Source organism: Streptomyces sp. SP18BB07, from assembly GCF_036322545.1.
Taxonomy (GTDB): Bacteria; Actinomycetota; Actinomycetes; order Streptomycetales; family Streptomycetaceae; genus Streptomyces; species Streptomyces deccanensis.
In genome coordinates this window covers 57,672-115,342 of sequence record NZ_JAQYWT010000218.1, presented here as the reverse complement: position 1 = coordinate 115,342, position 57,671 = coordinate 57,672, and the positions used below count along the sequence as shown (strand labels likewise).

Here is a 57,671-nt window from a genome sequence, read left to right as displayed (position 1 = left end):
CTGGACTCGCTGCCGGTCAACGACTACGTCTCCGGCCTCGCCGAGATCATCAAGGCCGGCTTCATCGCCGACCCGGTGATCCTGGACCTGATCGAGGCCGACCCGCAGGCCGCCCGCACCCCGGCGGGGCCGCACACGTCCGAGCTGATCGAGCGGTCGATCCGGGTCAAGGCCGAGGTCGTCTCCGGCGACCTCAAGGAGTCCGGGCGCCGCGAGATCCTCAACTACGGGCACACGCTGGCCCACGCGATCGAGAAGAACGAGCGCTACCAGTGGCGGCACGGCGCGGCCGTGTCCGTCGGCATGCACTTCGCCGCCGAACTGGGCCGCTTGGCAGGCCGGTTGGACGACGCCACCGCCGACCGCCACCGTACGGTCCTGGAATCCGTCGGGCTGCCGCTGACCTACCGCTACGACCAGTGGCCCCGGCTGCTGGAGACGATGAAGGTCGACAAGAAGTCCCGGGGCGACCTGCTGCGCTTCATCGTCCTGGACGGTCTGGCCAAGCCCACCGTCCTGGAGGGACCCGACCCGGCGATCCTGCTCGCCGCCTACGGCGAAGTGGGCCAGTAACGCCCGCTCGGGCAGCACTTGCCCGATTCGCCTTGTGTCCATGGCCACTTGGGCACTTCGGGCTGCCCCCGGCCGTTCACCAAACGGCGGCCGGGGACGGTACCGTTCGGTAGGGGCGGGGTCGCGAGACCCCGCTCGCCAGTGTCGATGTGACTGTACGAGACGGAGTGGCACCGGATGCAGCACGCAGTGGGAGCTCCGCTGCCGCCGCCCCATCGGCCGGGGCAGGACCCGGCGGCCCCCTGGTCGCCGGCCGCGAACCACCAGGGCCACCCGGCACCCCCTCACCCGGGAGCGCCGGGCGCGAACCCGCCGGGACACCCCGGTGCGAGCCACCCGGTCCCCCCGGTCCCACCGGGCCCCCACCCGGGCCCCGTACCGCCGCCCGCGGCCCCGCCCACGCCGCCCGCGCCACCCGTCTCGGCACCCCCACCCTCCCCTCCCGGCTCGGTGCAGCCCGCGCCCGGCTTCGCCGGCGGCCCGGGGCACCCGCACCCCTCCGCCCCGCAGCAGACCGGGATGCCGAGGGACACCACCGGACACGTGCAACTGCCCCCGGGCGGCCCCGTCACCATGCCGCCGCCCGCCACCGGCGCCCCCGACGTCACCACCACCACGCTCGCGGTCCTGCTCATCGGGCCCGCGGGGGCGGGCAAGACCAGCGTCGCCAAGTACTGGGCGGACCACCGCAGGGTGCCCACCGCGCACATCAGCCTGGACGACGTACGCGAGTGGGTGCGCTCGGGCTTCGCGGACCCGCAGTCCGGATGGAACGACAACTCCGAGGCGCAGTATCGTCTCGCCCGCCGCACCTGCGGCTTCTCCGCCAGGAACTTCCTGGCCAACGGCATCTCCTGCATCCTCGACGACGCCGTCTTCCCCGACCGGCCGGTCGTCGGCCTCGGCGGCTGGAAGCGGCACGTCGGTCCCGGTCTGCTCCCGGTCGTCCTCCTCCCGGGCCTGGAGATTGTCCTGGAACGCAACGCCGAGCGCTCGGGCAACCGCCGCCTCACCGACGAGGAGGTCGCCCGCATCCACGGCCGGATGGCGGGCTGGTACGGCTCGGGCCTCCCGATCATCGACAACTCCCAGCTGGACGTCCCGGCCACCGCGAGGGTCCTGGACGAGGTCCTGGCGAGGTCGATCGCCAGCCCCCCGAAGTGGTAGCCCCGCGCCCCGAAAGGGGCGCGAGGAACTGCGCGACCAACCCCCACCGGCTCGCGGACGGCACACGACCCCGCGCCGCACCCCCGTACCTCGCACAGTGCCCCCGGTCGGCCCCGCTCGACCGGCGGCCGCCCGGCGGAGCTCATACGCTCGGCACATGTCTGAGGTCTACGCGGCCCGCCGCGCCCGGCTGAGAGAGCGCTGCCACTCCAACGGGAGCGCCACCGCACTGGTGACCCGTCCGGCCAACGTCCGGTACCTCGCGGGCGCGGCACCCGAGGGGGCCGTCCTCCTGCTGGGCCGGGGCGAGGACGTCCTCGTCTGCGGCACACCCCCGAGAGGTGAGATCGGCGAGGGCCGGCCCGACGAGGCCGTACACGTCCAGGTGCTGCCGAGCCCCGGTGGCGACCCCGCGGTCGCCGCCGCCGATCTGGCCACGGAGCTCGGCGTCGACTCGCTCGCCGTGGAGGAACACCACCTCACCGTGGGCCGCCACCGGGCGATCCGCTCGGTCGCGCCCCGGCTGCGGCTGGCCGACCTCGGCGGCGCGGTCGAGCAGCTCAGGGTGGTCAAGGACGAGGAGGAGATCTCCTGTCTGCGGATCGGCGCGGAGATCGCCGACCAGGCCCTGGGCGAACTCCTCGAATCGATCCTCGTCGGCCGCACCGAGCGCCATCTCGCCCTCGAACTGGAGCGCCGCCTCGTCGACCACGGCGCGGACGGCCCCGCGTTCGCGACCTCAGTCGCCACCGGCCCGAACTCTGGCCGTTCCCGTCACGTCCCCACCGACCGCCGGGTCGAGGAGGGCGACTTCCTCTCCGTCTGCCTCGGCGCGACCTACCGCGGCTACCGCTGCGAGATCGGCCGTACGTTCGTGATCGGGACCTCGCCCGCCGACTGGCAGATCGAGCTGTACGACCTGGTCTTCGCAGCCCAGCGGGCCGGACGGGAGTCACTCGTACCCGGTGCGGCCTACCGCGCCGTGGACCACGCGGCCCGCCAGGTCCTGGACTCCGCGGGGCACGGTGAGGGCCTCCCGGTGGTGATGGGGCACGGGGTCGGACTCGAAATCGACGAGGACCCGCAGTTGGCCCCCGCGGCCATGGGTAAACTGGACGCTTGCGTGCCGGTCACCGTCGAACCGGGGGTCCACCTCCCGGGCAGGGGCGGCGTCCGGATCGATGACACGCTCGTCGTACGCCCCGAGGCGGACGGCGGACCCGAGCTACTCACCATCACGACCAAGGAGCTGCTCGCGCTCTAGCTCATCGGCTGGGCGCGTGGCCCGGGGTCGTCCACGTCAGTCCAGGAGATTCCGCAACCGTGGCTTCCACGAACGACCTCAAGAACGGCCTGGTGCTCAAGCTCGAAGGCGGCCAGCTCTGGTCCGTCGTCGAGTTCCAGCACGTCAAGCCCGGCAAGGGCCCGGCCTTCGTGCGCACCAAGCTCAAGAACGTGCTCTCCGGCAAGGTCGTCGACAAGACGTTCAACGCCGGCGTCAAGGTCGAAACGGCCACTGTCGACAAGCGTGACATGCAGTTCTCCTACATGGACGGCGAGTACTTCGTCTTCATGGACATGGAGACCTACGACCAGCTCATGGTCGACCGCAAGGCCGTCGGCGACGCCGCCAACTTCCTGATCGAGGGCTTCACCGCCACCGTCGCGCAGCACGAGGGCGAGGTGCTCTTCGTCGAGCTGCCGGCCGCCGTCGAGCTCGTCATCCAGGAGACCGAGCCGGGCGTCCAGGGCGACCGCTCCACCGGTGGCACCAAGCCCGCCACCCTGGAGACCGGCCACCAGATCCAGGTGCCGCTCTTCATCACCACCGGCGAGAAGATCAAGGTCGACACCCGCACGAGCGACTACCTCGGCCGGGTGAACAGCTAACCGTGGCTGCCCGTAACACGGCCCGCAAGCGCGCCTTCCAGATCCTCTTCGAGGGCGACCAGCGCGGGGTCGACGTCCTGACCGTCCTCGCGGACTGGATCCGGCACGCCCACAGCGACACCCGTCAGCCCCCGGTCAGCGAATACACCATGCAGCTGGTCGAGGGGTACGCCGAGCGTGCCAAGCGGATCGACGAGCTGATCGCCCAGTACTCGGTGGGGTGGACGCTCGACCGGATGCCGGTGGTGGACCGCAACATCCTGCGGCTCGGCGCGTACGAGCTGATCTGGGTCGACGCCACCCCGGACGCGGTGGTGCTGGACGAGATGGTGCAGCTGGCGAAGGAGTTCTCGACGGACGACTCGCCCTCGTTCGTGAACGGGCTGCTCGGCCGGCTGAAGGACCTCAAGCCTTCGCTTCGCCGGGAAGCCGAGTAGGCAGGGAGAGCGGGGGAGCGCCGTCGGGGTGCTGTGCGAAGCCGGCTGCGGGTGGTCCGTGGCTGGTCGCGCAGTTCCCCCCTGCCCCTGTCGGGGCCCGGTCCCGCTCCTCGGCGTTCACGCGCCGTACGACAAGCAGAAAACCGCCGGGGTGGCTCGAACCAATCGGTTCGAGCCACCCCGGCGGCACGTTTCTGCTGGGTGCTGCCCGAGGTGTCAGTTGTCCTCGTGGGAGACCGCGCGGCGCGCGTCCGCGTCGAGGACGCCCCAGCTGATCAGCTGCTCGGTGAGGACCGAGGGGGACTGGTCGTAGATGACGGCGAGTGTGCGCAGGTCGTCCTGGCGGATCGAGAGCACCTTGCCGTTGTAGTCACCGCGCTGGGACTGGATCGTCGCCGCGTAACGCTGCAGCGGGCCCGCCTTCTCGGCCGGCACATGGGCCAGGCGCTCCAGGTCGAGGACCAGCTTCGGCGGCGGCTCGGCGGCGCCACCAGGGGTCGTACCAGGAAGCAGCTCCTGCACAGGGACCCCGTAGAAGTCCGCCAGCTCCGCGAGGCGCTGCACGGTGACGGCGCGGTCTCCGCGCTCGTACGAACCGACCACGACCGCCTTCCAGCGTCCCTGGGACTTCTCCTCGACACCGTGGAGGGAAAGGCCCTGCTGGGTGCGGATGGCCCGGAGCTTGGCCCCGAGCTGTTTGGCGTATTCGCTGGACATATAGCTCCCCGGACGAAGGCTGGTGACTCACTGTGAGGTTACGCAGCGTGACTCTGCCCCGTCAAGCCGAATGGTCCGGACCGACTCTTCCGTGGTAACCGCGTTCCCTTGGGCCAGGGGGGTGATCAGGGGCGTTACGAGGGCCTGCTAACGTTGACGGCGCAAATCCGACGTCCTTTAAGGTCCGTCCCGTGAGGCGGAGAAGGAGGTCCGTTTCCTATGGACACGCACGACCCGCAGCAGAACCTGCCCCAGGACGCGCAGTCGTCCGATGCCCGGCCCGTTCTCGAAGGCCCCGACATCGCGCGCGTACTGACCCGCATCGCCCACGAGATCGTCGAACGCGCCAAGGGCGCCGACGACGTGGTGCTCCTCGGCATTCCGACCCGGGGCGTCTTCCTCGCCCAGCGGCTCGCCGCCAAGCTCGCGGAGATCACCGACCGCAAGATCCCGGTCGGCTCGCTCGACATCACCATGTACCGCGACGACCTGCGCATGCACCCGCCGCGTGCGCTGGCCCGCACCGACATCCCCGGTGACGGCATCGACGGCCGCCTCGTCGTCCTCGTCGACGACGTGCTCTTCTCCGGCCGCACGATCCGCGCGGCGCTCGACGCGCTGAACGACATCGGCCGCCCGCGCGCCGTCCAGCTCGCTGTCCTCGTCGACCGGGGCCACCGCGAACTGCCCATCCGCGCCGACTACGTCGGCAAGAACCTCCCCACGTCGCTGCGGGAGACGGTCAAGGTCCAACTCGCCGAGGAAGACGGTCGGGACACCGTCCTGCTCGGTGCGAAGCGGACCGCCCAGCAGTAGCACGCGCGCGCGTGCGGCCCCGTGCCGTACGCCCCTCCGCGATGCCCCTGACTGCCCGTAATCTCCCGAACTGCCTTACGGAGCCTGACAGATGCAGCGTCATCTCATCTCGGCCGCCGACCTCACCCGCGACGACGCCGTCCTGATCCTCGACACCGCCGAGGAGATGGCCCGGGTCGCCGACCGGCCGATCAAGAAACTGCCGACCCTGCGCGGCCGCACGATCGTCAACCTCTTCTTCGAGGACTCCACCCGCACCCGGATCTCCTTCGAGGCCGCCGAGAAGCGCCTCTCGGCGGACGTCATCAACTTCACCGCCAAGGGTTCGAGCGTGTCGAAGGGCGAGTCCCTGAAGGACACGGCGCAGACGCTGGAGGCCATGGGCGTCGACGCCGTCGTCATCCGGCACGGCGCCTCGGGGGCCCCGTACCGCCTGGCGACCTCCGGCTGGATCGACGCCGCCGTGATCAACGCGGGCGACGGCACCCACCAGCACCCCACCCAGGCCCTGCTGGACGCCTTCACCATGCGCCGCCGCCTCGTCGGCCGGGACGCGGGGCTCGGCCAGGACCTGTCCGGCAAGCGGATCACGCTCGTCGGCGACGTCCTGCACAGCCGCGTCGCCCGCTCCAACGTCGCCCTGCTGCACACCCTCGGCGCCGAGGTCACCCTCGTCGCCCCACCCACTCTGGTTCCGGTCGGCGTCGAGACCTGGCCCTGCGAGGTCTCCTACGACCTCGACAGCACGCTCGCCAAGTCCGACGCGGTGATGATGCTGCGTGTGCAGCGCGAGCGGATGAACGCCGCGTTCTTCCCGACCGAGCGCGAGTACTCCCGGCGCTACGGCCTCGACGGCGACCGCATGGCGCGGATGCCCGAGCACGCCATCGTGATGCACCCCGGCCCGATGGTCCGCGGCATGGAGATCACCGCCGAGGTCGCCGACTCGGACCGCTGCACCGTCGTCGAGCAGGTCGCCAACGGCGTCTCCATCCGCATGGCCGTGCTCTACCTGCTGCTCGGCGGCAACGAGCCCGCCGTCGCCCACGCCCGCACCCCCGAGGAGAAGTAAGACCATGAGCAAGATCCTGATCCGTGGCGCGAAGGTGCTGGGCGGCGAGCCGCAGGACGTCCTGATCGACGGCGAGATCATCGAGCGGGTCGGTGCCGGACTCTCCGACGACGACGCCCTGGTCGTCGAGGCCGAGGGCAAGGTGCTCCTGCCGGGCCTCGTCGACCTGCACACCCATCTGCGCGAGCCCGGCCGCGAGGACTCCGAGACCGTGCTCACCGGCACGCGCGCGGCGGCCTCCGGCGGCTACACGGCCGTCTTCGCCATGGCCAACACCTTCCCCGTCGCCGACACCGCCGGCGTGGTCGAGCAGGTCTACCGCCTCGGCCAGGAGCACGGCTACTGCGACGTGCAGCCCATCGGCGCCGTCACCGTCGGCCTGGAGGGCAAGAAGCTCGCCGAGCTGGGCGCCATGCACGAGTCGGCCGCCGGGGTCACCGTCTTCTCCGACGACGGCAAGTGCGTCGACGACGCGGTGATCATGCGCCGGGCCCTGGAGTACGTGAAGGCCTTCGGCGGGGTCGTCGCCCAGCACGCGCAGGAGCCGCGCCTCACCGAGGGCGCCCAGATGAACGAGGGCGTCGTCTCCGCTGAGCTGGGCCTCGGCGGCTGGCCGGCGGTGGCCGAGGAGTCGATCATCGCCCGGGACGTCCTGCTCGCCGAGCACGTCGGCTCCCGCGTCCACATCTGCCACCTCTCGACCGCCGGGTCCGTCGAGATCGTCCGCTGGGCCAAGTCCCGCGGCATCGACGTCACCGCCGAGGTCACCCCGCACCACCTCCTCCTCACCGACGAGCTGGTGCGCTCCTACAACCCGGTCTACAAGGTCAACCCGCCGCTGCGCACCGAGCGCGACGTGCTGGCCCTGCGCGAGGCGCTCGCCGACGGCACGATCGACATCGTCGCCACCGACCACGCCCCGCACCCGCACGAGGACAAGGACTGCGAGTGGGCCGCGGCCGCCATGGGCATGGTCGGCCTGGAGACCGCCCTGTCGGTGGTCCAGGAGACGATGGTCACCACCGGGCTGCTCGACTGGGCGGGCGTCGCGGACCGCATGTCGTTCAAGCCGGCCAAGATCGGCCAGGCCAAGGGACACGGCCGTCCCGTCTCGGCAGGTGAGCCCGCCAACCTCACGCTCGTCGACACGGCATACCGTGGGTCGGTGGATCCCGCGGGCTTCGCCTCGCGCAGCCGCAACACCCCCTACGAGGGCCGCGAGCTGCCGGGCCGTGTCACGCACACGTGGCTGCGGGGCAAGGCCACGCTCGTCGACGGGAAGCTCACGTGACACCTGTAATTCTGCTGGCCGCAGAGAAGGAATCGGCCGAGGTCACCGACTGGGCCGCGCGGATCGGCTGGGTCGTCGGACTCGCCCTCTTCGTCGCCCTCGTCTACTGGCTGATGCGCGAGGGCTGGAAGTGGCGCGGCACGCTCCAGAGCGATCTGCCGGAGCTGCTCACCGCGCCGGACGAGCCGGGCGAGGCCAGACTGAGCATGAGCGGCCGCTACCACGGCTCCACCACGGCCGGGCAGTGGCTCGACCGCATCGTGGCGCACGGCCTGGGCACCCGCAGCCGGGTCGAGCTGACGCTGACGGACGCGGGCCTGGACGTCGTACGCCCGGGGGCGACGGACTTCTTCGTCCCGGTCGACGCCCTGCGCGAGGCCCGGCTCGACAAGGGCATCGCCGGCAAGGTCCTCACCGAGGGCGGGCTGCTGGTCGTCACCTGGGAGCACGGCGGCAAGCTGCTCGACTCCGGGTTCCGCTCCGACCGCGCGGCCGAGCACAACGAGTGGGTCGAGACCCTGAACCAGATGATCAACAAGACGGAAACGGAAGGCGCACGATGACGACCTCCACCCGGGGAGCCACCAGGGTTCCCGCCGTACTCGTCCTGGAGGACGGCCGGATCTTCCGCGGCCGCGCCTACGGGGCCGTGGGGGTGACCTTCGGCGAGGCCGTGTTCTCCACCGGGATGACCGGCTACCAGGAGACCCTCACCGACCCGTCGTACCACCGCCAGGTCGTCGTCATGACCGCCCCGCACGTCGGCAACACCGGCGTCAACGACGAGGACCCCGAGTCGAAGAGGATCTGGGTCTCCGGCTACGTCGTCCGCGACCCCGCGCGTGTGCCCTCCAACTGGCGCTCCCGGCGCTCCCTGGACGACGAGCTGCGCGCTCAGGGCGTCGTCGGCATCTCCGGCATCGACACCCGCGCCCTCACCCGCCACCTCCGTGAGCGCGGCGCCATGCGCGTCGGCATCTTCTCCGGCAACGCGCTGCCCGACGCGGGCGTCATGCTCACCGAGGTCCGCGAGGCCCCCGAGATGAAGGGCGCCAACCTCTCCGCCGAGGTCGCCACCAAGGAGACGTACGTCGTCCCCGCGATCGGCACCAAGAAGTTCACCGTCGCCGCCGTCGACCTCGGCATCAAGGGCATGACCCCGCACCGCATGGCCGAGCGCGGCATCGAGGTGCACGTGCTCCCGGCCACGGCCACGGCCGAGGACGTGTACGCCGTGAACCCCGACGGCGTGTTCTTCTCCAACGGCCCCGGCGACCCGGCCACCGCCGACCACCCCGTCTCCGTCATGCAGGCCGTCCTGGAGCGCGGCACCCCGCTCTTCGGCATCTGCTTCGGCAACCAGATCCTCGGCCGCGCGCTCGGCTTCGGCACCTACAAGCTGAAGTACGGCCACCGGGGCATCAACCAGCCGGTGCAGGACCGCACGACCGGCAAGGTCGAGGTCACCGCGCACAACCACGGCTTCGCCGTCGACGCCCCGCTCGACGAGGTCTCCGACACCCCCTACGGCCGCGCCGAGGTCTCCCACGTCTGCCTCAACGACAACGTGGTGGAGGGGCTCCAGCTCCTCGACCGGCCGGCGTTCAGCGTCCAGTACCACCCCGAAGCGGCAGCGGGCCCGCACGACGCCGCCTACCTGTTCGACCGCTTCGTATCCCTGATGGAGGGCCAGCGTGCCTAAGCGCACCGATATCCAGTCCGTCCTGGTCATCGGCTCCGGCCCGATCGTCATCGGCCAGGCCGCCGAGTTCGACTACTCCGGCACCCAGGCGTGCCGCGTGCTCAAGGCCGAGGGCCTGCGCGTCATCCTGGTCAACTCCAACCCGGCGACGATCATGACCGACCCGGAGATCGCCGACGCCACCTACGTCGAGCCGATCACCCCGGAGTTCGTCGAGAAGATCATCGCCAAGGAGCGCCCGGACACCCTCCTGCCCACCCTCGGTGGTCAGACGGCCCTCAACACGGCCATCTCGCTGCACGAGGCCGGGACGCTGGAGAAGTACGGCGTCGAGCTGATCGGCGCCAACGTCGAGGCCATCAACAAGGGCGAGGACCGCGACCTCTTCAAGGACGTGGTCGAGGCCGTCCGCGCCAAGATCGGCCACGGCGAGTCCGCCCGGTCCGTGATCTGCCACTCCATGGAGGACGTCCTCGCCGGCGTCGAGACGCTCGGCGGCTACCCCGTCGTCGTCCGCCCCTCCTTCACCATGGGCGGCGCCGGCTCCGGCTTCGCCCACGACGAGGAGGAGCTGCGCCGCATCGCCGGCCAGGGCCTGACGCTCTCTCCCACCACCGAGGTGCTCCTGGAGGAGTCCATCCTCGGCTGGAAGGAGTACGAGCTGGAGCTGATGCGCGACAAGCACGACAACGTCGTGGTCGTCTGCTCCATCGAGAACTTCGACCCGATGGGCGTTCACACCGGCGACTCGATCACGGTCGCGCCCGCGATGACGCTCACCGACCGCGAGTACCAGGTGCTGCGTGACGTCGGCATCGCGATCATCCGCGAGGTCGGCGTCGACACCGGCGGCTGCAACATCCAGTTCGCGGTGAACCCCGAGGACGGCCGGGTCATCGTCATCGAGATGAACCCGCGCGTGTCGCGTTCCTCGGCGCTGGCCTCCAAGGCGACCGGCTTCCCCATCGCCAAGATCGCCGCGAAGCTGGCCGTCGGCTACACGCTCGACGAGATCCCGAACGACATCACCGAGCAGACCCCGGCCTCCTTCGAGCCGACGCTCGACTACGTCGTGGTCAAGGCCCCGCGGTTCGCCTTCGAGAAGTTCCCGTCCGCCGACTCCTCCCTGACCACCACCATGAAGTCGGTCGGCGAGGCCATGGCGATCGGCCGCAACTTCACCGAGGCGCTCCAGAAGGCGCTGCGGTCGCTGGAGAAGAAGGGCAGCCAGTTCACCTTCGTCGGCGAGCCCGGCGACAAGGCCGTCCTCCTCGAAGAGGCCGTCCGGCCCACCGACGGCCGCATCAACACCGTCATGCAGGCCATCCGCGCGGGCGCCACGCCCGAGGAGGTCTTCGAGTCGACCAAGATCGACCCGTGGTTCGTCGACCAGCTCTTCCTGATCAAGGAGATCGCGGACGAGCTGGCCGCCGCCGAGAAGCTCGACCCCGAGCTGCTCGCCGAGGCCAAGCGGCACGGCTTCTCCGACCAGCAGATCGGCGAGATCCGGGGCCTGCGCGAGGACGTCGTGCGCGAGGTCCGGCACGCGCTGGGCGTACGCCCGGTCTACAAGACGGTCGACACCTGCGCCGCCGAGTTCGCCGCGAAGACGCCGTACTTCTACTCCTCCTACGACGAGGAGTCGGAGGTCGCCCCGCGCGAGAAGCCGGCCGTGATCATCCTCGGCTCGGGTCCCAACCGCATCGGCCAGGGCATCGAGTTCGACTACTCCTGCGTCCACGCCTCCTTCGCGCTGAGCGATGCGGGCTACGAGACCGTGATGGTCAACTGCAACCCGGAGACCGTCTCCACGGACTACGACACCTCCGACCGCCTGTACTTCGAGCCGCTGACGCTCGAGGACGTGCTGGAGATCGTCCACGCCGAGTCGCTGGCCGGGCCGATCGCGGGCGTCGTCGTCCAGCTGGGCGGCCAGACCCCGCTGGGCCTGTCGCAGGCGCTCAAGGACAACGGCGTGCCCGTGGTGGGCACCTCCCCGGAGGCCATTCACGCCGCCGAGGACCGCGGCGCCTTCGGACGCGTCCTCGCCGAGGCCGGCCTTCCCGCGCCCAAGCACGGCACCGCGACCACCTTCGCGGGCGCCAAGGCCATCGCCGACGAGATCGGCTACCCGGTCCTCGTCCGCCCGTCCTACGTGCTCGGCGGACGCGGCATGGAGATCGTCTACGACGAGACCCGCCTGGAGTCGTACATCGCCGAGTCGACCGAGATCAGCCCCTCCCGGCCGGTCCTCGTCGACCGCTTCCTCGACGACGCCATCGAGATCGACGTCGACGCCCTGTACGACGGCCACGAGCTCTACCTCGGCGGCGTCATGGAGCACATCGAGGAGGCCGGCATCCACTCCGGCGACTCGGCGTGCGCCCTGCCCCCGATCACCCTCGGCGGCTTCGACATCAAGCGCCTGCGCGCCTCCACCGAGGCCATCGCCAAGGGCGTCGGCGTGCGCGGACTGATCAACATCCAGTTCGCGATGGCCGGGGACATCCTCTACGTCCTGGAGGCCAACCCCCGCGCCTCCCGCACGGTCCCCTTCACCTCGAAGGCGACCGCCGTGCCGCTGGCCAAGGCCGCCGCCCGGATCTCGCTGGGCGCGACCATCGCCGAACTGCGGGCGGAGGGGCTGCTGCCGGCCAACGGCGACGGCGGTGAGCTGCCGCTCGACGCGCCGATCTCCGTCAAGGAGGCCGTCATGCCGTGGTCCCGCTTCCGTGACATCCACGGCCGCGGCGTCGACACCATCCTCGGCCCGGAGATGCGCTCCACCGGCGAGGTCATGGGCATCGACTCCGTCTTCGGCACGGCGTACGCCAAGTCGCAGGCCGGCGCGTACGGGCCGCTGCCCACCAAGGGCCGCGCGTTCATCTCGGTCGCCAACCGCGACAAGCGTTCGATGATCTTCCCGGCGCGCGAACTGGTCGCCCACGGCTTCGAACTGCTCGCCACCTCCGGCACCGCCGAGGTCCTCAAGCGCAACGGCATCAACGCCACCGTCGTCCGCAAGCAGTCCGAGGGCACCGGACCGAACGGCGAGAAGACGATCGTCCAGCTCATCCACGACGGCGAGGTCGACCTCATCGTCAACACCCCCTACGGCACCGGCGGCCGCCTCGACGGCTACGACATCCGTACGGCCGCCGTGGCCCGCTCCGTGCCGTGCCTGACGACCGTGCAGGCCCTCGCCGCGGCCGTCCAGGGCATCGACGCGCTCAACCACGGCGACGTGGGCGTGCGCTCGCTCCAGGAACACGCCGAACACCTGACCGCGGCCCGCGACTAGCAGCCGAAGAGGGGGACACCGGAAACGGTGTCCCCCTCTTCATGAGGACACCACCATGTACAAGCTCTTCTTCCGTCTGGTCTTCAAGCGGATGGACCCGGAGGAGGCCCACCACCTGGCCTTCCGCTGGATCCGCCTCGCCGTCCGCGTCCCCGTGCTGCGCACCTTCCTGGCGGCGGCCCTCGCGCCCCGCTACGAGGAACTGCGCACGGAGGCCTTCGGGCTGCGGATGCACGGCCCCTTCGGACTCGCCGCCGGCTTCGACAAGAACGCGATCGCGATCGACGGGATGTCGATGCTCGGCTTCGACCACGTCGAGATCGGCACCGTGACGGGCGAGGGCCAGCCCGGCAACCCCAAGCAGCGGCTGTTCCGGCTGGTCGCCGACCGCGCCCTGATCAACCGCATGGGCTTCAACAACGAGGGCTCGCTCGCCGTCGCCGCCCGCCTGGCCTCCCGCACGCCCGTCTTCAGGACGGTCATCGGCGTCAACATCGGCAAGACCAAGGTCGTTCCCGAGGACGAGGCCGCCGCGGACTACGTGAAGTCCACCGAGCGCCTCGCCCCGTTCGCCGACTACCTGGTCGTCAACGTCTCCTCGCCCAACACGCCCGGCCTGCGCAACCTCCAGGCCACCGAGGCGCTGCGGCCCCTCCTGACCGCCGTCCGCGAGGCCGCCGACCGCACGGTCCGCACCCGCCGCGTGCCGCTGCTGGTGAAGATCGCGCCGGACCTCGCCGACGAGGATGTCGACGCCGTCGCCGACCTCGCCGTGGAGCTGGGTCTGGACGGGATCATCGCCACGAACACCACCATCGCGCGCGACGGACTCGGTCTGAAGTCCGAACCCTCCCTCGTGAAGGAGACGGGCGGTCTCTCCGGCGCCCCGGTCAAGGACCGCTCCCTCGCCGTCCTGCGCCGCCTCTACGCGCGCGTGGGCGACCGGATCACCCTGGTGGGCGTCGGCGGCATCGAGAACGCCGAGGACGCCTGGCAGCGCATCCTGGCGGGAGCCACCCTGGTCCAGGGCTACAGCGCCTTCATCTACGAGGGGCCCTTCTGGTCGCGCGCCCTGCACAAGGGCCTCGCGGCCCGCCTGCGCACCAGCCCCTACGCCACCCTCGCCGACGCGGTCGGCGCCGACGTGAGGAAGACGGTATGACCGAGCCCTTCGGCGCCCGCCTGCGCCGAGCCATGGACGAACGCGGGCCGCTCTGCGTCGGCATCGACCCGCACGCCTCCCTGCTCGCCGACTGGGGCCTGAACGACGACGTCGCGGGCCTGGAGCACTTCAGCCGCACGGTCGTCGAGGCGCTGGCCGACCGGGTGGCCGTCCTCAAGCCGCAGAGCGCGTTCTTCGAGCGCTTCGGGTCGCGCGGCATCGCCGTCCTGGAGAAGTGTGTGGCGGAGGCGCGGGCGGCCGGCGCGCTGGTCGTCATGGACGCCAAGCGCGGCGACATCGGCTCCACCATGGCCGCGTACGCCGAGACCTTCCTGCGCAAGGACGCGCCGCTCTTCTCGGACGCGCTGACGGTCTCGCCCTACCTGGGCTACGGCTCGCTGAGGCCCGCCGTGGACCTGGCGCGTGAGAACGGGGCCGGACTCTTCGTGCTGGCGCTCACCTCCAACCCGGAGGGCGGTGAGGTGCAGCACGCGGTCCGCGCCGACGACCCCGACGGCCGGAACGTCGGCGCGACCATGCTGGCGCACCTGGCGGCCGAGAACGCGGGGGAGGAGCCCCTGGGGTCCTTCGGCGCGGTCGTCGGCGCCACGCTGGGTGACCTCTCGTCGTACGACCTGAACATCAACGGACCTCTCCTCGCGCCGGGGATCGGTGCCCAGGGCGCCACTCCGGCCGATCTTCCGGCGGTCTTCGGCGCCGCCGTGCGCCATGTGGTGCCGAACGTCAGTCGAGGTGTCCTTCGTCACGGTGGCGACGTCGTCGCGCTGCGTGACGCCTCGGATCGTTTCGCGGACGAGATCCGCACCGCGACGAAGGCCGCCTGAGACCTCCGATGAGTGGCCGGGGGTCGGTTCCCGGCCGCCTTGAGTCTGAATACATTCTCAAATCCGGGGCGATATGAGGCTTATGTCCGACTCCATGGAGGCTGACCAGGACTTTTCCGCTGTTCTCGCTGACTCTGGCGGAGTTGGCCGCTAGTCTCCGAGCAGGGTGAACGGGCGAGCGTGTTGCTCGTGGCACCCCAGGTGTGGGGCGACTAGGTTCCTCACCGGTCCGTATCCGACAGTTCGACATCCGAGGTGACGTAGGCGTGGCTCTTCCGCCCCTTACCCCTGAACAGCGCGCAGCCGCGCTCGAAAAGGCCGCCGCGGCTCGCCGGGAGCGGGCCGAGGTCAAGAATCGACTCAAGCACTCCGGCGCCTCCCTGCATGAGGTCATCAAGCAGGGCCAGGAGAACGACGTCATCGGCAAGATGAAGGTCTCCGCCCTGCTCGAGTCCCTGCCGGGCGTGGGCAAGGTCCGCGCCAAGCAGATCATGGAGCGACTCGGCATCTCCGAGAGCCGTCGTGTACGCGGCCTCGGTTCCAACCAGATCGCTTCCCTGGAGCGTGAGTTCGGCAGCACCGGTTCCTGATCCCGCCCCCCTGGCGGGAAGGGAGTCCCGGGCACCCCGGGATTGCTGGAATAATCGCTGCATGGCTGCAACATTCCGGGGGACGACCCCCGAGCCCCCGGACGTACGTCCGCGGCTGACCGTGCTCTCCGGCCCCTCAGGGGTCGGCAAGAGCACGGTCGTCGCCCATATGCGCAAGGCGCACCCCGAGGTCTGGCTGTCGGTGTCGGCGACGACCCGCAAGCCACGCCCCGGCGAGCAGCACGGAGTCCACTACTTCTTCGTCACCGACGACGAGATGGACAAGCTGATCGCCAACGGCGAGCTGCTGGAGTGGGCCGAGTTCGCCGGCAACCGCTACGGCACCCCCCGGGCCGCCGTGCTCGAACGCCTGGAGCGGGGCGAGCCGGTCCTGCTGGAGATCGACCTCCAGGGCGCACGGCAGGTCCGCGAGACCATGCCGGAAGCCCAGCTGGTCTTCCTGGCGCCTCCCTCCTGGGAGGAACTGGTGCGCAGGCTCACCGGCCGGGGCACCGAGCCGCCCGAGGTGATCGAACGCCGCCTGGAGGCGGCCAAGATCGAGCTGGCGGCCGAGCCGGAGTTCGACGTGACCCTGGTCAACACCTCCGTCGAGGACGTGGCCCGCGAGCTGCTAGCCTTGATGGATGTTGTGTGATCACGGGCTCTGTCCGTTTTCTGTGATCACGACCGATCTTTTCCCATCCATCGGAAGGTAGAGCGTGTCCTCTTCCATCTCCGCGCCCGAGGGCATCATCAACCCGCCGATCGACGAGCTCCTCGAGGCCACCGACTCGAAGTACAGCCTCGTGATCTATGCGGCCAAGCGTGCCCGCCAGATCAACGCGTACTACTCGCAGCTCGGCGAGGGCCTCCTCGAGTACGTCGGTCCCCTCGTCGACACCCACGTCCACGAGAAGCCGCTCTCGATCGCCCTGCGCGAGATCAACGCGGGTCTGCTGACGTCCGAGGCCGTCGAGGGCCCCGCGTAAGTCATATCGGCAGATCGCAGTAGGTTTTTCCACAGGCCCGGCAGTGCGACTGTCGGGCCTGTGGTGTGTCATTGAGGCGTCACGCAGAAGGCGTACACATCCGAGTGCGGGGAGGCCCGGTGGGCAAGCCGAAGGTCGTTCTGGGGGTCAGCGGCGGGATCGCCGCCTACAAGGCGTGCGAGCTGCTGCGCCGGCTGACCGAGTCCGGTCATGACGTACGGGTCGTGCCGACCGACTCCGCGCTGCACTTCGTCGGCGCCGCCACCTGGTCCGCGCTCTCCGGCAACCCGGTCTCCACCGAGGTCTGGGAGAGCGTCCACGAGGTGCCGCACGTGCGCATCGGGCAGGAGGCCGATCTGGTCGTCGTCGCCCCGGCCACCGCCGACATGCTGGCCAAGGCCGCCCACGGCCTGGCCGACGACCTCCTCACCAACACCCTGCTCACCGCTCGCTGTCCGGTCGTCTTCGCCCCCGCCATGCACACCGAGATGTGGGAACACCCGGCCACCCAGGAGAACGTGGCGACGCTCCGCCGCCGGGGCGCCCTCGTCATCGACCCCGCCGTGGGCAGGCTGACCGGCGTCGACACCGGCAAGGGCCGACTGCCGGACCCCGGCGAGATCTTCGAGGTCTGCCGCCGGGTGCTGGCGCGCGGCGTCACCGAGCCCGACCTCGTCGGCCGGCACGTCGTGGTGACCGCCGGCGGCACCCGGGAGCCCCTCGACCCCGTCCGCTTCCTCGGCAACCGCTCCTCCGGCAAACAGGGGTACGCCCTCGCCCGTACGGCCGCCGCGCGAGGCGCCCGGGTCACGCTGATCGAGGGCAACACCGGACTACCGGATCCCGCGGGCGTGGACGTCGTCCGGATCGGTACGGCGGTCCAGCTGCGGGAGGCGGTGCTCAAGGCGGCGCCGGACGCGGACGTCGTGGTGATGGCGGCCGCGGTGGCGGACTTCCGCCCGGAGAACTACGCCACCGGCAAGATCAAGAAGAAGGACGGCCAGGAACCCGAGCCCATCGTCCTGGTACGTAATCCGGACATCCTCGCGGAGATCTCCGCGGACCGCCCGCGCCCCGGCCAGGTGATCGTCGGCTTCGCCGCCGAGACCGACGACGTCCTCGCCAACGGCCGCGCCAAACTGGCCCGCAAGGGGTGCGATCTGCTGGTGGTGAACGAGGTGGGGGAGCGCAAGACCTTCGGCTCCGAGGAGAACGAGGCCGTGGTGCTGGGAGCCGACGGAAGCGAGACACCGGTGCCCTACGGCCCCAAGGAAGCCCTGGCCGAAACGGTGTGGGGCCTGGTGGCCGACAAACTCGAGTGACGGTGGTATTCGCGTCAGGCCTCACTCGAACCACGCACATTAGGGCGTGGCGACCCTGGCGGACAGCGACGGCCATTGGGCAGAATGCACGTGCCGCAGGTCACAGGGCTCCCGAGAGGCGAGACAGGTGGGCCGGTGGCCGAGCCCGACCGATAAACTGTTCTCGGACGACGCCGGGCGCAGCCCCCGAGCACGTCCGACAATGATCAGCCAGCAGCCGCTGCAACCCCAGGGAGCGTTGTGTCCCGTCGTCTGTTCACCTCGGAGTCTGTGACCGAGGGTCACCCCGACAAGATCGCTGACCAGATCAGCGATGCCATTCTCGATGCGCTCCTGCGCGAGGACCCCACGTCCCGCGTCGCAGTGGAGACGCTCATCACGACCGGCCTGGTGCACGTGGCCGGCGAGGTCACGACCAAGGCGTACGCGCCGATCGCCCAGCTGGTGCGCGACACCATCCTGAACATCGGCTACGACTCGTCGAAGAAGGGCTTCGACGGCGCCTCCTGCGGTGTGTCGGTGTCGATCGGCGCGCAGTCCCCGGACATCGCGCAGGGTGTGGACACGGCGTACGAGAACCGGGTCGAGGGTGACGAGGACGAGCTGGACCGGCAGGGCGCCGGCGACCAGGGCCTGATGTTCGGTTACGCGTCGGACGAGACGCCGACGCTGATGCCGCTGCCGATCTTCCTGGCGCACCGCCTGTCGAAGCGCCTGTCCGAGGTCCGCAAGAACGGCACCATCCCCTACCTGCGTCCCGACGGCAAGACCCAGGTCACCATCGAGTACGACGGTGACAAGGCGGTCCGTCTGGACACGGTGGTCGTCTCCTCGCAGCACGCCAGCGACATCGACCTGGAGTCCCTCCTCGCCCCCGACATCCGCGAGTTCGTGGTGGAGCCGGAGCTGAAGGCCCTCCTGGACGACGGCATCAAGCTGGACACCGAGGGCTACCGCCTGCTGGTCAACCCGACCGGCCGCTTCGAGATCGGCGGCCCGATGGGCGACGCCGGCCTGACCGGTCGCAAGATCATCATCGACACGTACGGCGGCATGGCCCGCCACGGCGGCGGCGCCTTCTCGGGCAAGGACCCGTCCAAGGTCGACCGCTCCGCGGCGTACGCGATGCGCTGGGTCGCCAAGAACGTCGTCGCGGCCGGCCTGGCCTCCCGCTGCGAGGTCCAGGTCGCCTACGCCATCGGCAAGGCCGAGCCCGTCGGCCTGTTCGTCGAGACCTTCGGCACCGCCAAGGTCGACACCGACCGGATCGAGAAGGCCATCGACGAGGTCTTCGACCTCCGTCCGGCCGCCATCATCCGTGACCTCGACCTGCTGCGCCCGATCTACGGCCAGACCGCCGCATACGGTCACTTCGGCCGCGAACTCCCCGAGTTCACCTGGGAGCGCACGGACCGCGTCGAGGAGCTGCGCAAGGCCGCGGGCCTCTGAGCCCTCCTGGCCCACCGTCTCTTCCGCTCTACGCCGAGGCCCGGCACCCCCTCGGGGGTGCCGGGCCTCGGCGCGTTCCCCGCCCTCGTGGCCGCCGGGCTACCGGGTGCGCACGCTGAGGCCCGCCGCCCACCGCGATCTCGGGCGGCGTCGGCTGTCAGTGGGGTTTGGGAGGATGGGGGTGTGAGCAGCGAGGACGGTACGAGGGGCGGGGGCGCGGCGGGGGGCGGGGAGCCGGAGCAGCTGGCGCTTGTCCGGGAGGCGGTGCGCAAGGCCAAGGTGCCGCGGGCGAAGCCTCGGACCTGGCGGGGGGCGGCGCTGGCGAAGGAGTTGCCGGTCGCCCGGGTGCTGGTCGACAAGGGTGTGCTGCATCTCGACCGATACTTCGACTACGCGGTGCCGGAGGAACTGGACGCGGACGCCCAGCCGGGAGTGCGGGTACGGGTGCGGTTCGGCGCCGGGGGGCGGAACGTCCGCGAAGGGCGGCGCGAGGGCGGCTCGCTGATCGACGGGTTTCTCGTCGAGCGGGTCGCCGAGTCGGACTACAGCGGCCCCCTGGCCGCGCTCGCCCAGGTCGTCTCCCCCGAACCTGTGCTGGGGCCCGAGCTGTTGGGGCTGGCGCGAGCCGTCGCCGACCGGTACGCGGGGAGCCTCGCCGATGTACTGCAGCTGGCCGTTCCCCCTCGGCACGCTCGTGCGGAGGCCGTGCCGACGGGCGAGCCGGCGGCCCCGCCCGCCGCGCCCGAGCCGGGGTCGTGGCTGCGGTACGGGCGGGGGGAGGGGTTTCTGCGGGCGCTGGCCGGCGGGGGTGCGCCCCGGGCCGTGTGGACCGCGTTGCCGGGGCCGGAATGGGCCGAGGAGATCGCGCGGGCCGTGCAGGCGACGCTGGCGTCGGGGCGCGGCGCGCTCGTCGTCGTACCGGCCGGGCGGCCCGCAGCTCGGGTCGACGAGGCGCTCAGGCAGCTGCTGGGGGAGGGGCGGCACGCGCTGCTGACCGCCGATGCCGGGCAGGAGAAGCGCTACCGCGAGTGGCTGGCCGTGCGTCGGGGGGCCGTACGGGCGGTGGTGGGGACCCGGGCGGCCATGTTCGCGCCGGTGCGGGATCTCGGGCTGGTCGTCGTCTGGGACGACGGAGACGCCAGTCACAGCGACGACAACGCCCCCTTTCCCCATGTGCGCGAGGTGCTGGAGCTACGGGCCACCCGGGACAAGTGCGGGTTTCTGCTGGGGAGTTGGAGCTGTACGGTCGAGGCCGCCCAGCTCGTCGAGAGCGGCTGGGCCGCGCCGATCGTGGCCGGGCGGGAGCAGGTGCGGGCCGCCGCGCCGCTGGTGCGGACCGTGGGGGACGCGGACCTCGCGCGGGACGAGGCGGCTCGGGCGGCGCGGTTGCCGAGTCTCGCCTGGCAGGTCGCGCGGGAGGGGTTGCGGGACGGGCCCGTGCTGGTGCAGGTGCCCCGGCGTGGGTATGTGCCGCGGATGGCCTGCGCGCGGTGCCGGGAGCCGGCCCGATGCCGGCACTGCGCGGGGCCGCTGGCGGCGCAGGACGGTGCGGGGGCCCTGCTGTGCGGCTGGTGCGGGCGTGAGGAGGGCGGCTGGCACTGCCCCGAGTGCGGGAGCAGCCGGCTGCGGGCACAGGTCGTGGGGGCACGGCGGACCGCCGAGGAACTGGGGCGGGCCTTTCCCGCCGTGCCGGTGCGGACCTCCGGCCGGGAGCAGGTGCTCGACACCGTGCCGGGGACGCCCGCGTTGGTCGTGAGCACGCCCGGGGCCGAGCCGGTCGCCGAGGGCGGGTACGCGGCGGCCCTGCTGCTCGACGGCTGGGCCATGCTCGGACGGCCTGATCTGCGGGCCGGGGAGGACGCGCTGCGGCGCTGGATCGGCGCCGCAGCGCTCGTACGGAACCAGGGGGCCGGCGGCACGGTCGTCGTGGTCGCCGAGCCGACGCTACGGCCCGTGCAGGCGCTCGTGCGGTGGGACCCCGTGGGGCACGCGGTGCGGGAACTCGCCGAACGGGCCGAGCTGGGCTTTCCCCCGGTGTCACGGATGGCCGCCGTGTCCGGGCCGGTCCAGGCCGTGGCCGAGTTCCTGGCGGCGATCGAACTGCCGCCGGACGCCGAGGTGTTGGGGCCTGTGCCGGTGTCCGCGCCGACGGTCCCCGGGTCGGGTGCGGGCTCTGCGGCCGGTGGGGCACGAGCGCGGCTGGCCGGCGTGTCGGCGGCGGGGGAGCACTGGGAGCGTGCGCTGATCCGAGTGCCGCCGGGGAGCGGGGCGGCGCTGGCCGGTGCGCTGAAGAGCGCGCAGGCGGCGCGGATGGCGCGCGGGGTGAGTGAAGGAGCGCGTGTGCGGATCCGGGTGGATCCGTTGGACATCGGGTGAGCGGTACGGGGCCGGGAGGCTCGGCATGGCACTGCCTCCCGGCATGGGTCTGCCTCCCGGTCGGACACCGGGAGGCAGGGGTGCGGGCGGTCAGCCGTTGCGCGGGCCGGGGAAGGCCGTGGGTCTCACGTCGTCGCGGAGGGTGGGGCTGCCCGACGTCGGCTGCGTCGGCATGTGCGCGGGCACCGGGGCGGGCAGGGGCGCGGGCATCGAGCGGGCCGCCGGGACCGTGGGGAGGCCGGAGCCGACGTTGACGGTGCGGGTGCCCTGGGGGTCCCCCGTGCGTTCCGCTTCCGCGGCGGCCTGGGCGGCGGCGCGGCGGGCGCCGTAACGGCGGTGAACGGCCTGCTTGGTGACCCCGAGGGCCGAGCCCACCGCGTCCCATGAGAAGCCGAGCGAGCGGTCGAAGTCCACGGCTGCCGTGACCAGGGTCTCGACACTGTCCCGCAGCTCCTGGGCGAGGCGGACGGTCGGGGCGGGGGCGCGTCCGTAGACGACGAAGCCCGTGGAGGGGCCGGAGCGGCGCGGGCGGTAGACGTTGCCCAACTGGGCGGTGAGGGTGCGCAGTGCGTCCACCTGCCGGCGGACCCGCTCGATGTCCCGCACCAGCAAGTGCAGGCTGGCCCGAGCCTGGGCGTCGTGGGTTGCGTGGTCGGCCATGAACAAGCCTCTCGAACCGGCGTTGAAAAAGGGGAGGTGCCGCGATTGCGGCGCGTATCGGTCAACTCTTTCTTGACCAACGCGAATTCGCTCCGCTGGTAACGGGGTGGGGGCGTGGGGGCATATGCGTGGGGCGCGTGGGTGGGGGTGCGCCCCCGCTGCGGCTGGGGTCTGGGCTGGTTTTCCCACCCGCGCACCGCCCGTTACTCCTTGGCCGAGAAGTACGGGTCTCCCGTGGGGGTCCTCGCCGTCGGCGACCGCGGGCCGTCGGTGCGTGCCGCGGGGCGTCGTTGTGGGCTGCGGGCCGTTGGGGTGGTGAGTGTGGAACATAGACTGGGGTGTTGTCCCCGTTGTCGCGTGGGGCGTCGAACTTTCGTCCGAGAGGCCGTCAGACATTCATGAAGCTCGTCTTCGCCGGTACCCCAGAGGTCGCTGTTCCCGCGTTGGACGCGTTGATCGCGTCGGGGAGGCATGAGGTGGCTGCGGTCGTGACGCGGCCGGACGCGCCGGCGGGGCGGGGGCGGCGGCTGGTCGCCAGCCCGGTGGCGCAGCGGGCCGAGGAAGCCGGCATCGAGGTGCTGAAGCCGCACCGGCCTCGGGACGAGGATTTCCTTGCGCGGCTGAGGGAGATCGCGCCCGACTGCTGCCCGGTCGTCGCCTACGGCGCCCTCCTGCCCCGGGTCGCCCTCGACGTGCCCGTCCACGGCTGGGTCAACCTGCACTTCTCCCTGTTGCCCGCCTGGCGGGGCGCCGCCCCCGTCCAGCACTCGATCATGGCCGGGGACGAGATCACGGGGGCGTCCACCTTCCTCATCGAGGAGGGGCTCGACTCCGGACCGGTGTACGGGACGGTCACCGAGGAGATCCGGCCGACCGACACGAGCGGGGATCTGCTGACCCGGCTCGCCTTCGCCGGCTCCGGGCTGCTCGCCGCCACGATGGACGGGATCGAGGACGGCACCCTGAAGGCCGTGCCCCAGCCCGCCGACGGGATCACCCTCGCGCCGAAGATCACCGTGGAGGACGCCCGGATCGACTGGGCCACACCCGCGCTGCGTGTCGACCGGGTCGTGCGCGGCTGCACGCCCGCGCCGGGCGCGTGGACGACCTTCCGCGGCGAGCGGCTGAAGCTCGTCCAGGTCGTGCCAGTGCCCGAGCGGACGGAACTCGCCCCGGGCGCACTCGAAGTCGGCAAGAACCACGTGTACGTCGGGACCGGGTCGTACGCCGTGGAACTGCTCTGGGTGCAGGCGCAGGGCAAGAAGCCGATGCGGGCCGCCGACTGGGCACGCGGGGTCCGGATCGAGTCCGGCGAGTCGGTCGGGGACTGAGCGGCTCGGTCTCCCAGGTGCCAGGTGCCAGGTGCCAGGTGCCAGGTGCCAGGTGCCAGGTGCCAGGTGCCAGCTGTCATGTGCCCGGTCCCCGAACCCGAGCCTCGATCCCTCTTCTCGCCAAGCCCGTTGTCGTCCTGCCCTCAGGCATCCACGGCCGACGCCCGGTGCTCCGCGCCCGCGGCGTACCCTGGCCGTGGTATCTCGTCCCGTATCCGGAGCACCTTTTTCGTGAGTGAGCAGTCCCGTCCGCGTAAGCCGGGCAAGCCGTATCGCCGTCCCCAGAAGGACCCCGTCCGTATGCTCGCCTTCGAGGCGCTCCGGGCCGTGGACGAACGGGACGCGTACGCGAACCTCGTTCTGCCGCCGCTGTTGCGCCGGGCGCGGGAGAAGGAGGGGCCCGAGAAGTTCGACGGGCGGGATGCGGCGCTGGCCACCGAGCTGGTGTACGGGACGCTGCGGCGGCAGGGGACGTACGACGCGGTCATCGCGCAGTGCGTGGACCGGCCGTTGCGAGAGGTCGACCCGCCGGTGCTCGATGTGCTCAGCCTCGGTGCGCACCAGCTGCTGGGCACCCGGATTCCGACGCACGCCGCCGTGTCCGCCTCCGTCGACCTCGCGCGCGTCGTGCTCGGCGACGGGCGGGCCAAGTTCGTGAACGCCGTGCTGCGCAAGATCGCGCAGCACGACCTCGACGGCTGGCTGGAGCGCGTCGCGCCGCCCTACGAGGACGACCCGGAGGACCATCTCGCGGTCGTGCACTCGCATCCCCGCTGGGTCGTCTCCGCGCTGTGGGACTCCCTCGGCGGCGGGCGGGCCGGGATCGAGGATCTGTTGGAGGCCGACAACGAGCGGCCCGAGGTCACCCTCGTCGCCCGGCCCGGACGGTCGACCGCCGAGGAACTGCTCCGGGAGGAGTCCGCGGTGGCGGGGCGCTGGTCACCGTACGCCGTGCGGCTGTCCGAAGGCGGCGAGCCCGGTGCCGTGGACGCCGTACGGGAGGGACGGGCCGGTGTGCAGGACGAGGGCAGCCAGCTCGTGGCGCTCGCCCTCGCCAACGCCCCGCTGGAGGGTCCCGACAAGGCCTGGCTCGACGGGTGTGCCGGGCCCGGGGGCAAGGCCGCGCTGCTCGCTGCCCTCGCCGCCGAGCGCGGGGCCGTGCTGCTCGCCTCCGAGAAGCAGCCGCACCGGGCCGGGCTGGTCGCCAGGGCACTGGACGGCAATCCGGGGCCGTATCAGGTGATCGCCGCCGACGGGACGCGCCCGCCCTGGCGGCCGGGGGCGTTCGACCGCGTGCTGATGGACGTGCCCTGTACGGGGCTGGGGGCCCTGCGGCGGCGCCCCGAGGCCCGGTGGCGGCGGCGGCCCGAGGACCTGGACGGGTTCGCCCCGCTCCAGCGGGCGCTGCTGCGGACCGCGCTGGAGTCCGTACGCGTCGGCGGGGTCGTCGGCTACGCCACCTGCTCGCCGCACCTGGCCGAGACCCGCGCGGTCGTCGACGACATGCTCAAGCAGTACGGCGACGCGGTCGACCTGATCGACGCGCGGCCCCTGCTGGAGGGCGTACCGGCGCTGGGCGAGGGGCCCGACATCCAGCTGTGGCCGCATCTGCACGGGACGGACGCCATGTATCTGGCCCTCATCCGCCGGGTCGCGTGACGCTCCAGCCCCGTCAGCCGTCCGGTCCCGCTGTGCTGCCCGCCGGTTGTCTCGGTGGTGGTGGCGGTGTGCCGCCGCCGTCCTCCCGGGCCAGTCGGTGGGGCCACCACACCTTCGGGCCGACGTCCAGGAACAGGGCCGTGACCAGTACGGATCGCACGATGAAGGTGTCCAGGAGGACGCCCAGGGCGACCGCGAAGCCGATCTCGGCGAAGGCGACCATGGGGAGCGTGCCGAGGGCGGCGAAGGTGCCGGCGAGGACCAGGCCGGCCGAGGTGATCACCGCGCCGGTCGTCGCCAGGCCCGTCACCACGGCCTTGCGGGTGCCCTGGCGGGCGGTCTCCTCGCGGATGCGGGTGGTCAGGAAGATGTTGTAGTCGATCCCCAGGGCGACCAGGAACACGAAGACGAACAGGGGGAAGTCGGTCGACTCGCCCGCGTAGTCGAAGAGGTGTCTGAACGCGAGCGCGCTGATGCCCAGCGCGGCGGCGAAGGACAGGATCACCGTCCCGATCAGCAGGAGCGGGGCGATCAGCGCGCGGAGCAGGGCACAGAGGATCAGCAGGACCACGAGCAGCACCAGCGGGATGATCAGGATGTTGTCGTGGGTCGTCGCCTCGTCCATGTCCAGCAGGGCCGCCGTACCGCCGCCCACCTGGGCGTCGGCGTCCGGCACCGCGTGCACGGCGTCCCGGACCCGCTCGACGGTGTCCTTCGCGGCCTCGCTGTCGGCCGGGTCGGACATGGTCGCCTCGAAGAGGACCTTGCCGTCGTTCGCGGGTTTCGTGCCGGGCGGCAGGCCGAGCGAGTCCGCGACGACGCCTTCGGTGTCGGCGACCACGCGGCCCACCTCGCGGGCCTGTGCCTGGTTGCTGATGATCACCAGGGGATCGCCGCTGCCCGCGGGGAAGTAGCGTGCGGAGACCTCCTGGCCGACGATCGAGTCGGGTTCGCCGGTGAAGGCGTCCGCGTTGCTGATGCCTTCCGCGCGCAGCTGGATCAGGCCCAGCGAGCACAGCGCGAGGGCGGCCGCCGTCGCCACCCAGACCGTCCGGGGGCGGCGGGAGAAACGGTGGCCCATGCGGGCCCACACACCCCGCTCGGTGGGGTCGGCGCTGCCGAGGTGCGGGATCACCGGCCAGAAGATCCAGCGGCCGAAGATCACCAGCAGGGCGGGGAACAGCGTCATCATCGCGAGCAGCGCGACCGCCACGCCGATGGCCGCCACGGGACCCAGACCGCTCGTGGAGTTCATCTCGGCGGCCAGCAGCACCAGCATGCTCAGCACCACCGTCGCGCCGGACGCCAGCACCGCCGGGCCCGCCCGGTGCAGGGCGAGGGCCATCGCCTCGTGGCGGTCCTCGTGACGGCGCAACTCCTCGCGGTAGCGGGCCACGAGCAGCAGGGCGTAGTCGGTGCCCGCGCCGAACACGAGGACGGTGAGGATGCCCGCGCTCTGGCCGTTCACGGTCAGGCCGGCGTGTTCCGCGAGCAGATAGATCAGGGCCTGGGCCGTGAACAGGGCCGCGATGACCGCGAGGAGCGGCACCAGGATGAGGGTCGGACTGCGGTAGGTGAGCAGGAGCATCACGATGACGACGGCCATCGCCGACATCAGCAGCGTGGAGTCGATGCCCTCGAACGCCTCGGAGAAGTCGGCGGACGTACCGCCCGGGCCCGTGATGTGCACGGAGAGCCCGTCGCCGCCCTCACCCACATCGTCCCGGATCGAGTCCACCGCGGGCGCGATCCGCTCCCAGCCCTTCTCGTCCATCGTGATCGGCACATAGACCTGGGCGGCCCTCGGGTCGGTCGCGCGGTCGTAGACGGGGCCCCGGGTCTGGTCGCCGATGATCTTGTGATCGGTGAGCTGCTTGAGCTCCCGTACGTCCGCCTCGATCGTCGCCCGGTCCTCGGCCGTCAGGCCGCTCTCCCGGGCGTAGACGACCACGGCCGGGATCTGCTCGGGCCGGAAGCCCTCGGAGATCTCCAGGACCTGTGTGGACTCCGCCGAGCCCGGCAGCCACGAGGAGGCGTCGTTGTCCTGTGCGTCGGTGAGCTTCGTGGCGAACGGCGCCACCACGAACAGCACCACCAGCCACAGACCCAGCACGACCCACTTGGCGCGCCGCCCGCAGACGAGATGCCCGATGCCGCGGTTCCCTGTCATACCGACCTCCACGACCGCGCCCTGCCAGGGGCGGGGGACAGTGACATCCGCGGCTCCGCCGCGTGGGCGCGAGCAACCACGACGGGCCCGCGGTCGACGAACCACCGTCTACACCCCGGACCGATGCCCGCAACCCCCGGGGGGCATGGCAGTCTTGGCCCATGGCCGCGCAGATCAACCCCAGCATCCTGTCCGCCGACTTCGCCCGTCTCGCCGACGAGGCGAAGGCGGTCGAGGGAGCCGACTGGCTCCATGTAGACGTGATGGACAACCATTTCGTCCCGAACCTCACGCTCGGTGTGCCGGTCGTAGAGTCCCTGGCCCGCGCGACGGAGACGCCGCTGGACTGCCACCTGATGATCGAGGCCCCCGATCGGTGGGCGCCCCAGTACGTGGAAGCGGGTGCCGGTTCCGTCACCTTCCATGCGGAGGCGGCCGCCGCACCGGTGCGACTCGCCCGTGAGATCCGGGCCAAGGGTGCCAGGGCCTCCATGGCGCTCAGGCCCGCGACGCCGATCGAGCCGTTCGAGGACCTGCTGCCCGAACTCGACATGGTGCTGATCATGACGGTCGAACCGGGCTTCGGGGGCCAGGCCTTTCTCGACATCATGCTCCCGAAGATCCGCCGGACCCGCGAGTTGATCAGCAAGCACGGCCTCGACCTGTGGCTCCAGGTCGACGGCGGTGTCGCCGAGTCCACGATCGAGCGCTGCGCCGAGGCGGGCGCGGACGTCTTCGTCGCCGGTTCCGCGGTGTACGGGGCGCAGGACCCGGCCGAGGCGGTGCGGGCGCTGCGCGCGCGGGCGGAGGCTGTGACGGCGACCGCCGGCTGGGCCTGCGGCCACTGAATCACGGCGGTACGGCCGTGCGAACGCCGGGGCGGGCGGGGCACGTCGTGCGTCCAGAGGGCCAAGGAAACGTGAACGGCTTTCCTTCGGGCTGATCGAAAACGCCGGATCTGCAAGGATGAACGGCGTATCCATGTGTGAAGAGCAGTGAGGAGATGGCCGTGTCGGGTATGTCGGCGGGCCGATCAGCTATGCGGATGGGACCCGCTGAGCTGGTACAGGCGGCGGCCATGGCTCGCCGCTTCTACCTCGAGGGCAAGTCCAAGATCCAGATCGCCGAGGAGTTCGGCGTGAGCCGCTTCAAGGTGGCCCGGGTCCTGGAGACCGCCCTCGAGCGGGATCTCGTACGGATCGAGATCCGCGTCCCCGCGGAACTGGACGCGGATCGCTCCGACGCGCTGCGGGCCCGGTACGGCCTGCGGCACGCCGTGGTCGTCGAGTCCCCGGCCGACGCCGAGGAGTCGCCCGACCCGGAGAACCTCGGCGAGGTCGCCGCGGACCTGCTCGGCGAACTGGTCAACGAGGGCGATGTGCTCGGCCTCGCCTGGGGCCGCTCCACCATTCACATGGCGGCGGCGCTCGACCGGCTGCCGCCGTGCACGGTGGTGCAGTTGACGGGGGTGTACGACGCCGGGACCGCCGAGCGCGGCTCGGTCGAGGCGGTACGGCGGGCCGCGCAGGTGTCGGGCGGCGACGCCCACCCCATCTACGCGCCGATGCTGCTGCCTGACGCGGCCACGGCTGCCGCGCTGCGTCACCAGACCGGGATCGCGCGGGCCTTCGAGTACTTCGACAAGGTCACCGTCGCCTGTGTCTCCATCGGCTCCTGGGAGGCGGGCATCTCCACGGTGCACGACATGCTCAGCGACGAGGAGCGGGGGCACTACGCCTCCCTCGGGGTCGCCGCCGAGATGTCGGCACACCTCTTCGACGCGGACGGCCGCCGTGTCGGGCGGGACCTCGGCGAGCGGTGCATCACGGTCAAGGCCGACCAGCTCCGCCGTATCCCCGAGGTCGTCGCGATCGCCGGCGGGCAGCGCAAGGCGGCCGCGATCGACGCCGTGCTGCGCTCGGGGCTGGTGACCAGCCTCGTCACGGACACCTCTGCGGCGGACTACCTGCTGACGGCCGGTCAGACGCCGCGTCCGGCGCTCAACCGGGCGGACCCCGACGGGGCGTAGCGCTCCGCTCGGACGGACGGTAGGTCCGCTCGGTGGGGCGTGGGAGCGTCTGCCGGGTTGGGGTCCGGGGGCGGCCGCGGGTCGTGTGGGGTTGATCGCGCGGTTCCCCGCGCCCCTCGCGGGGCGCGGGTCGTGCTCGCTCTCGGAGGATCCTCCTAGGCCGTGCACCGCCCCTTGGGACGATCTGTCGGGGCCGCTCATACCCGCCGACATGGGACAATGAGGTACGTGCTCTTCCCTCTGGCGGTCCTGTCAGGGGGTCACCTCTGATCGACCGGGATGTGCGGCACGTGCGTTTCCTCAATGACATCCAGCCCGCGTACGACCTGACGTACGACGACGTCTTCATGGTCCCGAGCCGTAGCGCCGTCGGATCACGGCAGGGTGTGGACCTGGCCTCACCGGACGGTACGGGGACCACCATCCCGCTCGTCGTCGCCAACATGACCGCCATCGCCGGCCGCCGGATGGCCGAGACGGTCGCCCGCCGCGGTGGCCTGGTGGTCGTCCCGCAGGACATCCCGATCGAGGTCGTCACCGACGTCATCTCCTGGGTGAAGAGCCGCCACCTCGTCCTCGACACCCCGATCGTGCTGAACCCGCACCAGACGGTCGCCGACGCGCTGGCCCTGCTGCCGAAGCGCGCGCACAACGCGGGCGTCGTCGTCGACGACGCGCTGCGGCCCGTCGGTGTCGTCACCGACGCGGACCTCACCGGCGTCGACCGCTTCACCCAGCTCGAAGTCGTCATGTCCCGGGACCTGTTGCTCCTCGACGCCGACATCGACCCCCGTGAGGCCTTCAACCGGCTCGACGCGGCCAACCGCCGGTACGCGCCCGCCGTCGACCGGGACGGCCGTCTCGCGGGCATCCTGACCCGCAAGGGCGCGCTCCGCGCCACGCTGTACAGCCCCGCCGTCGACGCGAACGGCAAGCTGCGCGTGGCCGCCGCCGTCGGCATCAACGGCGACTTCGTGGACAAGGCGAAGCAGCTGCTCGCCGCGGGCGTCGACACGCTCGTCATCGACACCGCGCACGGCCACCAGGAGTCGATGATCAACGCCATCAAGCTGGTGCGCGATCTCGACCCCCGGGTGCCGATCGTGGCCGGCAACATCGTCGCCGCCGAGGGCGTGCGGGACCTGATCGAGGCCGGCGCGGACATCGTCAAGGTCGGGGTCGGGCCGGGTGCCATGTGCACGACCCGGATGATGACCGGCGTCGGGCGTCCGCAGTTCTCCGCGGTGCTGGAGTGCGCGGCCGAGGCGAGGAAGTACGGGAAGCACGTGTGGGCCGACGGGGGTGTGCGGCACCCCCGCGACGTCGCCATGGCGCTGGCCGCGGGCGCGTCCAACGTGATGATCGGGTCGTGGTTCGCGGGGACGTACGAGTCGCCGGGCGACCTTCAGCAGGACGCCGGCGGGCGGCTGTACAAGGAGTCGTTCGGGATGGCGTCGGCGCGGGCCGTTCGTAACCGTACGAGCGAGGAGTCGGCGTACGACCGGGCGCGCAAGGCGTTGTTCGAGGAGGGCATCTCCACGTCGCGGATGTTCCTGGATCCGGCGCGGCCGGGGGTCGAGGATCTGATCGACTCGGTCATCGCGGGGGTGCGGTCGTCGTGTACGTACGCGGGGGCCGGGTCCTTGGAGGAGTTCGCTGAGCGGGCGGTTGTGGGGATTCAGAGTGCGGCCGGGTACGCGGAGGGCAAGCCTTTGCACGCCAGCTGGAGTTAGGGCGCCTCAGAACTCGGGGGGAGCTGTGTGTCGGCGGGTGCTGGTTCGGCGTGCCTTCTCGCGCAGTTCCCCGCGCCCCTGACCATGGTTGCGGTTTCCCCCTTGCCGACAGCGCACGCAACGGTCTGAAACCCGTCGTGCAATGAAGCTTCGCGCAGCCGTCGGTAACGCAACGATCTTGCGTTGGTGCGCAAGGTTGCCGCATTACGCTCGCGAAGCTCTGGCTCATAGGGTCAGGCGCTGTACGTGGCGTGGCGGGGACCTCCTGCTCGGTGGCCCCCTTGCTGTTCGGTGCTGTCGGTCCTCACCCGCCCTGACCGGCAGCGATAAAGGAGCCACGCGTGCTCGACCAAGGCGCACCCCCACAGCACGAGAATCGGTCCGCCCCGCCCTCCAGCGGCCTCGGGGCGGGGCTGATGCGCCGCAAGCCCGTGGAACGCCTGGTCGCGGAGGGTGGCCAGGGCGAGGGAGGGTCGCTTCGGCGGTCCCTCGGACTGTGGCAGCTGACGATGATCAGCATTGGCGCCACGCTCGGCACCGGCATCTTCGTCGTCCTCGGCGAGGCCGTCCCGAAGGCCGGTCCCGCCGTCACCCTCTCCTTCGTGATCGCCGGTCTCACCGCGCTGTTCTCCGCGCTGTCGTACGCGGAACTGGCCGGCACCATCCCGGTCTCCGGGTCCTCGTACTCGTACGCGTACGCAACGATGGGCGAGCTGGTCGCCTGGGTCTGCGGCTGGTGTCTGGTGCTGGAGTACGGCGTGTCGGTGTCGGCGGTCGCCGTGGGGTGGGGTGAGTACCTCAACGAGCTGCTGGACGGGACCCTCGGTGTGACCATCCCGGCCGCGCTGTCCGCGCCGCCCGGTGACGGGGGCGTCTTCAACCTGCCCGCGCTGATCGTCGTCCTGCTGGCGATGGCCTTCCTGCTGGGCGGCGCCCGTGAGTCGGCCCGCGCCAACACGATCATGGTCGTGGTGAAGATCGCCGCCCTGCTGCTCTTCTGCCTCATCGGCCTCCAGGGCTTCCGGTCCGGCAACTACGAGAACTTCATGCCGCTCGGCATGGCGGGCGTCAGCGCGGCCGGGGCCACACTCTTCTTCTCGTACATCGGGTTCGACGCGGCCTCGACCGCCGGTGAGGAGGCGAAGAACGCCCAGCGCGACCTGCCGCGCGCCATCATGCTGTCGCTGGTCATCGTCACCGCGCTGTACGTGCTGGTGGCCGCCGTCGCGATCGGGGCGCGGCCCTGGGAGGGGTTCGGCGAGTCCGAGGCCGCGCTCGCCGGGATCATGAAGGACGTCACCGGGGACGCGTTCTGGGGCACGCTGCTGGCGGGCGGGGCCGTCATCGCCATCGCGAGTGTGGTGCTCACCGTGCTGTACGGGCAGACCCGCATCCTGTTCGCCATGTCCCGGGACGGGCTCGTGCCGAAGGTGTTCTCGCGCGTGCACCCGAAGACCGGGACACCGCGCGTGAACACCCTGATCGTCTCGCTGTTCTGCGGTGTGCTCGCCGCCGCGATCCCGCTGGGGCAGCTCGCGGACGCCACGAGCATCGGTACGTTGTTCGCGTTCGCGCTGGTCAACGTGGCCGTCGTGGTGCTGCGGCGGACCCGGCCGGAGATGCCGCGGACGTTCCGGGTGCCGTTGGCGCCGGTGCTGCCCGCGCTGGGATTCGCGTTCTGCGTCTGGATGATGGGCAGCCTCGACAGCGTGACCTGGGTCGTCTTCGGGGTCTGGATGGCCGCCGGGCTCGTGTTCTACTTCAGTTACGGCTATCGCCGTTCCCGTCTCGCGACTCCAGAGAAGTGATCCACCCGCAGTGCTGAACGATCTCGACGAACGCATCGTGCACGCCCTCGCCGAGGACGCCCGTCGCTCCTACTCCGACATCGGCCAACTCGTGGGGCTCTCCGCGCCCGCGGTGAAGCGGCGGGTGGACCGGCTCCGGGCGACCGGGGCGATCACCGGATTCACGGTCCGGGTGGACCCCGCCGCGCTCGGGTGGGAGACCGAGGGGTTCGTCGAGATCTACTGCCGGCGGAACACCTCGCCGGAGACGATCCAGCGGGGGCTGGAGCGGTATCAGGAGGTCGTGGCCGCGTCCACGGTCACCGGGGAGGCCGATGCGGTGGTTCAGGTGTTCGCTTCTGATATGCGGCACTTCGAGCGGGTGTTGGAGCGGATCGCGGGGGAGCCGTTCGTCGAGCGGACGAAGTCCGTGCTCGTTCTCTCTCCTTTGCTGCGGCGGTTTTCTTCCGGGTCGCCCGCCTGAGACGTGATCACCACGTTCGCGCTGGACCCCGAAGCTCCGGAGTGATCCCCGATATCCCCTGGGCCGGACGGGGCGGCCGGGCTAGCATCGGTGCCATGACCTGGCGACATTGATCCACCAGCCGCGCCTCCCGAGGACCGCCTCGGACGCCGTACCGACGACGTCCGATCCGCTCCTTCCGGAAGGCCTCATGACTCTCTCACCTGCGCGTGCGCCCGGTGTCGCGACCACTGGTGTCCGGCGGCTCACGGCCACGCTGTACGGGTACGCGTTCCTCGACGACTTCGTGCTGCTCTACCCGGTGTACGCGCTGCTGTTCAGCGACACCGGGCTGTCGATCTGGCAGATCTCCTCGCTGTTCGCCCTGTGGTCCCTCACCGGGATCGTGCTGGAGGTGCCCTCCGGTGCCTGGGCCGATGCCGTCTCCCGGCGTCTGCTGCTGTGGGTGGGACCGCTGCTCACCGCCGCCGGCTTCGCCCTGTGGGTGATCGCCCCCTCGTACTGGGCCTTCGCCCTCGGGTTCGTCCTGTGGGGCGTGCGGGGCGCACTCGGTTCCGGTGCGTTGGAGGCGCTGGTCTACGACGAACTCGACCGGCTGGGCGCGGCCGACCGCTACGCCCGGATCGTCGGCCGGGCCCAGGCGGCCGGGATGATCGCCGTGATGGCCGCGATGGGGCTGGCCGGTCCGGTCCTCGACCTCGGCGGGTACCCGGCCGTGGGCGCGGCGAGCGTCCTGGTCTGTGTGCTGACGTCGGTGGTGGCCACGCGGTTCCCCGAACACCGGGAGGCGCTGCCGGGGCCGAAGCACGCCTCCACCCTCGCCACCCTGCGGGCGGGACTCACCGAGCTCCGCCGGGACCGTTCCGTACGGGGCGCGATGCTTCTGGTGCCGGCCGTCGGGGCGGTCTGGGGCGCGCTCGACGAGTACACGCCGCTGCTGGTCCGGGACACCGGGGTGGCCGAGCAGACCGTGCCGTATCTGCTGCTGGTGATCTGGGTGGGGCCGGCGATCGGCAGCCTGCTGACCGGGGCGGGGGAGCGGATGGGCTCCGCCGGGCTGGGGGTGGTGCTGGCCGGGGCGTCGGTCGCGCTGGCCGTGGGGGCGCTGATGGGGACGCCTGCCGGGATCGGGCTCGTCGCCGTCGCCTTCGGGGGGTTCCAGCTGGTCAATGTGCTCGCCGACGCGCGGTTGCAGGACCGGATCGACGGGGCTCGGCGGGCGACGCTGACGTCCGTCGCGAGCATGGGGACGGAGACGGCGACGGTCGCCGTCTTCGCCGTGTATGCCGTGATCGGGGGTGCGGGAGCTGCGCACGCGGTGGCGTTCGCCGTGTTCGCGGTGCCGTATCTCGTGACGGCGGGGGTGTTGGTGGTGCGGAGGGGCGCGTAAGGGGGTGGGGCGGGGGCTGCGTGGGCGGCTGCGGGTCCGGTGTGGCTGGTCGCGCAGTTCCCCGCGCCCCTTGAGGGGCGCGGGTGGTGCCCTTTCTCAGGTGCGCAACGAATCGTCGTGCGGGCCCGGCCGCACGCAACGAATCGTCCATCGGTACGCAATGGCCGCCGCTTGTCCGGTTCGGTGTGGCGGCCGTACCGTCTTTCTGGCCCCCGATCCCCCTTTGTCCCGGTGAGGAACACGCATGCGTACCGCCCTGCTCCAGAGCTCCGGTCGGCCCGGCTCGGTCGTCGGGAACCTGAAGGTGCTCGACGAGGCCGCGGGGCGGGCCGCCGAGGCCGGGGCGGGGCTGGTGGTGGCGCCGGAGATGTTCCTGACGGGGTACGCGATCGGGGACGACATCGCGCGGCTCGCCGAGGCGGCCGACGGCGACTCGGCCGACGCGGTCGCCGAGATCGCGGGGCGCCACGGGGTCGCGATCGTCTACGGGTACCCGGAACGCGCCGGTGAGGCGGTCCACAACTCGGCGCAGCTCGTCTCCGCCGACGGCGTCCGCCTGGCGAACTACCGCAAGACCCACCTCTTCGGCTGCTTCGAGCGCGACCACTTCACGCCGGGCGGGCGGAGCGTCGTCCAGGTCGAACTGGGCGGGCTCCGCGTCGGGATCCTGATCTGCTACGACGTGGAGTTCCCGGAGAACGTCCGCGCCCACGCCCTCGCCGGCACGGATCTGCTGGTGGTGCCGACGGCCCAGATGCATCCGTTCCAGTTCGTCGCCGAGTCGATGATCCCGGTGCGGGCCTTCGAGAACCAGATGTACGTCGCGTACGTCAACCGGGTCGGCCGTGAAGGGGAGTTCGAGTTCGTCGGGCTGTCCACGCTGGCCGGGCCCGACGGGATCGCGCGTACCCGCGCCGGGCGCGAGGAGGATCTCGTCCTCGCCGATGTCGACCCCGCCTCCCTCGCGGCCTCTCGCGAGGCGAACCCGTACCTCCAGGACCGTCGCCCCGGGCTCTACGGCTCCCTCGTCTGAGTCCCGCCCCGCCCCGAACCCCCGTTCCACCGCAAGGAGTCCGTACCCCATGACGTCCACCGTGCCCAACGCCGTCGAGCACGCAGACGAGCAGCAGCCGCCGATCACCATGTTCGGCCCGGACTTCCCGTACGCGTACGACGACTTCCTGGCCCACCCGGCCGGTCTGGGCCAGATACCGGCCACCGAGCACGGAGCCGAGGTCGCGGTCATCGGTGGGGGGCTGTCCGGCATCGTGGCGGCGTACGAGCTGATGAAGATGGGGCTCAAGCCGGTCGTCTACGAGGCCGACCGGATCGGCGGGCGCCTGCGGACGGTCGGCTTCGAGGGATGCGACCCGTCGCTCACCGCCGAGATGGGGGCGATGCGCTTCCCGCCGTCCTCCACGGCACTCCAGCACTACATCGACCTGGCGGGTCTGGAGACCCGGCCGTTCCCCAACCCCCTCGCGGAGGCCACGCCGTCGACCGTGGTCGACCTCAAGGGCGAGTCCCACTACGCCGAGACCATCGACGACCTGCCGCAGGTCTACCGGGACGTGGCCGCCGCCTGGAAGGCCTGCCTCGAAGAGGGCGCCGACTTCTCCGACATGAACCGGGCGCTGCGCGAGCGGGACGTGCCGCGCATCCGGGAGATCTGGGCCAAGCTCGTCGAACGGCTCGACAACCAGACCTTCTACGGCTTCCTCTGCGACTCCGAGGCCTTCAAGTCCTTCCGGCACCGCGAGATCTTCGGCCAGGTCGGCTTCGGTACCGGCGGCTGGGACACCGACTTCCCCAACTCCATCCTGGAGATCCTGCGCGTCGTCTACACCGAGGCCGACGACCACCACCGCGGCATCGTCGGCGGCAGCCAGCAACTCCCGCTGCGGCTCTGGGAACGCGAGCCCGAGAAGATCGTGCACTGGCCGTACGGGACGTCCCTCAGGTCCCTGCACACGGAGGGCGAGCCCAGGCCTGCCGTCACCCGGCTGCAGCGGACCGCCGGCAACCGGATCACCGTGACGGACGCGAACGGCGACATCCGCACCTACCGGGCGGCGATCTTCACCGCGCAGTCCTGGATGCTGCTCTCCAAGATCGCCTGCGACGACTCGCTCTTCCCGATCGACCACTGGACGGCGATCGAGCGCACCCACTACATGGAGTCCAGCAAGCTCTTCGTGCCCGTCGACCGGCCGTTCTGGCTGGACAAGGACGAGGTCACCGGCCGGGACGTCATGTCGATGACGCTCACCGACCGCATGACGCGCGGGACCTACCTCCTCGACGACGGCCCGGACAAGCCCGCCGTCATCTGCCTCTCCTACACCTGGTGCGACGACAGCCTGAAGTGGCTGCCGCTGTCGGCGAACGAGCGGATGGAGGTCATGCTGAAGTCGCTCGGCGAGATCTACCCGAACGTCGACATCCGGAGCCATGTCATCGGCAACCCGGTGACCGTCTCCTGGGAGAACGAGCCGTACTTCATGGGCGCGTTCAAGGCGAACCTGCCCGGCCACTACCGCTACCAGCGGCGCCTGTTCACCCACTTCATGCAGGACCGGCTGCCCGACGACAAGCGGGGCATCTTCCTCGCCGGCGACGACATCTCCTGGACGGCCGGCTGGGCGGAGGGCGCGATCCAGACCGCGCTCAACGCGGTCTGGGGCGTCATGCACCACTTCGGCGGCGCCACGGACGCGACCAACCCCGGCCCGGGAGACGTCTACGACACGATCGCCCCCGTCGAACTCCCCGAGGACTAGGGCGGTTTCGAGGGAGGAGCCACCCCCGCCCGCACGGGCCGGAGGTCACCCGCGAGGCCGGCAGTCGGCCCGCTCGGGCATCGGGGTCAGCAGCATGCGGCCCGCGAGGCCCACCGCCGCGTCCAGCCGGTGGGCGAACTCCTCGGCGAGATCCGGGAGTCCGCGCAGCGCCCACAGCGCTCGGGCGGCCGACCAACTGGCCTCACGGGCGCGTTCCAGGCTCCACGCGCCGAGCAGATGAGTGAGCGGATCGGCGATCTGGAGAAGATCGGGTCCCGGCATCAACTCCTCGCGGATACGTTCCTCCAACGAGACGAGGACATCGCCCACCTGCTCGAACTCGTCCTCCAGATCGACGGGTTCGCAACCGAGCGTACGACAGGTGTCCACGACGGCCAGCGCGAGATCGTGCCCGATGTGCGCGTTGATGCCGCAGAGGGCGAACTGCAGCGGCCGTACCCCGGGGTGGCGCCGGAACTGCAGCAGCGGCCGCCAGCACGCGGGCGCGTGCCCGCCCTCGGCGACCCGCAGATACCGCTCGGCGAACAGCACGTCCAGGGTGATCGCGGCCTCGGCGTCCGGGAAGTGACCGGTGTCCAGGCGCCGTCCGATGGCCTCCGTGACGGCGAGGTAGACGCCGTTGAAGACGGCGATCCCGTCCCGCTCGGGAAGGACGGCGTCCAGAGCGCGCATACGGGAGACGACCGTGTCCACGGGATCGTCCACCGGGTCCACGGAAGGGGTGAAATGTTCCGACTGCGCCATAGGGGGCAGGGTCGCAGGCCTACGCTGACACCGGTGCCGCCGTGCCCGGCACGTCCCCGGAACGGGGTAACGCGGGCGCGGCGGGAAGCGCCGGGAAGCCGACGAAGCGCGGTCCGGTGAGCAGGGGGGAGCACCACGTGTCAGGCTTACGCGCCCAGCGTCTGGCCGCACGCCGAGCCGAACGCCGACGGGCGGCGAGGCGCGGCGCCATGACGGCCGCGGCGTTGCTCGTGGCCGTCGTCGGGACGATCACCGGCATGGTGGCGGCGATGGGCGGCGAGACAGGCACCGACGAGGCCCGACCGCGGACGAGCCGCTCATGGGCCCTTCCGTCCGACCCCTCCACCCCTTCCGGCCTCTCCGGCCCGACCGGAGGGGGCGGCCCCGCCCCGGACCACTCCTCCCCGCCGCGCACCCCGCCCTCGTCGCCCCCGCCCGGCCCCTCGGTGAAGGCCGAAGCGCGGCCCCCGGCGGAGCGGACCGAACAGCGCGCGGCACCGGGGACCGGCCCCGGCGAGCTCTACCGCCATCCCGACTCCCAGGTCCTCGACTGGGTCCGCGACCACCCCGACGACCCGCGCGGCGCCGCCATCGAGACCGGCATCGCCGACCGCCCCGCCGCCGTCTGGTTCACCGCCCCCGACCCCGCCGCCCTCACCTCGCAGGTCGCGGCGGTCGCTTCCGGGGGCGCCGCGCGGGACCAGGTGCCGGTCCTCGTGGCGTACGCGATCCCCGACCGCGACTGCGGCGGTGCCTCCCAGGGCGGGTCGCCGAGCCTGGACGCGTACGACGCCTGGATCGACGCGTTCGCCGCCGGGCTGGGCTCGGACGACGTCATCGTGATCCTGGAGCCGGACGCGATCGCCCAGTCCGACTGCCTCTCCGCCGGCGGCCGCGCCGACCGCTTCGCCTCGCTCGCCCGCGCGGGCCGAGTCCTCAAGGCGGCCAACCCCGACGCTCGCGTCTACTACGACGCCGGGCACTCTCAGTGGAACACCCCGGGCAAGCAGGCCGCGCTGCTGCGCCGGGCGGGCGCCGCCGCCCCCGAGGGCTCCGACGGTGTCTTCAGCAACGTGTCGAACTTCAACCGCACGGAAGCGGAGGTCGCCTACACCCGCCGGGTCCTCGACGCGCTCGGCGCTCCCGCGGGCCTCGGCGCCGTCATCGACACCAGCCGCAACGGCAACGGCGCCCCGGCCGACGGCGCCTGGTGCGACCCCACCGGCCGCGGCCTCGGCCGCCCGCCCACCCTCACCACCGGCGAGCCCCGCGTCCACGCCTACCTGTGGGTGAAACTCCCGGGCGAGTCCGACGGCTGCCGGGGGCGGGCGGGCACGTTCTCACCGGGGTACGCGTACGAGCTGGCGCGGGGGTGAGCGAGGCGTCGCGGGCGGCCGGATCAGGCCTTCGGGTCGGGCAGCGTCACCTTTGGTAGGGACACTCGGGGGCGGTCGGAGTCGCTGGTGCGCAGCACGCCCGCGAAGGCGACCAGGCCGCACGCCAGCACGGTCACCAGGCCGAACGACACGACCAGGCTGGTCAGTTGAGCCAGACCGCCGATCGCGCTCGGCGCCACGAGCCCGGAGGTGTACGTGATGGTCGCGACCCCCGCGATGGCCTGACTGGGGTTCGGTCCGCTGCGGCCAGCGGCGGCGAAGCAGAGCGGTACGACGACCGCGATGCCGAGCCCCATCAGTGCGAACCCGGTCATCGCGACCGCCGGCGCGTTCGCGACGATGATGAGGACCCCGCCGAGGGCGGCCAGCACACCGCTCACCCGGACCGTGCGGACCGAGCCGAAGCGGTTGACCACCGCGTCGCCCGCCAGCCGGGCCACCGCCATGGTCAGCATGAATCCGGTGGTGCACGCCGCCGCGAGCCCGGCCGAGGTCTCCAACTGGTCCCGCAGATAGACCGCCGACCAGTCCAGGGCCGCCCCCTCCGCGAACACCGCGCAGAAGCCGACCGCGCCGATCAGCAGCGCCGACTTCGGCGGCAGCGCGAACCGGGGCGGCGGCTCCTCGTCCTCGGTGGGCCGCAGATCCAGTACCCACTGGCAGGCGACCAGTCCGAGGACGGTGAGCGCGGCCGCCGCGAGCACGTGGTGCAGCCGGGCGTCCGACCCGAGGTGCGCCGCGAGGGTGCCGGCCGCCGAGCCGACGAGGGCACCCGCGCTCCACATGCCGTGCAGACCCGACATGATCGACTTCCCGAGACGGCTCTCGACCTCGACGCCGAGCGCGTTCATGGCGACGTCCGACATGCCCGCCGACGCGCCGTACACGAACAGCGCGAGGCAGAGCGTCCAGAGGTTCGGCGAGAGGGAGGGCAGGACCAGCGCGAGCGTCCACATCGAGAGCAGTCCGCGCAACGCCGTACGGGCGCCGAACCGGTGACTGATACGGCCCGCGAGCGGCATCGCCAGCGAGGCGCCGATCGCCGGGAAGGCGAGAGCGAGCCCCAGTTGGCCGGCGCTGACCCCCGCATGGTCCTGGATCCACGGCACCCGGGTCGCGAACGAGCCGGTGACGGCGCCGTGCACCGCGAACACGGCCGCCACGGCGTACCGCGCCCGCCTCACCTCGCGCTGCTCGTAGATCACCGCACTCATTCTCCGCCTCCCTGAATCATCCGCCTGCCGCCCTCGACCCTCCGGTTCCCGGATGTCCTCGGCCCCTAGGCGGTAGCGCTCGCGTAAACTATCAGGAACCCTGCCTGATAGATAGTGAGCGGGGTGAGGAGCAGACGCTCCGGGCCGACCGCCCCGCGGTGCCGCCTATCTGGGAGGATCCCGGCATGCCCGCATCACCCAGCACCGCCCGAGCCATCAACGACCGGCTCGCCCTGCGACTGCTGCAGCAGGAAGGGCCGCTGACGGCAGGGCAGTTGAAGCAGCTCACCGGTCTGTCCCGGCCCACCGTCGCCGACCTCGTGGAGCGCCTCACGGCCGCCGGGCTGATCGAGGTCGTGGGGGAGTCGGGGGAGCAGCGGCGCGGGCCCAACGCCCGGGTGCACGGCATCGTCGCCGACCGCGCGCACCTCGCCGCCGTCGACGTGCGCACCGAGGGGGTCTCGGTCGTCGTCGCCGACCTGATCGGTACGGAGCTGACGCGGGCGTCCGTCCCGATCGCGGACGACGCCGGCACGGGGCCCGCGGTGGAGCAGGCGGTGGCCCTGGTGGAGCGCGCCGCCAAGGAGGCGGGCGCCGACCGGCTGCACACGGTGGCGATCGGCGCCCCCGGTCTGATCGACCCGGCCACCGGCGAACTCCGCGACTCCAGCGGCCTCCCCGCCTGGCACCGCCGCCTGGTCGCAGCCCTCGGTGAACGGCTTCCCGCCCAGGTCCTCGTGGAGAACGAGACCAACCTCGCCGCGCTCGCCGAACAGCGTGACGGTGCCGCCCGCGACCGCGACACCTTCGTCCTCCTCTGGCTCGGCCTCGGCACCGGCGCCGCCGTGGTCCTCGACGGCCACCTCCGGCGCGGCGCCTCCGGCGGCACCGGCGAGATCGGCTTCCTCCCTGTCCCGGGCACGGCCACGGTCCCCTCCGCCGTCGACTGCGAGGGCGGCTTCCACTCCCTCGGCGGCGCGGCGGCGGTGGTCGCACTGGCTGCCGCACACGGCGTCACGGCCGAGGCCGCGGCGCACGAGCCGTACGCGGCGACGCTGGTGCGCACGGCGGCGACCGCCCTCACGACGACCGCCCTCACGGCGCCCGGCGGCGCGGCGACCTCGACGCCGCCCACCTCTCACACGGCCTCCGACACCGCCTCCCGCGCCGCCTTCCTCGACGCCCTCGCCGACCGCGTGGCCATCGGCGTGGCCTCGGTCGTCGCCGTGCTCGACCCCGGCTGTGTGGTGCTCGGCGGCGAGGTCGGCCGGGCCGGCGGTGACGAACTCGCCGGCAGGGTGGGGAAGCGGCTGAAGACGATGTCGCCGTTGCCGACCGAGGTGCGGGCCAGTGGCCTCGGCGGGACCGCCGTCCTGCGCGGCGCGCTGCTCATGGCCCGGGAGGCGGCCCAGGACGACCTGTTCGGATCGCCCGCGCGGTAGCCCGGACGCCCCTCGCCCTCACCCCTTGCCCGGCGCCGCCCCGAACCGCTGCTCCAGGTACTCCGCGAACGTCACCTTGCCCACGGCGCGCCCCGGCGTGAGATGGCCGCCGGCGCGGAAGCCGCGGTAGGCCTTGCCGAACAGCGGGACGTTCACGAGGGGGCGGCGGCGGCCGGTGGCCGACAGGTAGGCGCGGGCCAGCCGGGGGAAGCTGAGGACCTCCGGGCCGCCCAGGTCGTCGACGCGGCCGGCGGGGGCACCCACGGCCAGCTCCGCCAGCCGGTCCGCGACCTCGGTGACCGCGACGGGCTGGTCGCTCACCCCGGCGGGGAGCATCATGACCGGCGGCTTGGAGAGACTCTGGAAGAGCAGCACGACCAGGTCGTGGAACTGGGTCGCGCGCAGGGTCGTCCAGCCCAGCCCGGACCCCTCGACCAGCCGCTCGACCGCCAGCTTGGACCGGTAGTAGCCGAGCGGCACCCGGTCCACCCCGACGATCGAGATGTAGACGAGATGGCCGACCCCGGCCCGCCGCGCCGCCTTGATCAGGTGCTCCGCCGCCTTCTCGTCGCCCCCGCGCGGCGACGTCGCGCAGTGCACGATCGTGTCCACCCCCGCCACGGCCGCCTCCAGCCCGCTCCCGCCCGCGACGAGGTCGACGGCGTAGGGCTGGGCGTGCCGGCTGAGGACGCGTACATCGTGTCCGGCCGCCCGCAGCCGCTCGACGAGGGGGCGCCCGAGGACGCCGGTGCCACCGGTCACCAGGATCGTGGTCATGCTGTTTCCTTCGCGTCGGCGAGCGGAACCACCCACGCGGCGGCCGTCCCACGACCTCCAGCCTGCGCGTCTCGGCCCGGGTCGGCAGTGCGGGGGACCCGGCGGCGGGGCAAGGGCCGTCGTCACCGCCGCCGGGCCGTTCGAGGCGGGTACCGCGACCGCAGACTTTAAAAGGACTAGACCAAGCTGGTCAATGGGTCGCGCGGCCCTCGAGTGGGGCCGCCGTGACGGAAGTTGACCCTTGGTCAGTGATAGCCGAAACCCGTCGGTGTCCGCCGGAGAAGTCCAGTGATGCTTCCTGTGAGCCACCCCACAGCCCTCACCCGCATGGGTGCCGATCGGGCGTGGCACACTGGCCATGTACCAGAAGCAGCGCACTCCGGGGTCGGTGAAAGTCCGAACCGGCGGTTATAGTCCGCGACCCGGTCGCTTCCAGCGGCCGGTTGACCAGGTGAAATTCCTGGACCGACGGTTAAAGTCCGGATGGGAGGCAGTGCGCGGCGGGCGAGCATGCGTGCGCGCCGCCGTCTGTTTTTGGCCCACCTCGACAGGGGTGGGTCTTCTACGCGGCGTCGCTCCCTGTGCCGCGGTCCGCTCTGTCTGTCGTCTTCGACAGCCCCGGAGTCCGTGCCCTATGAGGCAGGAGGACCCGGGAAGTGTTCACCGGAATCGTCGAAGAGCTGGGTGAGGTCACCGCCGTCGAGAATCTCGGCGACTCCTCCCGCTTCCGTCTGCGCGGCGCCGTCGTCACCGAGGGCGCGAAGCACGGCGACTCCATCGCCGTGAACGGTGTCTGTCTCACGGTCGTGGAGCACGGGGACGACTGGTTCACCGCCGACGTCATGGCGGAGACCCTCGAACGCTCCAGCCTCGGCGCCCTCGGCGTCGGCTCCCGCGTCAACCTCGAACGCCCGATGGCCGTCGGCGAGCGCCTCGGCGGGCACATCGTGCAGGGCCACGTCGACGGCACGGGCCAGGTCATCGAGCGCAAGCCCTCCGAGAACTGGGAGATCGTCAAGATCTCGCTCCCGGCGGACCTCACCCGGTACGTCGTCGAGAAGGGCTCCATCACCGTCGACGGCATCAGCCTCACCGTCGTCGACGCGGGTCCCGACTACTTCACGGTGAGCCTCATCCCGACCACGCTCGACCTGACCACGCTCGGCCGCAAGCAGCCCGGCGACCCGGTCAACCTGGAGGTCGACGTCATCGCCAAGTACGTCGAGCGCCTGCTGGGCAACCAGGGCGCGGCGAAGACCGAGGGAGCGGGACGGTGAACTCCCTGAACACCGTCGCCTTCACCGCCTTCGGCCAGCAGATCCTCTGGTCGGACATGGTGGGCAACATCCTCGGGCTGATCGCCCTCGCCCTCGGCGCGGTCCGCTCCCTGTGGAACTGGCCCGTGCAGTTCCTCTCCGGCCTCGTCCTCTTCGGCGCCTTCGTCGGCCACCTCACCGGCAGCGCCGGCAAGCAGGTCATCGTCATGGCCGTCGCCGCGTACGGCTGGTGGCAGTGGAACCGTACGAAGGGGCAGTCCGCGGACGGTGCCATCACCCCGCGTTTCGCCACCTGGCGCGAGCGCGGCTACCTGATCGCCGGCGCCGTGCTCGGCACCCTCGCCGTCGGCGGCCTCTTCACCGCCTTCCCGACCCTGTCCTGGGACCCCTGGCCGGACGCCTACATCTTCACCGGCACCATCGTCGCCATGTACGCCCAGGCACGCGGCATGGTCGAGTTCTGGTTCGCCTGGCTGCTCGTCGACCTCGTCGGCGTACCCCTCAACTTCGCCAACGGTTACGCGTTCTCCGGATTCGTCTACATCATCTACGGCGCGCTCGTCCTGTGGGGCATGCGCGACTGGTGGCTGCGCTCCCGCAAGCCCGCCCTGGAAGGAGCCCCCGCATGAGCACGGCGCCGATCCTCTACAGCACCGACGACATCGAGGAGTTCGGGCTCGACCCGGTCGAGCAGGCCATCGCCGACATCGCGGCGGGCCGCCCCGTCGTGGTCGTCGACGACGAGAACCGCGAGAACGAGGGCGACCTCGTCATCGCCGCCGAGAAGGCCACCCCCGAGATCATCGCCTTCATGATGAGCGAGTGCCGGGGCATGATCTGCGCCCCCATGGAGGCGGAGGAGCTGGACCGGCTCGAACTGCCGCAGATGGTGCAGCAGAACACCGAGTCGATGCGCACCGCCTTCACCGTCACCGTCGACGCGGGACCCCAGCACGGCGTCACCACCGGCATCTCCGCCTCCGACCGCGCCACCACCCTCCAGCTCCTGGCGAGTGGCACCGCCGAGCCCGGCGACTTCGTCCGTCCCGGCCACATCTTCCCGCTGCGCGCCCGTTCCGGCGGGGTGCTCGTGCGTGACGGCCACACCGAGGCCGCCGTCGACCTCGCCCGTCTCGCGGGCCTGCGCCCGGCCGGCGTGATCGTCGAGATCGCCGGCGAGGACGGCCGCATGCTGCGCCTGCCCGAACTGATCCCGTTCGCCCGCAAGCACGGCCTGACGATCATCTCCATCGAGGACCTGATCGCCTACCGCCGCAGCTCCGAGCCCACCGTCAAGCGCGAGGCGAAGACCCAACTCCCCACCGCCTTCGGTGACTTCACGGCCTACGGCTACCGCTCCACGGTCGACGGCGTCGAACACGTCGCCCTCGTCCACGGCGAGATCGGCGACGGCGAGGACGTCCTCGTCCGGGTCCACTCCGAATGCCTCACCGGCGACATCTTCCACTCCCTGCGCTGCGACTGCGGCCCCCAGCTGGAGACCTCCCTCCAGCGCATCGCCACCGAGGGCCGGGGCGTCGTCGTCTATCTGCGTGGCCACGAGGGCCGCGGCATCGGACTGCTCTCCAAGCTGCGCGCGTACGAACTCCAGGAACTCGGCCGCGACACCCTCGACGCCAACCTGGAGCTGGGCCTGCCCGCCGACGCCCGGGACTACGGCGCCGGGGCGCAGATCCTGCGGGACCTGGGTGTGCGCGGTGTGCGCCTGATGACCAACAACCCCGAGAAGACCGACGCCCTCGTCCGGCACGGCCTCGTCGTCACCGACCGCGAGCCGATGCCCGTCCGCGCGGGCGAGCACAACCTCCGCTACCTGCGCACCAAGCGGGACCGGATGGGCCACGACCTGCCGTGGCTGGACACGACCACCGCGTCCACCTGCGGCAACCAGTAACACCAGCGGCAAGATCCACGAAGAAGAGTTCCAGGAACCAAGGAGCAACGTGAGCGGCAAGGGCGCACCCGAACTGTCCGTACGCAACTGCGGCGACCTGCGCGTCGCGGTCATCGCGGCGCAGTGGCACGAGAAGGTGATGGACGGCCTCGTCGAAGGCGCCCTGCGCGCCCTGCGCGACCTGGGCATCACCGAGCCGACCCTGCTGCGGGTCCCCGGCAGCTGGGAACTCCCCGTCGTCGCCAAGGTCCTCGCGGGCCGCGGCTACGACGCCATCGTCGCCCTCGGCGTCGTCATCCGCGGCGGCACCCCCCACTTCGAGTACGTGTGCCAGGGCGTCACCCAGGGCCTCACCCAGGTCTCCGTCGACACCGGCGTCCCCGTCGGCATGGGCGTACTGACCTGCGACACCGAGGAGCAGGCCCTGGACCGCGCCGGCATCGAGGGCTCCAACGAGGACAAGGGCCACGAGGCGGTGACGGCGGCGGTGGCGACGGCGGCCACCCTCCGCTCAGTATCTGAACCGTGGCGCTGACGAAACGCCGGTGTGGCATAGGCTGAGCGTCACCATGTCCAAGAAGACGTTCGAGGAGCTCTTCACCGAGCTCCAGCAGAAGGCCATCACCGGCGACCCCGCCACTTCCCGTACCGCGGAACTGGTCGAGAAGGGCGTCCATGCCATCGGCAAGAAAGTCGTCGAGGAGGCCGCCGAGGTGTGGATGGCCGCCGAGTACGAGGGCAAGGAAGCCGCCGCCGAGGAGATCTCGCAGCTGCTCTACCACGTCCAGGTGATGATGGTCGCCCGCGGCATCTCCCTGGACGACGTGTACGCCCACCTGTAAGCCAGCCCGTTCCGCACCTCACCTCTCACGCAAAGGAAGCTCGCCTCATGCTGCGCATCGCCGTCCCCAACAAGGGTTCCCTGTCCGGCCCTGCGGGGGAGATGCTGCATGAGGCCGGCTACCAGCAGCGCCGCGAGTCCAAGGAACTGCGGATCGTCGACCCGGTCAACGAGGTGGAGTTCTTCTACCTCCGCCCCCGCGACATCGCGATCTACGTCTCCTCCGGCCGCCTCGACATCGGCATCACCGGCCGGGACCTGCTCATCGACTCCGGCGCCAACGCCGAGGAGATCCTCCCGCTCGGCTTCGCCCGCTCCACCTTCCGCTTCGCCTCCAAGCCGGGAACGGCGAACGGCGTCGCGGACCTCAAGGGCAAGACGGTCGCCACCTCCTACGAGGGCATCGTCGCGGGCCACCTCGCGGACAACGGCATCGACGCCTCCGTGGTCCACCTCGACGGCGCCGTCGAGACCGCCATCGAGCTGGGCGTCGCCGAGGTCATCGCCGACGTCGTCGAGACCGGCACCTCCCTGCGCAACGCCGGCCTGGAGGTCTTCGGCGAGCCGATCATGAAGTCCGAGGCCGTCGTCATCCGCCGCGTCGGCGCCGCCACGGCCTCGGAGTCCTCGGAGTCCTCGGAACACGAGGCCAAGGTGCAGCAGTTCCTGCGCCGCCTCCAGGGCGTCCTCGTCGCCCGGACCTACGTGATGATGGACTACGACTGCCGCGTCGAGCAGTTGGAGAAGGCCGTTGCGCTCACCCCCGGCCTGGAGTCCCCGACCGTCTCGCCGCTGCACAACGAGGGCTGGGTCGCCGTCCGTGCGATGGTCCCCGCCAAGGAGGCCCAGCGGATCATGGACGATCTGTACGACATCGGAGCCCGGGCCATCCTGACCACCGCCATCCACGCCTGCCGCCTCTGACGGCCGGGGAGTCGTACGCCATGCCGGACCAGTCCCCCCTCCCCGCCCTGCCCGTCACTTTTCGGCCGGGCCGTACCCGGGCCGTGCTGCTGACCGCCGCGGGCGCGATCTTCGTCGTCATCACGGTCGTCGCACTGCTGCTGCCCACACTCGGCCCGGGGGAACGCCTCAGCTTCGTCTTCACGGCGGCCATGCTGGCCGGAGTGCTGTGCATGCTCTCCCGGCCCAAGGTGGTCGCCGACGAGTCCGGTGTGACCGTCGTCAACATCACAGCGCGGCGGCAGTTGGGCTGGGCCGAGATCGTGCAGGTGAACCTGCGGGTCGGCGACCCCTGGGTCTTCCTCGACCTCACCGACGGCACCAGCCTGCCCGCGCTCGGCATCCAGCCGGGCATCGCCAAGCAGCACGCCATCGAGGACGCCCGGACCCTCCGCGCGCTGGTGGAGAGCCGCTCGGTCGCCGAGCCCGAGCAGCAGCAGGGCTGACCCGATCGAAGATCAGGGCCGATCCGACTGAAGATCAGGGCCGACTCGGGGCCGTCGCCCCTGCCGCACCGGCCCCTGTCTTGATTAATCTGTTGGCGGAGGCGTTTTCGTCGCGCCTCCGTCTCTGTCGTTCCACCCCGGAAGGCAGGGGCTCCCTGCTATTCGAGGAGTGACTCCCTCCAGCGATGGACGGATCGTCCTGTAGTACCTGCGCCGCCCCCTCCCGAGATACCGAGGCGGCGGCATGACCATCCCCCTGCTGCTCCTCGGAGCCGCGTTCCTGCTGATCCTCGCCAACGGCTTCTTCGTGGCCGCCGAGTTCGGCCTCGTCACGGTCGAACGACCGGAGGCCGAGAAGGCCGCCGCCGAGGGCGACCGCCGGGCCCACAAGGTGGTGGACGCGCTCAAGGAGCTGTCGTTCCAGCTCTCCGGCACCCAGCTCGGCATCACCATCACCTCGCTCGTCGTCGGCATGCTCGCCGAACCCGCGCTCGCGGAGATACTCCACGGCCCCTTCACCGCCATCGGCATACCCGAAGGCGCCGTGTCCGGTGTGTCCGTGGTCGTCGGCATGCTGCTGGCCTCCGCCGTGCAGATGGTGATCGGCGAACTGGTCCCCAAGAACTGGGCGGTGTCGAAGCCCATGCAGGTCGCCCGCTTCGTCGCGGGCCCCCAGCACGTCTTCTCGCGCCTCTTCCGCCCGGTCATCGCCGCCCTCAACGCGGTCGCCAACCGTCTGGTCCGCGCCTTCGGCGTCGAGCCCACCGACGAGCTGGCCTCCGCCCGCACCCCCGGCGAACTGGTCTCCCTCGCCCGGCACTCGGCCCAGGCCGGCGCCCTGGAACAGGACACGGCCGACCTGTTCGTCCGCACGCTCTCCCTGGGCGAGCTGACCGCGGAGAACGTGATGACACCGCGCGTCAAGGTCAGCGCCCTGCAGTCCACGGCCACCGCCGAGGACGTGGTCAACCTGACCCGCGCCACCGGCCTCTCCCGCTTCCCCGTCTACCGGGAGCGGATCGACGAGATCGTCGGCATGGCCCACCTCAAGGACGCTCTCGCGATCCCGGCCCACGACCGGCTGCACACCCCGGTCGGCAGGATCGCCAGGACGCCGCTGCTCGTCCCCGAGTCGCTGCCCGTGCAGCCGCTGCTGGCCCGGCTGCGCAGCGAGCAGCCCATCGCCGTCGTCGTCGACGAGTACGGCGGTACGGCCGGGGTGGTGACCCTGGAGGACATCGTCGAGGAACTGGTCGGCGAGGTGCGCGACGAGCACGACGGGCACGAGCGGCCCGAACTCGCCGCCGCCCCGCCCGAGGACGGCCACCTCGCCTGGGACGCCGACGGCAGCTGCCGGGTCGATGTGCTCCAGCGGATCGGCCTGGACGTTCCGGAGGGCCCCTACGAGACGGTCGCCGGCCTCGTCGCCGACCTGCTCGGCCGCATCCCGGCCCCCGGCGACCGCGCCGAACTGCCCGGCTGGCGGCTGTCGGTACGCCAGGTCGGCCACTACCGCGCGGAGCGCGTACGCCTGGTCCGCATGACTCCCGTCAAGGAGACCGTCCCTGACAGGAAGGGGACCCGCGGCACGGAACCCGCTGCCGTCAAGGAATCCACCCTCGTCAAGGAACCCACCTCCGTCACGGGAGCGACCCGGGGTACACGTCCCACGCCCGTCACCGAAGCTGCCCGCGCCACGGGCCCCACCCCCGTCACGAACCCCGCCTCGGCCGTGGAGGCAACCCGATGAGCATGCTCCAACTCCTGTTCGCCCTGCTCCTCGTGCTCGCCAACGGCTTCTTCGTCGGCGCCGAGTTCGCCCTGGTCTCCGTCCGCCGCAGCCAGATCGAACCACTGGGGACCACCCGGGCACGCCAGGTCCTCTACGGCCTGGAGAACCTGCCCCAGATGATGGCGGCGGCCCAGTTCGGCATCACCGTCTGCTCACTGACGCTGGGCGCGGTCGCCGAGCCGACGGTGGCCAAGCTGCTGGAGCCGGTCTTCGAGGCCATCCATCTGCCGCACGGCATGATCCACCCCCTCGGCTACGTCATCGCGCTGGCCGTGGTCGTCTTCCTCCACCTCGTCATCGGGGAGATGCTGCCGAAGAACCTGGCGATGGCGGCGCCGGAGAAGACGGCGCTGTGGCTGAGCCCGGCGCTGGTGGCCTTCGCGAGGCTGTGCAAGCCGGTCACGATCGGTCTCGGTGCCTGTGCCCGCGTGGTCCTGCGGCTCTTCCACGTCGAGCCCAAGGACGAGGTCGAGGCCGTCTTCACCAGCGTCCAGCTGAGCCGACTGGTCGAGGACTCCGGTCAGGCCGGGCTGCTCGACCCCGAGGAGCAGGAGCGCCTGGAGGACGCGCTGGAGCTGGGCTCCCGCCCGGTGACGGACGTCCTGCTCAAGCGGGACACCCTGGTGACGGTGGTGCCTTCGGTGACGCCCGCGCAGGTCGTGGCGCTGACCGCCCGTACCGGTTACTCCCGCTTCCCGGTGGTCGCGGAGAACGGCGCGTTCATGGGCCGCTACCTCCACGTCAAGGACGTCCTCGACCTGGAGGACTCCGAGCGCGCCGTCCCCCAGCAGATCTGGCGCCCCATGACCACCCTCCGCGCGGAGCTGCCGCTGGACGACGCGCTGACGGTCATGCGGCGGGCCGCCACGCACCTGGCCCAGGTCGCGGACGCCTCCGGCAAGGTGCTGGGCCTCGCCGCCCTGGAGGACGTCCTGGAACTCCTGGTCGGCGAGGTCCGCGACCCGGCCCACCGAGAGATCCAGCCGGTCCGCGTGACGGAACCAAGGGGCAGCGAAACCCCGAAGGAGGCCCTCGCAAGCTGACTCAGCTCCCCGCGCCCCTGATGAAATGGCCGCAGGCCTTTCAGGGGCGCGGGGAACTGCGCGAGCAACCCCACCGGACCCGCGCATGGGGGTCGAAGGGGCGCAGCCCCTTCAGGAGGGGACGGGTAGGGGCGGCGGGGGCGAGGAAACCTCACATCGCCGAAGCCTCCCCGGGCCCCCGCCCCGACAGAACCTCCCCGTACGCCTGCATCAGGTCCGGCAGCCGCAAGGTCGACAGATCATCCCGCGTGGGAATCGACGGATACCCCGACAACCGCAGATCCCGATACGCACAACTCTTCTCGTACAACGTCCGCAGAAACCGCCCGTTCCCGAGCTCGTCGATCCACCCCTGCTCCACGACATGCCCGGAGATCGACCGCAACTCGTCGAGCGCCTCCTCGTCCCACACGTCCCCGTTGTCCGCCGCGAGCACCTCCCCGATGGAGGTCAGCTCCAACGGCCGGTAGGACGGAAAGTCGACACGCGTCGTGAACCGGGACGACAGCCCGGGGTTGGCCGCCAGCAGCCGGTCCATTCCCTCCGGATACCCGGCAAGGATCACGACCAGATGATCCCGGTTGTCCTCGGCCCGCTTCAGCAGCACCTGAAGCGCCTCGTCCCCGTACGCGTCCCCCTTCCCGTACCCGGAGTTGGACAGGGAGTACGCCTCGTCCACGAACAGCACCCCGCCGATCGCCGAGTCGATCAGCTCGTTCGCCTTCACGGCGGTCTGCCCGAGGTACTCGCCCACGAGATCCGCGCGCTGCGCCTCGACGAGATGGTCGCCGCCCAGCAGCCCGAGCGCGTAGAAGACCCGGCCCAGTATTCGCGCCACGGTCGTCTTCCCGGTCCCGGACGGACCGGAGAAGACGAAGTGCCGCTTGGGCGGCTGCACCGGCAAGCCCTGCCCCGCCCGCAACCGCGCCATGTTCAGCTGCGCGGACAACGCCTTGACCTGCCGTTTCACCGGCTCCAGCCCGACCATCCGCTCCAGCTCCGCGAGCGCCTCCTCCAGCAGCTCCGGATCCGTCGGCCCGGCCGGCAGGGACAGCGGCTCCACCGGCACCACGGACTTCTCCCGAACGAAGGTGTCACCGGCCTCGGGCGGCAGCCCGCCCGACGGCGGCGGTCCGGGATCCGACACCTTCAGATCCCGGCCCTCGGCGTCGAAGAACGGCTCCAGGCCGTCGCCGTCGAGCACGTCCTGCCCGATCCCGGCGAGCGCGATCGCGGCGAAGTCGCTCGCGTCGTCGTCGTACCCGTCTCCCTCGGCGATCGCGGCCAGGCGCGCGGAGGTGTCCATGAAGGCGGGGTCGACCCGGTGCACCGCCCGGTACAGCGGCAGCGCGGCCGCGCTGCGCCCCGTGCCCTCGTGCGCGCGGGCCAGCCAGTACCGCAGCTCCTTGCGCTGCGGCTGCTCGCTGCGGCAGCGCATCAGCGCCGCGGAGAGCAGCGGCTCGGCCTGCCCGTAGGTCTCCAGCCGGACCCGGGCCATCCCGCCGAACAGGCCGGCCTCGATCCCCAGCAGTGGATCGTCGAGCAGCGGATCCGTGTGCCGGACCAGCTGTTCCCAGTCCTTGACCAGGTAGGAGCGGCAGGCGTGCAGGAAGCGCACCTGGTGGTCCGCGTCGACCGGCGGCAGCCCCGCGAGCGCCCGGTCCAGCTCGGGCACATGGCGCCCGTCCAGCCAGTGGGAGGCGTGCGCGAGGAGCAGATCACGCGGGCTCTCCAGCACCGGCTGCACCCACCAGCCCAGCCAGTACCAGGAGTTGAGGGTGCGGCGGTGCCGGGAGCGCTGCTCCCCGAAGCGCTCCCGGTGCCGGAACATCCGCAGCAGCGCGGTCGTCGTGTCCACCCGTAGCGCGTGCAGCCCGAGCCAGCCGTCGGCCATCCCCGGATCCATCCGCACCGCGGCGCGGAACTCCTCCTCCGCCTGCGGATAGGCGCCCATCGTGTAGGCGTCCACGCCTCGCAGCCAGGCGAGGTCGGCCGGGGCCTCGGGGCCCCGCGAGCCGAAGTCCATCACGTCCCCCACAAACCGTGCCCCCGCTGGAAACCGAACGGGCCGGTGCCCGTCGGCAGCCTTCGTCGAACCGCTGTGCCGCGGACGGGAGTTGCGCCGGTGCGTTGCCGCTGCCGTCCGAAGGTCGCACCTTGGGCATCGTACCTGCGGGTCCCTCGCCCTTCGAAGGGTGCCGCAGCCCTCGTCCTACGAGGTGGGAGCAGACGGGGCGCATTGCGGACGGTGACCGAGGGTGAAGGAATGGTGTGCCGGGAGTTCCGGAAAGCCGCGAAAAGGCAGAACGAAGCCCCCGATCACGGGGGAACAACCGGGGGCTTCGCGTATGTGGGCGGTATCGAATGACCGCACATTGAGAACGTAAGTCCTGTACGGCCCCTCGGTCAAGCCGAGTTGGAGCACTCGGAGGACTTCTCGGACGGCCGTCTTCACAGGTTCAGCACAGTGCGGATGGCCCGTCACCCTGAGTGAGGTGAGGTGCCGATCCGGGAGTCGTCGCAGGTCCCGTGAGCACCTCGTACCCCCTGTTTCCCGGCCGAATCAGCTGATCGGCGAACGGCCGAGAAGGATCCCCGGCGAAATGCCGACGCTCCGCCCGGACCCATCCCGCCCAGAACTCACCCTGCTCCGCCCCGTCCCGTGCCCGCCCCCGCGCCCAGGCCTCCCCTTCCGCCACCTCCATCCACACCAGCCACGCCAGATGCGGCCGCAGCACACGCCGGCCCGCGCCCACCCCCTCGACGACGACCACGGGCGCACTCGGCAGCACACGCGCGGGGCGGAAGCGGCGCTCACGCCAGTCGTACGGGGCATAGCGCGCGCTCCGCCCCTGGCGCAGCGGCTCGATCACCTGGTCCAGCAGGCGATCCGTCCACGCGAACAGTTCCTCGTGCGTGGCGATGTCGTCGAGATGCAGGACCGGGGCGCTGCCGAGCGCGTCGGCCAGCCGCCCGGCGAAGGTGCTCTTCCCGGACCCGGCGTGCCCGTCGACCCCCACCAGCCGGACCGGCCCGCAGGACGGCGCCAGCCGTCGCAGCCGGGCGGCGAGGTCGTCGACGGCGGGGTCCGCGGGGGAGGGGGAGGCGTGCATACGTGGATTCAACACGGTGCCGCGCGGCCTCGGGGTACGCCACCGGTGTCGACCAATATTGGCGGGCGTGGCGCGGCGCGCGGTGCTGGCAGAAGTCGTTCCCCGGCGTCCATAGTGGGCGAACAGCCGTGCGTCTGAACCGTTCCTTCCGGACCACTGGGGGTCACCCACAGATGACGAGCCTCTCCGAGCCGTCCCGCAGGACCGTCCTGACCGCCGCCGTCGCCACCGCCGCCGCGGCGGCCGGGGGAGCGACGAGTCAGGCGGTCGCAGACACCACGAGCGGCCGGGGCCACGCCCTCGTCCGCCCCGCGCGAGCACCGGAACGCTTCACCGACTACCGCGCCTGGACCTCGTACGCCGACTGGTGCTCGGGCAGCGCCCGGGGCACCCTGGCGAAGGCGGGGACACGGCCGGGGCTGGTGATCGACACGCCGCTCGGGACCGCCGACTACACCGACCCGCACACCGGGCGCACGGCCGCCTGGGAGTACGCGACCTGGACCTCCCCGGTGCACCGGCTCACGGTGCCCGCCACCGAGGCCATCGCGTCCTGGAACGCGCACACCCCCGAAGGCACCTGGATCGGGATCGACCTCCAGGGCACGTACTCCGACGGCACCGACACGCCCTGGTACGTGCTCGGCCGGTGGGCGGCCGGGGACCGGGACATCAGACGGACCTCCGTCGACGGCCAGAAGGACGGCAAAAGCAGCGTCTGGACGGACACCTTCGCGATCGACGACCCGGCGACCGGCCTGCGTCTGGCCTCGTACCGGCTGCGCCTGACCCTGTACCGCACGCCCGGCACCCGGCTCACCCCCACGGTCTGGCGGCTCGGCGCGATGGGCTCCGACGTCCCCGACCGCTTCACCGTCCCCGCCACGACGCCCGGAGTCGCCCGGGAGCTGGACGTCCCGCGCTACTCGCAGGAGATCCACAAGGGCCGGTACCCCGAGTACGACAACGGGGGCGAGGCCTGGTGCAGCCCCACCTCCTCGCAGATGGTCATAGAGTTCTGGGGCCGGAAGCCCAGCGCCGCCGACCTGGCCTGGGTCGACCCGGCGTTCACGGACCCGCAGGTGTGCCACGCGGCGCGGTTCACCTTCGACTACCAGTACGAGGGCTGCGGCAACTGGCCCTTCAACGCCGCGTACGCCGCCACCTACAAGGACCTCCAGGGCGTGGTGACCCGGCTGGGCTCGCTCACCGAGCTGGAGACGCTGATCGCGGCGGGCATCCCGGCGATCACCTCCCAGTCGTTCCTCGCGGAGGAACTGACGGGCGCGGGCTACGGCACCGCCGGGCACCTGATGACGGTGATCGGCTTCACCGCCGACGGCGACGTCATCGCCAACGACCCGAACTCGCCGACCAACGAGGCGGTGCGCCGGGTCTACCGGCGGCGCGAGTGGGAGAACATCTGGCTGCGCACCAAGCGGTACAACGCCTCCGGCAAGGTCGTCTCCGGCACCGGCGGGGTCTGCTACCTGTACTTCCCGGCGCGTCCCACGGCCCGCCAGCGCGCGGCGCTCTCGGCGGTGGGCATCCGCTGACGCGGCGGGCCATGTGCGGCGCGGCTCCCGGACGACGGGGCCGCGCCGACATGTGACCAAGGTCTCGGCCGCGAACCGCCCATGCGGTGGCAAGGTGGACAGGGCGGTGGGGGGAGCCCACCGCACACCGATCACACCAGCGAGCTGCCATGACCGCGACCTCCGCCACCGCCATCCGCGTCCGGACCCGCACGGGCGGGCCCGAGGACGACGGCCCGAAGATCGTCGAGCACGTGATGGGCTGGACCCTGGTCGTGGTCGTCGCGATGCTGGTGGCCCAGCTGGGTCTGCTGTGACCTGATCCGCCGGTCGATTCTGTCGATCAGAGTCGAACAAGCTGGTGGTGGGGGTCTGCCATACTGCGGTTGTCCCGCTGGCAGTTGGAGACCAGGACCGAAATTGAATAGCAGTCAACAGCGTGGAGTCGAACCGCCGCGGGCCCGCGGCACCGACCGTTCGCTGGCGCGCCGCGCCGAACTCATCTCCATCGGGCGCAAGTTGTTCGCCGACACCTCGTACGACACGTTGTCCATGGACGACATCGCGCGACAGGCGCACGTGGCCAAGGGACTGATCTACTACTACTTCAAGTCCAAGCGCGGCTACTACCTCGCGATCGTCGAGGACTCGGTGGCCGACCTGATCTCGTTCGCGGCGAGCGGGCTCCAACTGCCGCCCGTGGAACGGGTCCACCGGACCATAGACTGCTATCTGCGGTACGCGGAGGACAACCAGGCCGCCTACCGCACGATCGTCAGTGGGGGCGTCGGCTTCGACGCCCAGGTGCACGCCATCCGGGACGGCGTCCGCGAGGCGATCGTCGCCACCATCGCCGAGGGCGCGTACGGCAGGACCGACATCGAACCGCTGGCCCGCATGGGCCTGTTCGGCTGGGTGTGCGCGGTCGAGGGTGCCACCCTCGACTGGATCGACCGCCCGCAGCTGCCCCGCGACACCATGCGCGACCTGCTCGTCAAGATGCTGGGCGGCTCGCTGCGCGCCATCGAGGAGCTCGCCCCTGCCTATCTCGCGCCGGAGCCGGCCCGCCGGGACGTCTGAGCCCGCGCAGCCGCGTGAAACGCACTCGGGGTGGGGGTCCGCCGACCGACCCCCACCCCGAGTCCCCCGTCGCGGTGGTTACTTGATCGCCTTGATCAGCTCACCGTCGGCGGTGTCGCCGCTCAGCTCCCAGAAGAAGGTGCCGCCGAGACCCTGCGCGTCCTTGTACGCCATCTTCCCCTTGATGGTCCGCGGGGTGTCGTAACTCCACCAGTCGTCCCCGCACTTGGCGTACGCGGTGCCGCCGACGATCCCGTTGGCCGGGCACTTCTCCTTGAGCACCTTGTAGTCCTCGTAGCCCGCCTCGTACGTGCCCGCCGCCGGGCCGGTGGCTGTGCCGCCGGGTGCC

52 protein-coding genes and 1 riboswitch (2 of these 53 cut by a window edge) are annotated in these 57,671 nt (G+C 71.4%); of the genes, 43 read left to right on the top strand and 9 right to left on the bottom strand.

What is annotated here, in order from left to right:
- From aroB to nusB, 5 genes are all read left to right on the top strand, one after another.
- A protein-coding gene (gene aroB / locus PUR53_RS04640) for a 3-dehydroquinate synthase (RefSeq protein WP_329901412.1) crosses the window boundary here: on the top strand, positions 1-573 show its 3' portion. The gene continues 519 nt to the left of window position 1, outside the view; the window shows 573 of its 1,092 coding nt (coding positions 520-1,092); its start codon lies off the left edge, out of view; the stop codon is at positions 571-573.
- Between the two features lie 177 nt (positions 574-750).
- A complete protein-coding gene (locus PUR53_RS04635; RefSeq protein ID WP_329901411.1) occupies positions 751-1,740 on the top strand; it encodes an AAA family ATPase in 990 nt (329 codons plus the stop codon).
- Between the two features lie 157 nt (positions 1,741-1,897).
- Positions 1,898-3,004: an aminopeptidase P family protein gene (locus tag PUR53_RS04630; protein ID WP_329907443.1), complete on the top strand. Its 1,107-nt coding sequence runs from the start codon at positions 1,898-1,900 to the stop codon at positions 3,002-3,004.
- Positions 3,005-3,063: 59 nt separating this feature from the next.
- The gene (gene efp, locus PUR53_RS04625; RefSeq protein WP_033532566.1) at positions 3,064-3,630 is read left to right on the top strand and encodes an elongation factor P; all 567 of its coding nucleotides are present in this window, start codon (positions 3,064-3,066) and stop codon (positions 3,628-3,630) included.
- A 2-nt stretch (positions 3,631-3,632) separates the two neighbouring features.
- A complete protein-coding gene (nusB, locus tag PUR53_RS04620; protein WP_329901409.1) occupies positions 3,633-4,067 on the top strand; it encodes a transcription antitermination factor NusB in 435 nt (144 codons plus the stop codon).
- A gap of 216 nt (positions 4,068-4,283) precedes the next feature.
- On the opposite strand, the gene bldD is transcribed toward nusB, so the two are convergent.
- Entirely contained in the window at positions 4,284-4,784 is a 501-nt protein-coding gene (gene bldD / locus PUR53_RS04615) for a transcriptional regulator BldD (RefSeq protein WP_045557247.1), read from the bottom strand.
- Between the two features lie 219 nt (positions 4,785-5,003).
- Between bldD and pyrR the strand changes: the two genes are divergently transcribed.
- The 14 genes from pyrR (at position 5,004) to PUR53_RS04545 (ending at position 21,699) form a co-directional block, all read left to right on the top strand.
- Positions 5,004-5,600 (top strand): bifunctional pyr operon transcriptional regulator/uracil phosphoribosyltransferase PyrR, encoded by a 597-nt coding sequence (gene pyrR, locus PUR53_RS04610; RefSeq protein ID WP_329901408.1) that lies wholly within the window; start codon positions 5,004-5,006, stop codon positions 5,598-5,600.
- Positions 5,601-5,691: 91 nt separating this feature from the next.
- On the top strand, positions 5,692-6,672 hold the full coding sequence (locus tag PUR53_RS04605) for an aspartate carbamoyltransferase catalytic subunit (RefSeq protein WP_329901407.1): 981 nt from the start codon (positions 5,692-5,694) through the stop codon (positions 6,670-6,672).
- 4 nt (positions 6,673-6,676) lie between these two features.
- On the top strand, positions 6,677-7,963 hold the full coding sequence (locus tag PUR53_RS04600; protein WP_329907442.1) for a dihydroorotase: 1,287 nt from the start codon (positions 6,677-6,679) through the stop codon (positions 7,961-7,963).
- A complete protein-coding gene (locus PUR53_RS04595) occupies positions 7,960-8,526 on the top strand; it encodes a PH-like domain-containing protein (RefSeq protein WP_329901405.1) in 567 nt (188 codons plus the stop codon). The genes PUR53_RS04600 and PUR53_RS04595 overlap by 4 nt, the downstream gene beginning before the upstream one ends.
- The gene (carA, locus tag PUR53_RS04590) at positions 8,523-9,665 is read left to right on the top strand and encodes a glutamine-hydrolyzing carbamoyl-phosphate synthase small subunit (RefSeq protein ID WP_329901404.1); all 1,143 of its coding nucleotides are present in this window, start codon (positions 8,523-8,525) and stop codon (positions 9,663-9,665) included. Before PUR53_RS04595 ends, carA begins: the two co-directional genes overlap by 4 nt.
- A complete protein-coding gene (carB, locus tag PUR53_RS04585; RefSeq protein WP_329907441.1) occupies positions 9,658-12,966 on the top strand; it encodes a carbamoyl-phosphate synthase large subunit in 3,309 nt (1,102 codons plus the stop codon). The genes carA and carB overlap by 8 nt, the downstream gene beginning before the upstream one ends.
- Positions 12,967-13,021: 55 nt before the next feature.
- On the top strand, positions 13,022-14,128 hold the full coding sequence (locus tag PUR53_RS04580; protein ID WP_329907440.1) for a quinone-dependent dihydroorotate dehydrogenase: 1,107 nt from the start codon (positions 13,022-13,024) through the stop codon (positions 14,126-14,128).
- Positions 14,125-14,973: an orotidine-5'-phosphate decarboxylase gene (gene pyrF, locus PUR53_RS04575; protein WP_329901401.1), complete on the top strand. Its 849-nt coding sequence runs from the start codon at positions 14,125-14,127 to the stop codon at positions 14,971-14,973. Before PUR53_RS04580 ends, pyrF begins: the two co-directional genes overlap by 4 nt.
- A 266-nt stretch (positions 14,974-15,239) precedes the next feature.
- Complete coding sequence (locus tag PUR53_RS04570) at positions 15,240-15,563, top strand: integration host factor (protein WP_003977346.1); 324 nt, start codon at positions 15,240-15,242, stop codon at positions 15,561-15,563.
- Positions 15,564-15,624: 61 nt separating this feature from the next.
- Positions 15,625-16,218 (top strand): guanylate kinase, encoded by a 594-nt coding sequence (gene gmk, locus PUR53_RS04565; RefSeq protein ID WP_052146614.1) that lies wholly within the window; start codon positions 15,625-15,627, stop codon positions 16,216-16,218.
- Positions 16,219-16,282: 64 nt separating this feature from the next.
- Positions 16,283-16,552, top strand: a complete 270-nt coding sequence (gene rpoZ, locus PUR53_RS04560) for a DNA-directed RNA polymerase subunit omega (protein WP_005485492.1) — start codon at positions 16,283-16,285, stop codon at positions 16,550-16,552.
- A gap of 119 nt (positions 16,553-16,671) precedes the next feature.
- Positions 16,672-17,874 (top strand): bifunctional phosphopantothenoylcysteine decarboxylase/phosphopantothenate--cysteine ligase CoaBC, encoded by a 1,203-nt coding sequence (coaBC, locus tag PUR53_RS04555; protein ID WP_329907439.1) that lies wholly within the window; start codon positions 16,672-16,674, stop codon positions 17,872-17,874.
- A 240-nt stretch (positions 17,875-18,114) separates the two neighbouring features.
- Positions 18,115-19,323: a methionine adenosyltransferase gene (gene metK, locus PUR53_RS04550; RefSeq protein ID WP_086803099.1), complete on the top strand. Its 1,209-nt coding sequence runs from the start codon at positions 18,115-18,117 to the stop codon at positions 19,321-19,323.
- 183 nt (positions 19,324-19,506) lie between these two features.
- Positions 19,507-21,699, top strand: a complete 2,193-nt coding sequence (locus tag PUR53_RS04545) for a primosomal protein N' (RefSeq protein WP_329907438.1) — start codon at positions 19,507-19,509, stop codon at positions 21,697-21,699.
- A 90-nt stretch (positions 21,700-21,789) separates the two neighbouring features.
- On the opposite strand, the gene PUR53_RS04540 is transcribed toward PUR53_RS04545, so the two are convergent.
- Complete coding sequence (locus PUR53_RS04540) at positions 21,790-22,359, bottom strand: hypothetical protein (RefSeq protein WP_329901397.1); 570 nt, start codon at positions 22,357-22,359, stop codon at positions 21,790-21,792.
- Positions 22,360-22,757: 398 nt separating this feature from the next.
- Here PUR53_RS04540 and fmt point away from each other — a divergent pair, with 398 nt between their 5' ends.
- Both fmt and PUR53_RS04530 read left to right on the top strand, forming a co-directional pair.
- Complete coding sequence (gene fmt / locus PUR53_RS04535; protein WP_329901396.1) at positions 22,758-23,690, top strand: methionyl-tRNA formyltransferase; 933 nt, start codon at positions 22,758-22,760, stop codon at positions 23,688-23,690.
- A 231-nt stretch (positions 23,691-23,921) separates the two neighbouring features.
- Entirely contained in the window at positions 23,922-25,349 is a 1,428-nt protein-coding gene (locus PUR53_RS04530) for an RsmB/NOP family class I SAM-dependent RNA methyltransferase (protein ID WP_329901395.1), read from the top strand.
- Positions 25,350-25,362: 13 nt separating this feature from the next.
- On the opposite strand, the gene PUR53_RS04525 is transcribed toward PUR53_RS04530, so the two are convergent.
- A complete protein-coding gene (locus PUR53_RS04525) occupies positions 25,363-27,519 on the bottom strand; it encodes an MMPL family transporter (protein ID WP_329907437.1) in 2,157 nt (718 codons plus the stop codon).
- 161 nt (positions 27,520-27,680) lie between these two features.
- Between PUR53_RS04525 and rpe the strand changes: the two genes are divergently transcribed.
- The 8 genes from rpe (at position 27,681) to PUR53_RS04485 (ending at position 37,722) form a co-directional block, all read left to right on the top strand.
- Positions 27,681-28,367 (top strand): ribulose-phosphate 3-epimerase, encoded by a 687-nt coding sequence (gene rpe / locus PUR53_RS04520; RefSeq protein WP_329907436.1) that lies wholly within the window; start codon positions 27,681-27,683, stop codon positions 28,365-28,367.
- Positions 28,368-28,504: 137 nt separating this feature from the next.
- Positions 28,505-29,548 carry a sugar-binding transcriptional regulator gene (locus tag PUR53_RS04515; protein WP_329901392.1) on the top strand — a complete coding sequence of 348 codons (1,044 nt, stop codon included), beginning with the start codon at positions 28,505-28,507 and terminating at the stop codon, positions 29,546-29,548.
- A gap of 290 nt (positions 29,549-29,838) precedes the next feature.
- The gene (locus tag PUR53_RS04510; RefSeq protein WP_329901391.1) at positions 29,839-31,281 is read left to right on the top strand and encodes a GuaB1 family IMP dehydrogenase-related protein; all 1,443 of its coding nucleotides are present in this window, start codon (positions 29,839-29,841) and stop codon (positions 31,279-31,281) included.
- 341 nt (positions 31,282-31,622) lie between these two features.
- Positions 31,623-33,089, top strand: a complete 1,467-nt coding sequence (locus PUR53_RS04505; protein WP_329907435.1) for an amino acid permease — start codon at positions 31,623-31,625, stop codon at positions 33,087-33,089.
- A gap of 10 nt (positions 33,090-33,099) precedes the next feature.
- Complete coding sequence (locus tag PUR53_RS04500; RefSeq protein ID WP_045557267.1) at positions 33,100-33,552, top strand: Lrp/AsnC family transcriptional regulator; 453 nt, start codon at positions 33,100-33,102, stop codon at positions 33,550-33,552.
- 190 nt (positions 33,553-33,742) lie between these two features.
- Entirely contained in the window at positions 33,743-34,942 is a 1,200-nt protein-coding gene (locus tag PUR53_RS04495; protein ID WP_329907434.1) for an MFS transporter, read from the top strand.
- A gap of 244 nt (positions 34,943-35,186) precedes the next feature.
- Complete coding sequence (locus PUR53_RS04490; RefSeq protein ID WP_329907433.1) at positions 35,187-35,975, top strand: carbon-nitrogen hydrolase family protein; 789 nt, start codon at positions 35,187-35,189, stop codon at positions 35,973-35,975.
- 49 nt (positions 35,976-36,024) lie between these two features.
- Positions 36,025-37,722, top strand: a complete 1,698-nt coding sequence (locus PUR53_RS04485) for a flavin monoamine oxidase family protein (RefSeq protein WP_329901387.1) — start codon at positions 36,025-36,027, stop codon at positions 37,720-37,722.
- Between the two features lie 45 nt (positions 37,723-37,767).
- Here PUR53_RS04485 and PUR53_RS04480 read toward each other — a convergent pair whose 3' ends face one another.
- Entirely contained in the window at positions 37,768-38,487 is a 720-nt protein-coding gene (locus PUR53_RS04480; protein ID WP_329907432.1) for a DUF5995 family protein, read from the bottom strand.
- A 209-nt stretch (positions 38,488-38,696) separates the two neighbouring features.
- On the opposite strand from PUR53_RS04480, the gene PUR53_RS04475 reads away from it, so the two are divergent.
- Entirely contained in the window at positions 38,697-39,863 is a 1,167-nt protein-coding gene (locus tag PUR53_RS04475; RefSeq protein WP_329907460.1) for a glycoside hydrolase family 6 protein, read from the top strand.
- Positions 39,864-39,886: 23 nt separating this feature from the next.
- Here PUR53_RS04475 and PUR53_RS04470 read toward each other — a convergent pair whose 3' ends face one another.
- Positions 39,887-41,098, bottom strand: coding sequence for an MFS transporter (locus PUR53_RS04470; RefSeq protein WP_329907431.1), 1,212 nt, complete (start codon positions 41,096-41,098; stop codon positions 39,887-39,889).
- 185 nt (positions 41,099-41,283) lie between these two features.
- Between PUR53_RS04470 and PUR53_RS04465 the strand changes: the two genes are divergently transcribed.
- Positions 41,284-42,540, top strand: a complete 1,257-nt coding sequence (locus PUR53_RS04465) for an ROK family transcriptional regulator (protein WP_329907430.1) — start codon at positions 41,284-41,286, stop codon at positions 42,538-42,540.
- 18 nt (positions 42,541-42,558) lie between these two features.
- Here PUR53_RS04465 and PUR53_RS04460 read toward each other — a convergent pair whose 3' ends face one another.
- The gene (locus PUR53_RS04460; protein WP_329907429.1) at positions 42,559-43,317 is read right to left on the bottom strand and encodes an SDR family oxidoreductase; all 759 of its coding nucleotides are present in this window, start codon (positions 43,315-43,317) and stop codon (positions 42,559-42,561) included.
- 370 nt (positions 43,318-43,687) lie between these two features.
- A riboswitch (FMN riboswitch) is annotated at positions 43,688-43,818 on the top strand.
- A gap of 155 nt (positions 43,819-43,973) precedes the next feature.
- On the opposite strand from PUR53_RS04460, the gene PUR53_RS04455 reads away from it, so the two are divergent.
- From PUR53_RS04455 to PUR53_RS04415, 9 genes are all read left to right on the top strand, one after another.
- Positions 43,974-44,594: a riboflavin synthase gene (locus PUR53_RS04455; RefSeq protein WP_329901382.1), complete on the top strand. Its 621-nt coding sequence runs from the start codon at positions 43,974-43,976 to the stop codon at positions 44,592-44,594.
- A complete protein-coding gene (locus tag PUR53_RS04450; protein ID WP_329901381.1) occupies positions 44,591-45,223 on the top strand; it encodes a nicotinamide mononucleotide transporter family protein in 633 nt (210 codons plus the stop codon). Before PUR53_RS04455 ends, PUR53_RS04450 begins: the two co-directional genes overlap by 4 nt.
- Complete coding sequence (locus PUR53_RS04445) at positions 45,220-46,509, top strand: bifunctional 3,4-dihydroxy-2-butanone-4-phosphate synthase/GTP cyclohydrolase II (protein WP_329907428.1); 1,290 nt, start codon at positions 45,220-45,222, stop codon at positions 46,507-46,509. The genes PUR53_RS04450 and PUR53_RS04445 overlap by 4 nt, the downstream gene beginning before the upstream one ends.
- Before the next feature lie 49 nt (positions 46,510-46,558).
- Positions 46,559-47,044, top strand: a complete 486-nt coding sequence (ribH, locus tag PUR53_RS04440) for a 6,7-dimethyl-8-ribityllumazine synthase (RefSeq protein ID WP_045557284.1) — start codon at positions 46,559-46,561, stop codon at positions 47,042-47,044.
- A gap of 34 nt (positions 47,045-47,078) precedes the next feature.
- Positions 47,079-47,351: a phosphoribosyl-ATP diphosphatase gene (locus tag PUR53_RS04435; RefSeq protein ID WP_239752388.1), complete on the top strand. Its 273-nt coding sequence runs from the start codon at positions 47,079-47,081 to the stop codon at positions 47,349-47,351.
- Between the two features lie 47 nt (positions 47,352-47,398).
- Entirely contained in the window at positions 47,399-48,274 is an 876-nt protein-coding gene (gene hisG / locus PUR53_RS04430) for an ATP phosphoribosyltransferase (RefSeq protein WP_329907427.1), read from the top strand.
- Positions 48,275-48,294: 20 nt separating this feature from the next.
- Entirely contained in the window at positions 48,295-48,759 is a 465-nt protein-coding gene (locus tag PUR53_RS04425) for a PH domain-containing protein (RefSeq protein WP_329901378.1), read from the top strand.
- Between the two features lie 244 nt (positions 48,760-49,003).
- Positions 49,004-50,509, top strand: a complete 1,506-nt coding sequence (locus tag PUR53_RS04420) for a hemolysin family protein (RefSeq protein ID WP_329907426.1) — start codon at positions 49,004-49,006, stop codon at positions 50,507-50,509.
- On the top strand, positions 50,506-51,594 hold the full coding sequence (locus PUR53_RS04415) for a hemolysin family protein (protein WP_329901376.1): 1,089 nt from the start codon (positions 50,506-50,508) through the stop codon (positions 51,592-51,594). The genes PUR53_RS04420 and PUR53_RS04415 overlap by 4 nt, the downstream gene beginning before the upstream one ends.
- Before the next feature lie 151 nt (positions 51,595-51,745).
- Here PUR53_RS04415 and PUR53_RS04410 read toward each other — a convergent pair whose 3' ends face one another.
- Both PUR53_RS04410 and PUR53_RS04405 read right to left on the bottom strand, forming a co-directional pair.
- Positions 51,746-53,620, bottom strand: coding sequence for an AAA family ATPase (locus PUR53_RS04410; protein ID WP_329907425.1), 1,875 nt, complete (start codon positions 53,618-53,620; stop codon positions 51,746-51,748).
- Between the two features lie 433 nt (positions 53,621-54,053).
- The gene (locus PUR53_RS04405) at positions 54,054-54,707 is read right to left on the bottom strand and encodes a uridine kinase family protein (protein ID WP_329901374.1); all 654 of its coding nucleotides are present in this window, start codon (positions 54,705-54,707) and stop codon (positions 54,054-54,056) included.
- A gap of 173 nt (positions 54,708-54,880) precedes the next feature.
- Between PUR53_RS04405 and PUR53_RS04400 the strand changes: the two genes are divergently transcribed.
- The 3 genes from PUR53_RS04400 (at position 54,881) to PUR53_RS04390 (ending at position 57,322) form a co-directional block, all read left to right on the top strand.
- Positions 54,881-56,263 carry a peptidase C39 family protein gene (locus tag PUR53_RS04400; RefSeq protein ID WP_329901373.1) on the top strand — a complete coding sequence of 461 codons (1,383 nt, stop codon included), beginning with the start codon at positions 54,881-54,883 and terminating at the stop codon, positions 56,261-56,263.
- Between the two features lie 149 nt (positions 56,264-56,412).
- Positions 56,413-56,559: an SCO1431 family membrane protein gene (locus PUR53_RS04395; protein WP_329901372.1), complete on the top strand. Its 147-nt coding sequence runs from the start codon at positions 56,413-56,415 to the stop codon at positions 56,557-56,559.
- A gap of 103 nt (positions 56,560-56,662) precedes the next feature.
- A complete protein-coding gene (locus tag PUR53_RS04390) occupies positions 56,663-57,322 on the top strand; it encodes a TetR/AcrR family transcriptional regulator (RefSeq protein ID WP_329901371.1) in 660 nt (219 codons plus the stop codon).
- 78 nt (positions 57,323-57,400) lie between these two features.
- Here the strand turns inward: PUR53_RS04390 and PUR53_RS04385 are convergent, their stop codons facing one another.
- Positions 57,401-57,671, bottom strand: partial view of a glycoside hydrolase family 18 protein gene (locus PUR53_RS04385; protein ID WP_329901370.1) — the 3' portion only. The gene runs 983 nt beyond the window's last position; 271 of the gene's 1,254 nt are visible here — the last part of the coding sequence; the start codon falls outside the window, past its right edge; it ends in the stop codon at positions 57,401-57,403.

What these genes read in the sequence shown, in the direction of transcription:
- PUR53_RS04580 (WP_329907440.1), top strand. Translation starts at nt 13,022, where the DNA reads ATGTACAAGCTCTTCTTCCGTCTGGTCTTCAAGCGGATGGACCCGGAG.
- rpe (WP_329907436.1), top strand. Translation starts at nt 27,681, where the DNA reads ATGGCCGCGCAGATCAACCCCAGCATCCTGTCCGCCGACTTCGCCCGT.
- PUR53_RS04465 (WP_329907430.1), top strand. Translation starts at nt 41,284, where the DNA reads ATGCCCGCATCACCCAGCACCGCCCGAGCCATCAACGACCGGCTCGCC.
- pyrF (WP_329901401.1), top strand. Translation starts at nt 14,125, where the DNA reads ATGACCGAGCCCTTCGGCGCCCGCCTGCGCCGAGCCATGGACGAACGC.
- PUR53_RS04600 (WP_329907442.1), top strand. Translation starts at nt 6,677, where the DNA reads ATGAGCAAGATCCTGATCCGTGGCGCGAAGGTGCTGGGCGGCGAGCCG.
- PUR53_RS04630 (WP_329907443.1), top strand. Translation starts at nt 1,898, where the DNA reads ATGTCTGAGGTCTACGCGGCCCGCCGCGCCCGGCTGAGAGAGCGCTGC.
- PUR53_RS04480 (WP_329907432.1), bottom strand. Translation starts at nt 38,487, where the DNA reads ATGGCGCAGTCGGAACATTTCACCCCTTCCGTGGACCCGGTGGACGAT.
- PUR53_RS04475 (WP_329907460.1), top strand. Translation starts at nt 38,697, where the DNA reads ATGACGGCCGCGGCGTTGCTCGTGGCCGTCGTCGGGACGATCACCGGC.
- fmt (WP_329901396.1), top strand. Translation starts at nt 22,758, where the DNA reads ATGAAGCTCGTCTTCGCCGGTACCCCAGAGGTCGCTGTTCCCGCGTTG.
- PUR53_RS04400 (WP_329901373.1), top strand. Translation starts at nt 54,881, where the DNA reads ATGACGAGCCTCTCCGAGCCGTCCCGCAGGACCGTCCTGACCGCCGCC.
- PUR53_RS04635 (WP_329901411.1), top strand. Translation starts at nt 751, where the DNA reads ATGCAGCACGCAGTGGGAGCTCCGCTGCCGCCGCCCCATCGGCCGGGG.
- pyrR (WP_329901408.1), top strand. Translation starts at nt 5,004, where the DNA reads ATGGACACGCACGACCCGCAGCAGAACCTGCCCCAGGACGCGCAGTCG.
- PUR53_RS04495 (WP_329907434.1), top strand. Translation starts at nt 33,743, where the DNA reads ATGACTCTCTCACCTGCGCGTGCGCCCGGTGTCGCGACCACTGGTGTC.
- PUR53_RS04490 (WP_329907433.1), top strand. Translation starts at nt 35,187, where the DNA reads ATGCGTACCGCCCTGCTCCAGAGCTCCGGTCGGCCCGGCTCGGTCGTC.
- PUR53_RS04605 (WP_329901407.1), top strand. Translation starts at nt 5,692, where the DNA reads ATGCAGCGTCATCTCATCTCGGCCGCCGACCTCACCCGCGACGACGCC.
- carA (WP_329901404.1), top strand. Translation starts at nt 8,523, where the DNA reads ATGACGACCTCCACCCGGGGAGCCACCAGGGTTCCCGCCGTACTCGTC.
- PUR53_RS04485 (WP_329901387.1), top strand. Translation starts at nt 36,025, where the DNA reads ATGACGTCCACCGTGCCCAACGCCGTCGAGCACGCAGACGAGCAGCAG.
- PUR53_RS04435 (WP_239752388.1), top strand. Translation starts at nt 47,079, where the DNA reads ATGTCCAAGAAGACGTTCGAGGAGCTCTTCACCGAGCTCCAGCAGAAG.
- PUR53_RS04415 (WP_329901376.1), top strand. Translation starts at nt 50,506, where the DNA reads ATGAGCATGCTCCAACTCCTGTTCGCCCTGCTCCTCGTGCTCGCCAAC.
- PUR53_RS04420 (WP_329907426.1), top strand. Translation starts at nt 49,004, where the DNA reads ATGACCATCCCCCTGCTGCTCCTCGGAGCCGCGTTCCTGCTGATCCTC.
- PUR53_RS04540 (WP_329901397.1), bottom strand. Translation starts at nt 22,359, where the DNA reads ATGGCCGACCACGCAACCCACGACGCCCAGGCTCGGGCCAGCCTGCAC.
- PUR53_RS04470 (WP_329907431.1), bottom strand. Translation starts at nt 41,098, where the DNA reads ATGAGTGCGGTGATCTACGAGCAGCGCGAGGTGAGGCGGGCGCGGTAC.
- PUR53_RS04425 (WP_329901378.1), top strand. Translation starts at nt 48,295, where the DNA reads ATGCCGGACCAGTCCCCCCTCCCCGCCCTGCCCGTCACTTTTCGGCCG.
- PUR53_RS04460 (WP_329907429.1), bottom strand. Translation starts at nt 43,317, where the DNA reads ATGACCACGATCCTGGTGACCGGTGGCACCGGCGTCCTCGGGCGCCCC.
- PUR53_RS04395 (WP_329901372.1), top strand. Translation starts at nt 56,413, where the DNA reads ATGACCGCGACCTCCGCCACCGCCATCCGCGTCCGGACCCGCACGGGC.
- PUR53_RS04405 (WP_329901374.1), bottom strand. Translation starts at nt 54,707, where the DNA reads ATGCACGCCTCCCCCTCCCCCGCGGACCCCGCCGTCGACGACCTCGCC.
- gmk (WP_052146614.1), top strand. Translation starts at nt 15,625, where the DNA reads ATGGCTGCAACATTCCGGGGGACGACCCCCGAGCCCCCGGACGTACGT.
- PUR53_RS04445 (WP_329907428.1), top strand. Translation starts at nt 45,220, where the DNA reads ATGAGCACGGCGCCGATCCTCTACAGCACCGACGACATCGAGGAGTTC.
- hisG (WP_329907427.1), top strand. Translation starts at nt 47,399, where the DNA reads ATGCTGCGCATCGCCGTCCCCAACAAGGGTTCCCTGTCCGGCCCTGCG.
- PUR53_RS04410 (WP_329907425.1), bottom strand. Translation starts at nt 53,620, where the DNA reads ATGGACTTCGGCTCGCGGGGCCCCGAGGCCCCGGCCGACCTCGCCTGG.
- PUR53_RS04525 (WP_329907437.1), bottom strand. Translation starts at nt 27,519, where the DNA reads ATGACAGGGAACCGCGGCATCGGGCATCTCGTCTGCGGGCGGCGCGCC.
- bldD (WP_045557247.1), bottom strand. Translation starts at nt 4,784, where the DNA reads ATGTCCAGCGAATACGCCAAACAGCTCGGGGCCAAGCTCCGGGCCATC.